At 52.8% G+C, this 57113-nt stretch carries 55 protein-coding genes, 3 tRNA genes, 2 pseudogenes and 1 riboswitch (2 of these 61 running past the window's edge); of the genes and pseudogenes, 42 read left to right on the plus strand and 18 right to left on the minus strand.

The window, feature by feature from the left end:
- Positions 1 to 319 carry the 3' end of an endonuclease VIII gene (gene nei, locus QRY16_RS07620; RefSeq protein WP_193405082.1) on the plus strand. It extends 470 nt beyond the left edge of the window, so the window shows 319 of its 789 coding nt (coding positions 471-789); the start codon falls outside the window, past its left edge; the stop codon is at positions 317 to 319.
- A 67-nt stretch (positions 320 to 386) separates the two neighbouring features.
- On the opposite strand, the gene QRY16_RS07625 is transcribed toward nei, so the two are convergent.
- Positions 387 to 1670, minus strand: coding sequence for a citrate synthase (locus QRY16_RS07625; RefSeq protein WP_289776175.1), 1284 nt, complete (start codon positions 1668 to 1670; stop codon positions 387 to 389).
- A 633-nt stretch (positions 1671 to 2303) separates the two neighbouring features.
- On the opposite strand from QRY16_RS07625, the gene sdhC reads away from it, so the two are divergent.
- The 22 genes from sdhC (at position 2304) to QRY16_RS07735 (ending at position 22016) form a co-directional block, all read left to right on the plus strand.
- A complete protein-coding gene (sdhC, locus tag QRY16_RS07630) occupies positions 2304 to 2693 on the plus strand; it encodes a succinate dehydrogenase cytochrome b556 subunit (protein WP_193405084.1) in 390 nt (129 codons plus the stop codon).
- Entirely contained in the window at positions 2687 to 3034 is a 348-nt protein-coding gene (sdhD, locus tag QRY16_RS07635) for a succinate dehydrogenase membrane anchor subunit (protein WP_193405085.1), read from the plus strand. Before sdhC ends, sdhD begins: the two co-directional genes overlap by 7 nt.
- Complete coding sequence (gene sdhA, locus QRY16_RS07640) at positions 3035 to 4801, plus strand: succinate dehydrogenase flavoprotein subunit (protein ID WP_193405086.1); 1767 nt, start codon at positions 3035 to 3037, stop codon at positions 4799 to 4801.
- 17 nt (positions 4802 to 4818) lie between these two features.
- Complete coding sequence (locus tag QRY16_RS07645) at positions 4819 to 5535, plus strand: succinate dehydrogenase iron-sulfur subunit (RefSeq protein ID WP_289776176.1); 717 nt, start codon at positions 4819 to 4821, stop codon at positions 5533 to 5535.
- Between the two features lie 205 nt (positions 5536 to 5740).
- Positions 5741 to 8548: a 2-oxoglutarate dehydrogenase E1 component gene (gene sucA, locus QRY16_RS07650; RefSeq protein ID WP_289776177.1), complete on the plus strand. Its 2808-nt coding sequence runs from the start codon at positions 5741 to 5743 to the stop codon at positions 8546 to 8548.
- Between the two features lie 15 nt (positions 8549 to 8563).
- Entirely contained in the window at positions 8564 to 9784 is a 1221-nt protein-coding gene (gene odhB, locus QRY16_RS07655; protein WP_289776178.1) for a 2-oxoglutarate dehydrogenase complex dihydrolipoyllysine-residue succinyltransferase, read from the plus strand.
- A 66-nt stretch (positions 9785 to 9850) separates the two neighbouring features.
- Complete coding sequence (gene sucC, locus QRY16_RS07660; RefSeq protein WP_289776179.1) at positions 9851 to 11017, plus strand: ADP-forming succinate--CoA ligase subunit beta; 1167 nt, start codon at positions 9851 to 9853, stop codon at positions 11015 to 11017.
- On the plus strand, positions 11017 to 11892 hold the full coding sequence (sucD, locus tag QRY16_RS07665) for a succinate--CoA ligase subunit alpha (RefSeq protein ID WP_193405091.1): 876 nt from the start codon (positions 11017 to 11019) through the stop codon (positions 11890 to 11892). Before sucC ends, sucD begins: the two co-directional genes overlap by 1 nt.
- A 736-nt stretch (positions 11893 to 12628) precedes the next feature.
- The gene (cydA, locus tag QRY16_RS07670; RefSeq protein WP_289776180.1) at positions 12629 to 14200 is read left to right on the plus strand and encodes a cytochrome ubiquinol oxidase subunit I; all 1572 of its coding nucleotides are present in this window, start codon (positions 12629 to 12631) and stop codon (positions 14198 to 14200) included.
- Positions 14201 to 14211: 11 nt separating this feature from the next.
- A complete protein-coding gene (gene cydB, locus QRY16_RS07675; protein ID WP_289776181.1) occupies positions 14212 to 15351 on the plus strand; it encodes a cytochrome d ubiquinol oxidase subunit II in 1140 nt (379 codons plus the stop codon).
- A 15-nt stretch (positions 15352 to 15366) separates the two neighbouring features.
- Complete coding sequence (gene cydX, locus QRY16_RS07680; RefSeq protein ID WP_193405094.1) at positions 15367 to 15480, plus strand: cytochrome bd-I oxidase subunit CydX; 114 nt, start codon at positions 15367 to 15369, stop codon at positions 15478 to 15480.
- On the plus strand, positions 15480 to 15773 hold the full coding sequence (gene ybgE, locus QRY16_RS07685; protein ID WP_289776182.1) for a cyd operon protein YbgE: 294 nt from the start codon (positions 15480 to 15482) through the stop codon (positions 15771 to 15773). Before cydX ends, ybgE begins: the two co-directional genes overlap by 1 nt.
- Before the next feature lie 181 nt (positions 15774 to 15954).
- The gene (ybgC, locus tag QRY16_RS07690; RefSeq protein WP_006118464.1) at positions 15955 to 16359 is read left to right on the plus strand and encodes a tol-pal system-associated acyl-CoA thioesterase; all 405 of its coding nucleotides are present in this window, start codon (positions 15955 to 15957) and stop codon (positions 16357 to 16359) included.
- Positions 16356 to 17042, plus strand: a complete 687-nt coding sequence (gene tolQ / locus QRY16_RS07695) for a Tol-Pal system protein TolQ (protein ID WP_193405096.1) — start codon at positions 16356 to 16358, stop codon at positions 17040 to 17042. Before ybgC ends, tolQ begins: the two co-directional genes overlap by 4 nt.
- A 13-nt stretch (positions 17043 to 17055) precedes the next feature.
- Positions 17056 to 17484, plus strand: coding sequence for a colicin uptake protein TolR (tolR, locus tag QRY16_RS07700; RefSeq protein ID WP_289776183.1), 429 nt, complete (start codon positions 17056 to 17058; stop codon positions 17482 to 17484).
- Positions 17485 to 17511: 27 nt separating this feature from the next.
- Positions 17512 to 18738, plus strand: a complete 1227-nt coding sequence (gene tolA / locus QRY16_RS07705) for a cell envelope integrity protein TolA (protein ID WP_193405098.1) — start codon at positions 17512 to 17514, stop codon at positions 18736 to 18738.
- Between the two features lie 115 nt (positions 18739 to 18853).
- Complete coding sequence (tolB, locus tag QRY16_RS07710; RefSeq protein WP_193405099.1) at positions 18854 to 20149, plus strand: Tol-Pal system beta propeller repeat protein TolB; 1296 nt, start codon at positions 18854 to 18856, stop codon at positions 20147 to 20149.
- A 51-nt stretch (positions 20150 to 20200) separates the two neighbouring features.
- On the plus strand, positions 20201 to 20722 hold the full coding sequence (pal, locus tag QRY16_RS07715; RefSeq protein WP_289776184.1) for a peptidoglycan-associated lipoprotein Pal: 522 nt from the start codon (positions 20201 to 20203) through the stop codon (positions 20720 to 20722).
- A 9-nt stretch (positions 20723 to 20731) separates the two neighbouring features.
- On the plus strand, positions 20732 to 21517 hold the full coding sequence (gene cpoB / locus QRY16_RS07720; RefSeq protein WP_193405101.1) for a cell division protein CpoB: 786 nt from the start codon (positions 20732 to 20734) through the stop codon (positions 21515 to 21517).
- A 166-nt stretch (positions 21518 to 21683) separates the two neighbouring features.
- Positions 21684 to 21759: transfer RNA gene (locus tag QRY16_RS07725), tRNA-Lys, on the plus strand.
- Positions 21760 to 21817: 58 nt separating this feature from the next.
- Positions 21818 to 21893: transfer RNA gene (locus tag QRY16_RS07730), tRNA-Lys, on the plus strand.
- Between the two features lie 47 nt (positions 21894 to 21940).
- Positions 21941 to 22016, plus strand: a tRNA-Lys gene (locus tag QRY16_RS07735).
- 373 nt (positions 22017 to 22389) lie between these two features.
- Here QRY16_RS07735 and QRY16_RS07740 read toward each other — a convergent pair.
- On the minus strand, positions 22390 to 23838 hold the full coding sequence (locus tag QRY16_RS07740; protein WP_289776185.1) for an AlkA N-terminal domain-containing protein: 1449 nt from the start codon (positions 23836 to 23838) through the stop codon (positions 22390 to 22392).
- Between the two features lie 160 nt (positions 23839 to 23998).
- On the opposite strand from QRY16_RS07740, the gene QRY16_RS07745 reads away from it, so the two are divergent.
- The 3 genes from QRY16_RS07745 (at position 23999) to pnuC (ending at position 26449) form a co-directional block, all read left to right on the plus strand.
- Positions 23999 to 24484: a methylated-DNA--[protein]-cysteine S-methyltransferase gene (locus QRY16_RS07745; protein WP_289776186.1), complete on the plus strand. Its 486-nt coding sequence runs from the start codon at positions 23999 to 24001 to the stop codon at positions 24482 to 24484.
- A 155-nt stretch (positions 24485 to 24639) separates the two neighbouring features.
- Positions 24640 to 25701 (plus strand): quinolinate synthase NadA, encoded by a 1062-nt coding sequence (gene nadA / locus QRY16_RS07750; RefSeq protein ID WP_193403481.1) that lies wholly within the window; start codon positions 24640 to 24642, stop codon positions 25699 to 25701.
- Between the two features lie 25 nt (positions 25702 to 25726).
- On the plus strand, positions 25727 to 26449 hold the full coding sequence (pnuC, locus tag QRY16_RS07755) for a nicotinamide riboside transporter PnuC (RefSeq protein WP_193403479.1): 723 nt from the start codon (positions 25727 to 25729) through the stop codon (positions 26447 to 26449).
- Here pnuC and zitB read toward each other — a convergent pair.
- From zitB to QRY16_RS07775, 4 genes and pseudogenes are all read right to left on the minus strand, one after another.
- On the minus strand, positions 26443 to 27399 hold the full coding sequence (gene zitB / locus QRY16_RS07760) for a CDF family zinc transporter ZitB (RefSeq protein ID WP_289776187.1): 957 nt from the start codon (positions 27397 to 27399) through the stop codon (positions 26443 to 26445). The two genes, pnuC and zitB, sit on opposite strands and share 7 nt — an antisense overlap.
- A pseudogene (locus tag QRY16_RS07765) lies at positions 27377 to 30083 on the minus strand (ATP-binding protein); the annotation flags it as partial. The gene zitB and the pseudogene QRY16_RS07765, both read right to left, overlap by 23 nt.
- A pseudogene (locus QRY16_RS07770) lies at positions 30076 to 30368 on the minus strand (response regulator); the annotation flags it as partial. The pseudogenes QRY16_RS07770 and QRY16_RS07765, both read right to left, overlap by 8 nt.
- A 92-nt stretch (positions 30369 to 30460) precedes the next feature.
- The gene (locus QRY16_RS07775; protein ID WP_193403476.1) at positions 30461 to 30826 is read right to left on the minus strand and encodes a YbgS-like family protein; all 366 of its coding nucleotides are present in this window, start codon (positions 30824 to 30826) and stop codon (positions 30461 to 30463) included.
- Positions 30827 to 31119: 293 nt separating this feature from the next.
- Between QRY16_RS07775 and aroG the strand changes: the two genes are divergently transcribed.
- Positions 31120 to 32172 (plus strand): 3-deoxy-7-phosphoheptulonate synthase AroG, encoded by a 1053-nt coding sequence (gene aroG, locus QRY16_RS07780; RefSeq protein ID WP_193403472.1) that lies wholly within the window; start codon positions 31120 to 31122, stop codon positions 32170 to 32172.
- Between the two features lie 66 nt (positions 32173 to 32238).
- Here the strand turns inward: aroG and gpmA are convergent, their stop codons facing one another.
- From gpmA to modE, 6 genes are all read right to left on the minus strand, one after another.
- Positions 32239 to 32991 (minus strand): 2,3-diphosphoglycerate-dependent phosphoglycerate mutase, encoded by a 753-nt coding sequence (gene gpmA / locus QRY16_RS07785; RefSeq protein ID WP_193403471.1) that lies wholly within the window; start codon positions 32989 to 32991, stop codon positions 32239 to 32241.
- A 153-nt stretch (positions 32992 to 33144) separates the two neighbouring features.
- Entirely contained in the window at positions 33145 to 34179 is a 1035-nt protein-coding gene (gene galM, locus QRY16_RS07790) for a galactose-1-epimerase (RefSeq protein ID WP_193403470.1), read from the minus strand.
- Positions 34173 to 35321 carry a galactokinase gene (gene galK, locus QRY16_RS07795; RefSeq protein ID WP_289776188.1) on the minus strand — a complete coding sequence of 383 codons (1149 nt, stop codon included), beginning with the start codon at positions 35319 to 35321 and terminating at the stop codon, positions 34173 to 34175. The genes galM and galK overlap by 7 nt, the downstream gene beginning before the upstream one ends.
- Positions 35321 to 36364 carry a galactose-1-phosphate uridylyltransferase gene (gene galT, locus QRY16_RS07800; RefSeq protein WP_289776189.1) on the minus strand — a complete coding sequence of 348 codons (1044 nt, stop codon included), beginning with the start codon at positions 36362 to 36364 and terminating at the stop codon, positions 35321 to 35323. The genes galK and galT overlap by 1 nt, the downstream gene beginning before the upstream one ends.
- Before the next feature lie 227 nt (positions 36365 to 36591).
- On the minus strand, positions 36592 to 38064 hold the full coding sequence (modF, locus tag QRY16_RS07805) for a molybdate ABC transporter ATP-binding protein ModF (protein WP_289776190.1): 1473 nt from the start codon (positions 38062 to 38064) through the stop codon (positions 36592 to 36594).
- Between the two features lie 77 nt (positions 38065 to 38141).
- Entirely contained in the window at positions 38142 to 38924 is a 783-nt protein-coding gene (gene modE / locus QRY16_RS07810) for a molybdenum-dependent transcriptional regulator (RefSeq protein ID WP_289776191.1), read from the minus strand.
- Positions 38925 to 39066: 142 nt separating this feature from the next.
- Between modE and QRY16_RS07815 the strand changes: the two genes are divergently transcribed.
- The 4 genes from QRY16_RS07815 to modC all read left to right on the plus strand — a co-directional run bounded on the left by QRY16_RS07815 (position 39067) and on the right by modC (position 41884).
- A complete protein-coding gene (locus QRY16_RS07815; RefSeq protein ID WP_289776192.1) occupies positions 39067 to 39222 on the plus strand; it encodes an AcrZ family multidrug efflux pump-associated protein in 156 nt (51 codons plus the stop codon).
- A 145-nt stretch (positions 39223 to 39367) separates the two neighbouring features.
- The gene (modA, locus tag QRY16_RS07820; RefSeq protein ID WP_289776193.1) at positions 39368 to 40141 is read left to right on the plus strand and encodes a molybdate ABC transporter substrate-binding protein; all 774 of its coding nucleotides are present in this window, start codon (positions 39368 to 39370) and stop codon (positions 40139 to 40141) included.
- Complete coding sequence (gene modB / locus QRY16_RS07825; RefSeq protein ID WP_289776194.1) at positions 40138 to 40839, plus strand: molybdate ABC transporter permease subunit; 702 nt, start codon at positions 40138 to 40140, stop codon at positions 40837 to 40839. The genes modA and modB overlap by 4 nt, the downstream gene beginning before the upstream one ends.
- On the plus strand, positions 40826 to 41884 hold the full coding sequence (gene modC / locus QRY16_RS07830) for a molybdenum ABC transporter ATP-binding protein ModC (protein ID WP_193403459.1): 1059 nt from the start codon (positions 40826 to 40828) through the stop codon (positions 41882 to 41884). Before modB ends, modC begins: the two co-directional genes overlap by 14 nt.
- On the opposite strand, the gene QRY16_RS07835 is transcribed toward modC, so the two are convergent.
- Positions 41885 to 42703, minus strand: coding sequence for a pyridoxal phosphatase (locus QRY16_RS07835; protein WP_289776195.1), 819 nt, complete (start codon positions 42701 to 42703; stop codon positions 41885 to 41887).
- Between the two features lie 154 nt (positions 42704 to 42857).
- On the opposite strand from QRY16_RS07835, the gene pgl reads away from it, so the two are divergent.
- The gene (gene pgl, locus QRY16_RS07840) at positions 42858 to 43859 is read left to right on the plus strand and encodes a 6-phosphogluconolactonase (RefSeq protein WP_289776196.1); all 1002 of its coding nucleotides are present in this window, start codon (positions 42858 to 42860) and stop codon (positions 43857 to 43859) included.
- A gap of 87 nt (positions 43860 to 43946) precedes the next feature.
- On the opposite strand, the gene QRY16_RS07845 is transcribed toward pgl, so the two are convergent.
- Complete coding sequence (locus QRY16_RS07845; protein ID WP_289776197.1) at positions 43947 to 44423, minus strand: kinase inhibitor; 477 nt, start codon at positions 44421 to 44423, stop codon at positions 43947 to 43949.
- Between the two features lie 76 nt (positions 44424 to 44499).
- Positions 44500 to 45792: an adenosylmethionine--8-amino-7-oxononanoate transaminase gene (gene bioA / locus QRY16_RS07850; protein ID WP_289776198.1), complete on the minus strand. Its 1293-nt coding sequence runs from the start codon at positions 45790 to 45792 to the stop codon at positions 44500 to 44502.
- Positions 45793 to 45878: 86 nt separating this feature from the next.
- Here bioA and bioB point away from each other — a divergent pair, with 86 nt between their 5' ends.
- The 4 genes from bioB to bioD are packed head-to-tail and all read left to right on the plus strand — an operon-like array spanning position 45879 to position 49468.
- Positions 45879 to 46910: a biotin synthase BioB gene (gene bioB / locus QRY16_RS07855; RefSeq protein ID WP_193403449.1), complete on the plus strand. Its 1032-nt coding sequence runs from the start codon at positions 45879 to 45881 to the stop codon at positions 46908 to 46910.
- Positions 46910 to 48064: an 8-amino-7-oxononanoate synthase gene (gene bioF, locus QRY16_RS07860; protein WP_289776199.1), complete on the plus strand. Its 1155-nt coding sequence runs from the start codon at positions 46910 to 46912 to the stop codon at positions 48062 to 48064. The genes bioB and bioF overlap by 1 nt, the downstream gene beginning before the upstream one ends.
- The gene (gene bioC, locus QRY16_RS07865; RefSeq protein ID WP_289776200.1) at positions 48045 to 48797 is read left to right on the plus strand and encodes a malonyl-ACP O-methyltransferase BioC; all 753 of its coding nucleotides are present in this window, start codon (positions 48045 to 48047) and stop codon (positions 48795 to 48797) included. Before bioF ends, bioC begins: the two co-directional genes overlap by 20 nt.
- Entirely contained in the window at positions 48797 to 49468 is a 672-nt protein-coding gene (gene bioD / locus QRY16_RS07870; RefSeq protein WP_193403927.1) for a dethiobiotin synthase, read from the plus strand. Before bioC ends, bioD begins: the two co-directional genes overlap by 1 nt.
- On the opposite strand, the gene QRY16_RS07875 is transcribed toward bioD, so the two are convergent.
- Positions 49469 to 50191, minus strand: a complete 723-nt coding sequence (locus tag QRY16_RS07875) for an ABC transporter ATP-binding protein (protein WP_289776201.1) — start codon at positions 50189 to 50191, stop codon at positions 49469 to 49471. It lies immediately after the preceding gene.
- A gap of 899 nt (positions 50192 to 51090) precedes the next feature.
- Here QRY16_RS07875 and uvrB point away from each other — a divergent pair.
- Complete coding sequence (gene uvrB / locus QRY16_RS07880) at positions 51091 to 53112, plus strand: excinuclease ABC subunit UvrB (RefSeq protein WP_193403440.1); 2022 nt, start codon at positions 51091 to 51093, stop codon at positions 53110 to 53112.
- Between the two features lies 1 nt (position 53113).
- Here uvrB and QRY16_RS07885 read toward each other — a convergent pair whose 3' ends face one another.
- Entirely contained in the window at positions 53114 to 54019 is a 906-nt protein-coding gene (locus QRY16_RS07885; protein WP_289776202.1) for a gluconeogenesis factor YvcK family protein, read from the minus strand.
- 205 nt (positions 54020 to 54224) lie between these two features.
- A riboswitch (molybdenum cofactor riboswitch) is annotated at positions 54225 to 54359 on the plus strand.
- Here QRY16_RS07885 and moaA point away from each other — a divergent pair.
- The 5 genes from moaA to moaE all read left to right on the plus strand — a co-directional run bounded on the left by moaA (position 54349) and on the right by moaE (position 57045).
- A complete protein-coding gene (gene moaA / locus QRY16_RS07890) occupies positions 54349 to 55335 on the plus strand; it encodes a GTP 3',8-cyclase MoaA (protein WP_289776203.1) in 987 nt (328 codons plus the stop codon). It overlaps the preceding riboswitch by 11 nt.
- A gap of 13 nt (positions 55336 to 55348) precedes the next feature.
- Positions 55349 to 55864: a molybdenum cofactor biosynthesis protein B gene (gene moaB / locus QRY16_RS07895; RefSeq protein WP_289776204.1), complete on the plus strand. Its 516-nt coding sequence runs from the start codon at positions 55349 to 55351 to the stop codon at positions 55862 to 55864.
- Positions 55865 to 55866: 2 nt separating this feature from the next.
- On the plus strand, positions 55867 to 56349 hold the full coding sequence (gene moaC / locus QRY16_RS07900; RefSeq protein ID WP_289776205.1) for a cyclic pyranopterin monophosphate synthase MoaC: 483 nt from the start codon (positions 55867 to 55869) through the stop codon (positions 56347 to 56349).
- A complete protein-coding gene (moaD, locus tag QRY16_RS07905; RefSeq protein ID WP_289776206.1) occupies positions 56346 to 56591 on the plus strand; it encodes a molybdopterin synthase sulfur carrier subunit in 246 nt (81 codons plus the stop codon). The genes moaC and moaD overlap by 4 nt, the downstream gene beginning before the upstream one ends.
- Before the next feature lies 1 nt (position 56592).
- On the plus strand, positions 56593 to 57045 hold the full coding sequence (gene moaE, locus QRY16_RS07910) for a molybdopterin synthase catalytic subunit MoaE (protein ID WP_289776207.1): 453 nt from the start codon (positions 56593 to 56595) through the stop codon (positions 57043 to 57045).
- Here moaE and QRY16_RS07915 read toward each other — a convergent pair.
- Positions 57042 to 57113, minus strand: partial view of an OBAP family protein gene (locus QRY16_RS07915; RefSeq protein ID WP_289776229.1) — the 3' end only. The gene runs 711 nt beyond the window's last position; 72 of the gene's 783 nt are visible here — the last part of the coding sequence; its start codon lies off the right edge, out of view — the gene reads right to left on this strand; the stop codon is at positions 57042 to 57044. The two genes, moaE and QRY16_RS07915, sit on opposite strands and share 4 nt — an antisense overlap.

A 57113-nucleotide genomic window follows, 5' to 3' on the forward strand; every position in this document is an offset into this window, starting at 1 on the left:
GTTACTGGATCAGGCTTTTCTGGCAGGGTTAGGAAATTACCTACGCGTTGAAATTCTCTGGCTGGCTCAACTACTGCCTTATCATCGTGTGCAATCGTTAAGCGACGCGCAGCTGACAGCATTCAGCGAGGCATTATTATCGGTGCCGCGCCACGCTTATCGTATGCGTGGAACAATGAGAAATTATCATCATGAAGCGGCGTTTCGCTTTGAAGCGTTTCACCGGCAGGGCAAAAAATGCCGCCGTTGCGGAACGTTAATAGAGAAGGGCACGTTATCGTCTCGTCCATTCTATTGGTGTCCGGGCTGTCAGGTATAATATTTTTATAATATTTTAAGGCCAATAAAAAAGCGGGAAAATTCCCGCTTTTTGGCTTCCTGGATGCTTATTTTTCCAGCTGCGACTTGAATTCACGTTCCGTGTAACCGGTATAAAGCTGACGCGGACGGGCAATTTTCATGCCTTCATCATGCATCTCTTTCCAGTGTGCAATCCAGCCAACGGTACGCGCCATGGCAAAGATTACAGTGAACATTGAGGATGGAATGCCCATCGCTTTCAGAATAATGCCCGAGTAGAAATCCACGTTCGGATAGAGTTTGCGCTCGATAAAGTACGGATCATTCAGCGCAATATGCTCCAGCTGCATCGCCACTTCCAGCAGGTCGTCCTTCATGCCCAGTTCATTCAGCACTTCATGGCAGGTTTCACGCATTACGGTAGCGCGTGGGTCATAGTTTTTATATACACGATGACCAAAGCCCATCAGGCGGAAAGAGTCATTTTTGTCTTTCGCGCGACGCACAAATTCTGGAATGTGCTCTACGTTACTGATCTCTTCCAGCATACGCAGGCAGGCTTCGTTCGCACCACCGTGTGCTGGTCCCCACAAAGAAGCGATACCGGCCGCGATACAGGCAAAAGGATTCGCGCCAGACGAACCTGCAGTACGGACAGTTGAGGTCGAGGCGTTCTGCTCATGATCGGCATGTAAAATCAGAATGCGATCCATGGCGCGTTCCAGCACCGGATTCACCTTGTACTCTTCGCAAGGGGTCGCAAACATCATATGCAGGAAATTACCGGCGTACGACAGATCATTACGTGGATAAACAAAAGGTTGACCGATGGAATATTTGTAGCACATCGCTGCCATGGTTGGCATTTTTGACAGCAGGCGGAAGGCGGCGATGTCACGATGGCGTTCAATATTGACGTCCAGTGAATCATGATAAAACGCGGCCAGTGCCCCGGTGACGCCGCACATTACCGCCATTGGATGTGAATCGCGGCGGAAGCCATGGAACAGACGGGTAATCTGCTCATGAATCATGGTGTGGCGGGTAACGGTTTCGCAAAATTCATCGAACTGCTTTTTAGTCGGCACTTCGCCATTCAGCAGGATGTAGCATACTTCCAGATAGTTCGAGTGGGTAGCCAGCTGATCGATCGGAAAACCACGGTGCAGCAGAATGCCTTCGTCACCATCAATAAAGGTAATTTTGGATTCGCAGGACGCTGTAGAAGTAAAACCGGGATCGAAGGTGAATAACCCTTTTGAGCCAAGGGTGCGCACATCAACCACATCCTGTCCCAACGTGCCTTTCAGCACATCCAGTTCAACAGGCGTATCGTTTTGTAAGGTTAGCGTCACTTTTTTATCTGTCATTTTCGTCTCCATAGCGCCTTATGTAGGTAAGGATCTTTAGACAACTGAAAAGCGTTCATGTTGCGAGCGGCAAAACTTCACAATATCACTCTGCGGTCATCAATCAGGTGCAGGGTACAGAGTGAGAGGCGCGTTCCCAGTCGGAAACCGTAAGGCCATGTCATGCTGCATATCGCGGTTGTTAAAGATCCGGTCTGGACATAACTTCTTGGTAACCAATAACCTGATGCTTGTTGTGGCTCACGCTCGCAATGTTACATAACTTGAGCTTAGGGGAAAGTGTATCCCCATAACTTTTGTGCATCATAGGGGTTTATGGTGATAGTTTGTAACTGAATTGTTTAACTATTGTCAAATCAGATAATTAAATTTGTATCAAATGTGAAAATCGTGAGTGAGATCACTGTTCAACCTAAATGTTCCCAAAGTGTTTGTAGGGGAATTGTAATCAGAATGTGATCCTCTTATACTTTGCCGAGGTCTCCGGAATTCCCTGACACCAGGAGCCACCCAGCGTTTCTACCGTTTCAATTAACACTGGATGTTGCTTTTTTGGTGACGGTTAAAGTCTGAACATGTCATGTGATCTGACTCTGCCTCAGGACCGGAGGAAGCAAAATAAAAAAGAGCTGTGTGGGCAAAACCGTGAAAAAACAAAGGCCTGTCAACTTGGATCTCTCGACGATCCGGTTTCCCGTTACTGCAATATCGTCCATTCTTCACCGTGTTACTGGCGTGATCACCCTGGTGGCGCTTGCCATTCTGTTGTGGTTACTGGGCCTGTCTCTCTCCTCTCCGGAAGGTTTCCAACATGCTGCGACCATTATGGATGGCTTCTTCGCGAAGTTTATCATGTGGGGCATTTTAACAGCGTTGGCTTACCACGCGGTGGGCGGGATTCGTCATATGTTGATGGATTTTGGTTATCTGGCTGAGACTCTGCAAGCAGGTACTCGTTCCGCTCAGGTAGCATTTGGTATTACTGTCGTGCTTTCAATTTTGGCTGGAGTCCTCGTATGGTAAGCAATGCAACCGCATTGGGTCGCAACGGCGTTCAGGACTGGCTGCTGCTGCGGGCTTCTGCAATTCTTATTACGCTCTACATCCTCTATATACTTGGCTTTGTCGTGATGACCGACACGCTAACCTATGACATCTGGCGTGGTTTCTTCGCCTCTGCTTTTACCAAAGTATTCACCTTACTCACGCTGTTTTCCATCTTGATCCACGGTTGGATTGGCATGTGGCAAGTCTTGACTGATTACGTCAAAACGCTGGCGATGCGTCTGGTATTGCAATTGGTAATCGTGGTGGTGTTGTTGTCCTATGCGATTTATGGATTTGTTGTGGTGTGGGGTGTGTAAATGAGTTTGCCAATCAGAGAATTTGACGCCGTGGTGATCGGCGCAGGCGGCGCAGGTATGCGAGCCGCACTGCAAATCTCCCAGTCGGGCCAAACCTGCGCCCTGTTATCTAAAGTATTCCCGACCCGTTCCCACACTGTATCTGCGCAAGGCGGTATTACCGTTGCGCTGGGTAACACCCATGAAGATAACTGGGAATGGCATATGTACGACACCGTCAAAGGTTCCGACTACATTGGCGATCAGGACGCGATTGAATATATGTGTAAAACCGGGCCGGAAGCGATTCTGGAACTGGAGCATATGGGCTTGCCTTTCTCGCGTCTTGAAGATGGTCGTGTTTATCAACGTCCGTTTGGTGGTCAGTCGAAAAATTTCGGCGGCGAGCAGGCGGCACGTACTGCAGCGGCAGCTGACCGTACCGGTCATGCTTTGTTGCACACGCTGTACCAGCAGAACCTAAAAAATAAAACCACTATCTTTTCTGAATGGTATGCGCTCGATCTGGTGAAAAATGAAGACGGCGCGATTGTCGGTTGTACCGCGATCTGCATCGAAACCGGTGAAACTGTTTACTTCAAAGCGAAAGCGACCGTGCTGGCAACCGGTGGCGCAGGCCGTATTTATCAGTCCACCACGAATGCGCACATCAATACCGGCGACGGTGTGGGTATGGCGCTTCGTGCCGGCGTGCCGGTGCAGGATATGGAAATGTGGCAGTTCCACCCAACCGGTATCGCCGGGGCGGGCGTATTGGTTACAGAGGGCTGCCGTGGTGAAGGCGGTTACCTGCTGAATAAACACGGCGAACGTTTTATGGAACGTTATGCGCCAAACGCCAAAGATCTGGCGGGCCGTGATGTAGTTGCCCGTTCGATGATGATCGAAATCCGCGAAGGCCGCGGCTGTGAAGGTCCCTGGGGACCGCATATCAAGCTGAAGCTGGACCACCTGGGTAAAGATGTTCTGGAGTCACGTCTGCCAGGTATTCTTGAATTGTCCCGAACCTTTGCCCACGCTGATCCAGTGAAGGAACCGATCCCGGTTATCCCAACCTGTCACTATATGATGGGCGGCATTCCGACTAAAGTGACTGGCCAGGCGCTGCGGGTAAATGAGCAGGGCGAAGATGTGGTCATTCCCGGTCTGTTTGCTGTCGGCGAAATCGCCTGCGTCTCAGTACATGGCGCTAACCGCCTCGGCGGTAACTCGTTGCTTGACTTAGTGGTGTTTGGCCGCGCGGCGGGTTTGCATCTGCTGGAAAGCATGACTGAGCAGGGCGAGCTGCGTGATGCAACTGAAGAAGAAATTGACGCAGCCATGGCACGCTTCAATCGCTGGGAAAACAACACTACCGGAGAAGATCCGGTTGAGATTCGTAAAGCGCTGCAACGTTGCATGCAGAACAACTTCTCGGTATTCCGTGAAGGTGATGCGATGGCGCAGGGGCTGGAAGAGTTGAAAGGCATTCGTGAGCGCCTGAAATCAGCGCGTCTGGACGATCGCTCGCCAGACTTCAACACGCAGCGCATCGAGTGTCTGGAGCTGGATAACCTGATGGAAACTGCGTACGCCACCGCTGTGGCGGCAAACTACCGCACCGAAAGCCGTGGTGCCCATAGTCGCTTCGACTACCCGGATCGTGATGATGAAAACTGGCTGTGCCACAGTCTTTATGTCCCGCAAACCGAGAGCATGACGCGCCGTGAGGTGAACATGCAGCCGAAACTGCGCGCGGCCTTCCCGCCGAAAGTGCGTACTTATTAATTTGCGGAGAGACGATCATGAGACTCGAATTTTCAATTTATCGCTACAATCCAGACGTCGACGACAAGCCGCGTATGCAGGAGTACAGCCTCGAAGCGGAAGAGGGGCGCGACATGATGTTGCTGGACGCGCTAATCCGTCTGAAAGAAAAAGATCCGACCCTGGCTTTTCGCCGCTCGTGCCGTGAAGGGGTTTGTGGCTCAGATGGCCTGAACATGAACGGCAAAAACGGTCTGGCGTGCATCACTCCGATTTCAGCGTTAGGTAACGGCAAACAAAAAATTGTTATCCGCCCGCTGCCTGGCTTGCCGGTGGTCCGCGATCTGGTTGTGGACATGAGTCAGTTCTATGCGCAGTATGAGAAAATTAAACCTTTCTTATTGAATAATGGGGAAAATCCGCCAGCGCGTGAGTATCTGCAATCACCGGCAGAACGTGAGCATCTGGACGGATTATACGAATGTATTCTCTGCGCCTGCTGCTCAACATCCTGCCCGTCATTCTGGTGGAATCCGGACAAGTTTATTGGACCCGCCGGCTTGCTGGCGGCATATCGCTTCCTGATTGACAGTCGTGACACGGAAACGGACGCACGCCTCGACAATCTTGATGATGCTTTCAGCGTATTCCGCTGTCATAGCATCATGAACTGTGTGAGCGTATGTCCAAAAGGATTGAACCCGACGCGCGCTATTGGTCATATCAAGTCAATGCTGCTGCAACGCGGAGCATAAGTAACATTCCCACCGGGAACGCCAGATTCCCGGTGGTTTACGGAAGCCTCTGTAAACGCGGTTATGTACCACGTTTACAAAGGTTCCCTTACGGGCCGGGCGCGCGCTGCGCACAGTGCTCGTATCGCTGAACTCACTACGGCAAACCGCGAAAGCGGCAACAAATGAAACCTCAAAAAAGCATAACAATGCTTAAGGGATCACAATGCAGAACAGCGCGATGAAGCCCTGGCTGGACTCTTCCTGGCTGGCAGGCGCGAATCAGTCTTACATAGAGCAACTCTATGAGGATTTCCTGACCGATCCTGACTCTGTCGATGCAGTGTGGCGCTCGATGTTCCAACAGCTCCCAGGCACCGGCGTGAAACCAGAACAGTTTCACTCCACCACACGTGAATATTTCCGTCGCCTGGCGAAAGACGCATCTCGTTACACCTCTTCAGTTTCCGATCCAGCAACAAATTCCAGGCAAGTGAAAGTGCTGCAGCTGATAAACGCGTTTCGTTTCCGCGGTCATCAGCACGCCAGTTTGGATCCGCTCGGCCTGTGGAAACAGGATCGTGTTGCCGATCTGGATCCGGCATTTCACGATCTGACCGAAGCCGACTTTCAGGAAAGCTTTAATGTAGGTTCTTTTGCCGGCGGCAAAGAAACCATGAAGCTGTCCGAACTGTTCGATGCGCTGAAGCAGACTTACTGCGGCTCGATTGGTGCAGAGTATATGCACATCAATAACACCGAAGAGAAACGCTGGATTCAGCAGCGTCTTGAATCGGTGATGGGCCAGGCCTCATTCAGTGGCGAAGAGAAAAAAGGTTTTCTGAAAGAGCTGACTGCGGCAGAAGGCCTGGAGAAATATCTGGGCGCGAAATTCCCCGGCGCTAAACGCTTCTCGCTGGAAGGCGGCGACGCTTTAGTTCCCATGCTGCGCGAGATGATTCGTCATGCTGGCAAAAGCGGTACGCGTGAAGTGGTGCTGGGTATGGCACACCGCGGTCGTCTCAACGTTCTGATTAACGTGCTGGGTAAAAAACCACAGGATTTGTTTGATGAATTCTCTGGTAAGCATAAAGAGCATCTCGGCACTGGCGACGTGAAGTATCACATGGGCTTCTCGTCAGACGTGGAAACCGAAGGCGGCTTAGTGCATCTGGCACTGGCGTTTAACCCATCGCATCTTGAAATTGTTAGTCCAGTGGTGATGGGTTCAGTGCGTGCCCGTTTGGATCGGCTGGCCGAGCCAGGCAGCAATAAAGTGCTTCCTATTACCATCCATGGTGATGCGGCGGTGATCGGCCAGGGTGTGGTGCAGGAAACGCTGAATATGTCCCAGGCGCGGGGTTACGAAGTGGGCGGCACCGTTCGCATCGTGATCAACAACCAGGTGGGGTTCACCACCTCTAATCCGAAAGACGCCCGCTCAACGCCTTATTGCACTGACATCGGTAAAATGGTGCTGGCACCGATTTTCCACGTCAATGCGGATGACCCGGAAGCGGTTGCCTTTATTACCCGTCTGGCGCTGGATTATCGCAACACCTTCAAGCGTGATGTGTTTATTGATCTGGTGTGTTATCGCCGTCATGGCCATAACGAAGCGGATGAGCCAAGCGCAACCCAACCGTTGATGTACCAAAAGATCAAAAAGCATCCAACGCCACGTAAGATTTACGCTGACCGTCTGGAAAGTGAAAGCATTGTTAGCCAGGGAGATGCCACCGAAATGGTCAATCTCTATCGCGATGCGCTGGATGAAGGCGAATGTGTGGTGCCTGAATGGCGCCCAATGAGCCTGCACTCTTTTACCTGGTCGCCGTATCTTAACCATGAGTGGGATGAAGCTTATCCGGCGCAGGTGGACAAGAAGCGTTTGCAGGAGCTGGCTCGTCGTATCAGTCAGATCCCGGAAGAAGTTGAAGTTCAGGCTCGCGTAGCGAAAATTTACAACGATCGTAAAGAGATGGCTGAAGGAAACAAAGCCTTTGACTGGGGCGGCGCGGAAAACCTGGCCTACGCCACGCTGGTGGACGAAGGGATTCCGGTTCGTCTGTCAGGTGAAGATACCGGTCGCGGTACTTTCTTCCATCGCCATGCGGTCATCCATAACCAGGCTAATGGTTCAACCTATACGCCGCTGCACCATGTACACAGCGGCCAGGGGCAATTCAAAGTCTGGGACTCCGTCTTGTCAGAAGAAGCGGTACTGGCTTTTGAATACGGCTATGCCACTGCTGAACCGCGCATTCTGACTATCTGGGAAGCCCAGTTTGGTGACTTCGCAAACGGTGCGCAGGTGGTTATCGATCAGTTCATCAGCTCTGGAGAGCAGAAGTGGGGCCGGATGTGTGGTCTGGTGATGCTGCTGCCGCACGGCTACGAAGGCCAGGGACCGGAGCACTCCTCCGCCCGTCTGGAACGTTATTTGCAGCTCTGTGCTGAACAGAATATGCAGGTTTGCGTGCCGTCTACCCCTGCGCAGGTTTACCATATGCTGCGTCGTCAGGCGTTACGTGGTATGCGCCGCCCGCTGATCGTTATGTCACCGAAGTCGCTGCTGCGTCATCCTCTGGCAATTTCTTCGCTGGATGAATTAGCGGAAGGCAGCTTCCAGCCAGCAATCGGTGAAATCGACGAACTCGATCCACAAGGCGTTAAACGCGTCGTGATGTGTGCCGGTAAAGTTTATTACGATCTGCTGGAACAGCGTCGTAAAAACGAGCAGACCAATGTCGCTATTGTGCGTATTGAGCAGCTTTACCCGTTCCCGCATCAGGCTGTACAAGAAATTTTGAAAGCGTATTCCCATGTGCAGGACTTTGTCTGGTGTCAGGAAGAGCCACTAAACCAAGGTGCCTGGTACTGTAGCCAGCATCATTTCCGCGAAGTTGTGCCGTTTGGCGCCACTCTGCGTTATGCAGGCCGTCCGGCATCCGCTTCACCGGCCGTAGGTTATATGTCCGTACACCAAAAACAGCAGCAAGACCTGGTTAATGACGCGCTGAACGTTGATTAATTAAAAGGAAAGATAATGAGTAGCGTAGATATTCTCGTTCCCGACCTGCCTGAATCCGTTGCCGATGCCTCCGTGGCAACCTGGCACAAAAAACCAGGCGATGCCGTCACACGTGATGAAGTACTGGTAGAGATCGAAACTGACAAAGTGGTACTGGAAGTGCCTGCTTCCGCCGACGGCGTTTTGGAAGCCGTGCTGGAAGATGAAGGGGCAACCGTAACGTCTCGCCAGATTCTTGGTCGTTTAAAAGAAGGCAATAGCGGCGGGAAAGAGACCAGCGCTAAAGCTGACAGCAAAGAGTCTACGCCGGCTCAGCGTCAGACAGCTTCGCTGGAAGAAGAGAGCAACGATGCACTCAGCCCGGCTATTCGCCGCCTGATCGCTGAACACAACCTTGATGCCTCGCAAATCAAAGGCAGTGGAGTGGGTGGTCGTATTACTCGCGAAGATGTAGAAAAACATCTGGCGAAGAAACCAGAAGCCGCGAAAACCGCCGCGCCAGCCGCCGAAGCTGCACTGCAGCAGGCCGTGGCTAATCGCAGCGAAAAACGTGTACCGATGACACGTTTGCGTAAGCGTGTGGCTGAACGCCTTCTGGAAGCGAAGAACAGCACTGCGATGCTGACCACCTTCAATGAAGTGAACATGAAGCCGATTATGGATTTGCGCAAGCAATACGGCGAGGCGTTTGAAAAACGTCACGGCGTGCGCCTGGGCTTTATGTCTTTCTATATTAAAGCGGTGGTGGAAGCCCTGAAGCGTTATCCAGAAGTGAATGCTTCTATTGATGGCGAAGATGTGGTGTATCACAACTACTTCGATGTCAGCATTGCGGTATCTACGCCGCGTGGCCTGGTTACCCCGGTGCTGCGTGATGTTGATGCGTTAAGCATGGCCGACATCGAGAAGAAAATTAAAGAGCTGGCGGTGAAAGGCCGCGACGGTAAGCTGACCGTAGAGGATCTGACTGGCGGTAACTTCACCATTACTAATGGCGGCGTATTCGGCTCGCTGATGTCTACGCCGATCATCAACCCACCACAGAGCGCGATCCTTGGCATGCATGCTATTAAAGATCGTCCTATGGCGGTGAATGGTCAGGTTGTCGTGCTGCCAATGATGTATCTGGCGCTCTCCTATGATCATCGCCTGATCGATGGCCGCGAATCTGTTGGCTATCTGGTTGCGGTGAAAGAGATGCTGGAAGATCCTACGCGTCTGCTGCTGGACGTCTGATTTTTACCGGGCGCGTACGGCGCGCCCACCTTATTACTCTTTTCAGACCTGAATGGATAGAACATCATGAACTTACACGAATACCAGGCGAAACAGCTGTTTGCACGGTATGGCATGCCGGCACCAACGGGTTACGCCTGTACTACACCACGTGAAGCGGAAGAAGCCGCGTCTAAAATTGGCGCAGGTCCGTGGGTAGTTAAATGTCAGGTTCATGCCGGTGGCCGCGGTAAAGCGGGCGGTGTGAAAGTCGTTAACAGTAAAGAAGAGATTCGCGCGTTTGCGGAAAACTGGCTCGGCAAGCGTCTGGTAACCTACCAGACTGACGCTGATGGCCAACCGGTCAACCAGATCCTGGTTGAAGCCGCGACCGACATCGATCAAGAGCTGTATTTGGGTGCTGTTGTTGACCGTGCGACGCGTCGCGTTGTTTTCATGGCATCGACCGAAGGCGGCGTAGAAATTGAAAAAGTTGCGGAAGAAACCCCGCATCTGATCCACAAAATGGCGCTTGATCCGCTGACCGGACCGCAGCCGTATCAAGGCCGCGAGTTGGCTTTTAAGCTCGGCTTGACCGGCAAGCAAGTTAGCCAGTTCACCAAAATTTTCATGGGCCTGGCAACGATGTTCCTGGAGCGCGATCTGGCGCTGGTAGAGATCAATCCGCTGGTGATCACTAAGCAGGGCGATCTGGTGTGTCTGGATGGCAAACTGGGCGCTGATGGCAATGCGCTGTTCCGTCAACCGGAACTGCGCGAGATGCGTGACCCAAGCCAGGAAGATCCACGTGAAGCACACGCTACGCAGTGGGAACTGAACTACGTTGCGCTGGAAGGCAATATCGGCTGTATGGTTAACGGCGCAGGTTTGGCAATGGGCACCATGGATATTGTGAAACACCATGGCGGCCAGCCGGCTAACTTCCTTGACGTTGGCGGCGGCGCAACCAAAGAACGCGTTACCGAAGCCTTCAAAATCATCCTGTCTGATGATGCGGTTAAAGCCGTATTCGTTAACATCTTCGGCGGCATCGTGCGCTGTGACCTGATTGCCGACGGCATCATTGGCGCAGTCGCTGAAGTGGGTGTGAACGTGCCGGTAGTGGTACGTCTGGAAGGTAACAACGCCGAGCTGGGCGCGCAGAAACTGGCGGACAGCGGTCTGAATATCATTGCAGCAACCAGCCTGACAGACGCGGCACAGCGTGTTGTTGCTGCTGCGGAGGGTAAATAATGTCCATTTTGATCGACAAAAACACCAAAGTCATTTGCCAGGGATTCACCGGCGGACAGGGTACATTCCACTCTGAGCAGGCGCTGGCTTATGGTACGCAGCTGGTTGGCGGCGTCACGCCAGGTAAAGGCGGCACCACTCACCTTGGTCTGCCGGTGTTCAACACCGTACGTGAAGCCGTGGAAGCCACCGGCGCAACGGCTACGGTGATCTACGTTCCGGCACCGTTCTGCAAAGACGGTATCCTGGAAGCGATCGAAGCGGGCATCAAGCTGATTATTACGATCACTGAAGGTATCCCAACGCTGGATATGCTGACAGTGAAAGTGAAGCTGGATGAAGCGGGCGTACGTATGATTGGACCAAACTGTCCAGGTGTGATCACGCCAGGCGAATGTAAGATCGGTATTATGCCGGGCCACATTCATCAGCCAGGACGTGTGGGCATTGTTTCGCGTTCCGGTACGCTGACTTATGAAGCCGTTAAGCAGACAACGGATATTGGTTACGGCCAGTCAACGTGTGTCGGTATCGGTGGTGACCCGATTCCGGGTTCTAACTTTATTGACATCCTGAAACTGTTCCAGGACGATCCGCAAACTGAAGCGATCGTGATGATTGGTGAAATTGGTGGTAGCGCAGAAGAAGAAGCGGCTGCGTTCATCAAAGAACATGTCACCAAACCGGTTGTAGGATATATCGCTGGCGTGACTGCGCCAAAAGGTAAGCGTATGGGCCACGCTGGCGCCATCATTGCAGGCGGTAAAGGCACTGCGGATGAAAAATTTGCAGCCCTGGAAGCGGCTGGTGTGAAAACCGTTCGCAGCCTTGCCGATATTGGCGAAGCAGTGAAAGCCGTTCTGCCAGCAAAATAAGCTTTACGCTTTTTAATTTCAGGCCACCTTGTGTGGCCTTTTTTATGCGTGCCGGGTACCCAGCAGTTTAAGAGATACATTCTCGTGTCCAGCCAGGGAGAAGTGAGCGAAGTGTAAAGATGCCAGCGTAAGGGGAAAAGGGGGATGGTAAAATCCGACCCTGTGCCACTTCCCCTATACATGCGGGCAAACATTATATCTACCCGAAAAGCCCTCAGTAGGTATTTCCCTCTCACCTTCCTTTTATTTACGGCAGATGCCAACCTTTAGCACAAAAGTATCTGAGGTTAATAAAAAACGATAAAAGTAATAATCTTCCTTACAATCCTGGAAAATATTGACGCCTTATTAACAACCCAGCGAGCTGAACAGGTATAGAAAGTTATTACTTTAATTCAGATCAATTATTGACGATATATAACAAAGTTTATCGCTGGAAAAGCGCAACGTTAAAGGCTTAAATTGCGTTGCATCAATCCAGCCTTTTACAAAAACTTTCAAACGCTTGCGGAATATGGGATTTCATCAAATTTCTTTGATTATTTTGCATGTGTTTAAGCATCTGGCTTGTTTTGACGCTTTTTCAGGGTTTCAAAATCTCGTTATTCGCTCATATCGGGCAGCACTTTTACCTGTTCTGTCGGTAACAAACTGGAATCAATAATCAGTCGTTCCTGACTCTTATTTAGCGCGTCATATCGCTAAAGAGAGTGGATGTGAAGAGCAAGGAGTTAATATGCTAGATATCGTCGAGCTGTCTCGTTTACAGTTTGCTTTGACGGCAATGTACCACTTCCTGTTTGTCCCGTTAACGCTGGGTATGGCGTTTTTGCTGGCAATCATGGAAACGGTCTACGTCCTCAGCGGCAAACAAATCTATAAAGATATGACCAAATTCTGGGGCAAGTTGTTTGGCATCAACTTTGCGCTGGGGGTGGCTACCGGCCTGACCATGGAATTTCAGTTCGGTACGAACTGGTCCTATTATTCTCACTATGTCGGCGATATTTTTGGGGCGCCGCTGGCCATTGAAGGATTGATGGCGTTCTTCCTCGAATCCACTTTCGTTGGGCTTTTCTTCTTTGGCTGGGATCGTCTGGGCAAAGTGCAGCACCTGGCGGTGACCTGGCTGGTTGCGCTGGGGTCTAACATGTCTGCTTTATGGATTCTGGTCGCGAACGGCTGGATGCAGAACCCGATCGCCTCCGAATTTAACTTTGAGACCATGCGTATGGAGATGCTGAGCTTTTCCGAGCTGGTGTTGAATCCGGTTGCGCAGGTAAAATTTGTGCACACGGTAGCGGCGGGTTATACCACCGGGGCGATGTTCATTCTGGGTATTAGCGCCTGGTATCTGCTGAAAGGCCGTGACATGGCTTTCGCTAAACGGTCGTTTGCCATCGCGGCCAGTTTCGGTATGGCGGCGGTGCTCTCCGTCATCGTACTGGGTGACGAGTCTGGCTATGAAATGGGCGATGTGCAAAAAACTAAACTGGCGGCAATTGAAGCCGAGTGGGAAACCCAACCCGCACCTGCGGCTTTCACGCTGTTTGGCCTGCCAGAACAGGATTCGCAGAAAAATAAATATGCCATTCAGATTCCGTACCTGCTTGGCCTGATCGCGACACGCTCAGTCGATACGCCAGTAACCGGCCTGAAAGAGTTGATGGCGCAGCACGAAGTTCGTATACGCAACGGCATGAAAGCTTACGCTTTGTTGAATGAGTTGCGCAGCGGCAGTCAGGATCCAGCGGTGCGCGAAGCCTTTAATAACAGCAAACAGGATCTCGGCTACGGTTTGCTGCTGAAGCGTTATACCGCGAATGTGGCGAATGCGACCGAAGCACAAATCCAAAAAGCGATACAAGATTCCATTCCACGCGTTGCGCCACTTTACTTCTCTTTCCGCATCATGGTGCTGTGTGGCGTACTGCTGCTGGCTGTGATTGTGCTGTCGTTCTGGAGCGTGATTCGTAATCGCATCGGTAAGAGTCGCTGGCTGCTGAAAGCCGCGTTATATGGCATTCCGCTGCCCTGGATCGCGGTTGAGGCCGGTTGGTTTGTCGCAGAATATGGCCGTCAGCCGTGGGCGATTGGTGAAGTACTGCCAACAGCGGTCGCCAATTCATCATTGACCGTGGGCGACATCTTATTCTCCATGATTTTGATCTGTGGACTTTACACACTGTTCCTGGTGGCCGAGATGTATCTGATGTTCAAGTTTGCGCGCCTTGGCCCAAGCAGCCTGAAAACCGGGCGTTACCATCATGAACAGATCGCGGCAAGTACTCAGCCGGTGCGTGAATAAGGAGAACCCCTATGTTTGATTATGAAGTGCTGCGCTTTGTCTGGTGGCTGCTGATTGGCATTTTGCTGATTGGTTTTGCGATTGCCGACGGTTTTGACATGGGCGTTGGCATGCTAACGCGCCTGTTGGGCCACACCGATACCGAACGCCGCATTATGATTAATAGCATTGCGCCACATTGGGATGGGAACCAGGTTTGGCTGATCACCGCCGGCGGGGCGCTGTTTGCCGCCTGGCCAATGGTCTATGCCGCTGCGTTTTCAGGCTTTTATGTGGCGATGATTCTGGTGCTGGCTTCACTGTTCTTTCGCCCCATCGGTTTTGATTATCGTTCGAAGATTGAGGACATGCGCTGGCGCGGCATGTGGGACTGGGGCATTTTCATTGGTAGCTTCATTCCGCCATTAGTTATTGGTGTGGCGTTCGGTAACCTGCTGCAAGGCGTTCCGTTCCATGCAGATGAATATTTGCGTCTGTTTTACACGGGCAATTTCTTCCAGCTGCTTAATCCGTTTGGTCTGCTGGCTGGCGTAATTAGCGTGGCTATGATTCTGACCCAGGGCGCAACTTATCTACAGATGCGTACCACTGGCGAACTGCATTTACGCTCACGTACCGCTGCACAGATTGCCGCGCTGGTCATGCTGGTGTGCTTTGTGCTGGCAGGTTTGTGGGTGAAATACGGCATCGACGGGTATGTAGTAACCAGCGTCATCGATCATCACGCAGCCTCTAACCCGTTGGGTAAAACCGTCGTGCGTGAAGCCGGTGCGTGGATGACCAACTTCCAGAATATGCCCGTGCTGTGGCTGTTTCCGCTGCTGGGCGTGTTATTACCGCTGATGACCGTTGTTTGCTCGCGATGTGAGAAAAGTGCCTGGGCATTTATCTTCTCTTCGCTGACCCTGGCGTGTGTCATCATGACAGCAGGCATTGCGCTATTCCCGTTCATTATGCCTTCCAGCACAGTGCCGAATATTAGCCTGACCATGTGGGATGCAACGTCCAGCTCGCTGACGCTAACCGTTATGACCTTCGCTGCTATCATTTTTGTACCGATCATCCTCGCGTATACCGCCTGGTGTTACTACAAAATGTTTGGCCGTATCACCAAAGAACACATCGAGAGCAATACGCACTCGCTGTATTAATTAAGGAGACGATGCATGTGGTATTTTGCCTGGATTCTCGGCACGCTGCTGGCTTGTGCCTTTGGTATTGTCACCGCGCTGGCGATTGAACACGTTGAAGACAGCGCGGCTAAGGACGATCACGCCTGATGCGCCAGCTGATTCGGACGCAATATCGTCTGACAGATAAGGGCCCGCTACGGGCCCTTTCGCTGATTCTTTCTTTACTGCTGGCGGGATGCTTATTTTGGGATCCATCACGCTATGCGGCGCAATCTAGTAACATGGCGGTTTGGCAGGGCTTTTTGGGTATCTGGGCGGTATGTACGGGTGTTATTCACGGTGTGGGTTTCCGTCCCAGACAAATCCGCTGGCAGGCGCTGTTTTTACCATTACCGGCTTTGCTAATTTTGCTTGTTGGTATTTACTGGTTTTATTCCTGACTTTTCCTTTCAAAATCGGTGCTGACGGTGATTTTTTGTCAGTATTGGGTCAAGAAACCTTTCTGTCATCGTTCTGATTGTTACGGACTAATAATTATTTTCTCCTGGCTCTGGCCACCCATTCCAAACCCTAATTGTCTTGCGTATAGTAGCAACGTTTAAAATGAGGCCGGGATGTAGAGTGAGTACAACGCTGTTTCGCTGGCCGGTTCGGGTCTACTACGAAGACACTGATGCCGGTGGTGTGGTTTATCACGCCAGCTATATCGCTTTTTATGAACGAGCACGTACCGAGATGTTGCGACAGCACCATTTCAATCAACAAGCGCTGCTGGAACAGCAGGTTGCTTTTGTGGTACGGCGGATGACGGTGGACTATCTTTCGGCGGCACGTCTTGACGATCTTCTGGAAATTCAGAGTGAAGTGACGTCTATGACGCGTGCCACGATGACATTCTCCCAACGTATCGTGAATGCAGAAGGCAAGGTGCTCAATGAAGCAGAGGTCCTGATTGCCTGCATCAACCCACATCTAATGAAGCCGATTGCGCTTCCCAAGTCTATTGTCGCGGAGTTTAAGCAGTGACTGACATGAACATTCTTGATTTGTTCCTGAAGGCGAGCCTTCTGGTCAAACTTATCATGTTGATTTTGATCGGCTTTTCGATTGCCTCCTGGGCAATCATCATTCAGCGGACACGTATTTTGAACGCGGCGGGGCGCGAAGCAGAAGCGTTTGAAGACAAGTTTTGGTCCGGTATTGAACTGTCTCGCCTGTATCAGGAAAGCCAGGAACACCGTGAAGAACTGTCTGGTTCTGAGCAAATTTTCTATGCCGGTTTCAAAGAGTTTGCCCGCCTGCATCGTGTAAACAGCCACGCGCCCGAAGCTGTGGTGGAAGGCGCTGGTCGCGCCATGCGCATCTCCATGAACCGTGAGCTGGAAGCGCTGGAAAACCATATTCCTTTCCTGGGCACGGTAGGGTCAATCAGCCCCTATATCGGACTCTTCGGGACTGTCTGGGGCATTATGCATGCCTTTATCGCGTTAGGTGCGGTGAAACAGGCGACGTTGCAAATGGTTGCGCCCGGTATCGCAGAAGCATTGATCGCCACGGCAATCGGTCTGTTCGCCGCGATCCCAGCGGTTATGGCGTACAACCGCCTGAACCAGCGCGTAAATAAACTGGAGCAGGGCTATGACAACTTCATGGAAGAGTTCACGGCCATCCTGCATCGCCAGGCCTTCTCCAGCGAAAGCGCTAAGTAAATAGAGGTTAACGATGGCCAGAGTGCGTGGTCGCGGTCGCCGCGAACTGAAGTCGGAAATCAACATTGTTCCGCTGCTGGACGTCCTGCTGGTGCTGCTGCTGATTTTTATGGCGACGGCACCCATTATTACCCAGAGCGTGGAAGTGGACTTACCGGATGCAACGGATTCGAAAACCGCCTCCAGTGATGATAATCCGCCCGTGATTGTTGAAGTATCGGGCGTAGGTCAATACAGCCTGGTGGTGGATCACGATCGCATGGAGCAGTTGCCACCTGAGCAGGTAATTAGCGAAGCGCAGCGCCAGCTGCAAGCGAATCCAAAGACTGTCTTTTTGATTGGAGGGGCGAAAGAAGTGCCCTACGACGAAATCATCAAGGCGCTTAACCTGTTGCACCAGGCGGGTGTTAAATCTGTCGGTTTGATGACGCAGCCGATTTAAAGTCGAACCGTTTTTTGGGAACCGAGAGTGTCGAAGGCAACCGAGCAAAACGAGAAGTTAAAGCGCGCGATAATTGTATCGGTGATTCTGCATATTGTGCTGATTGCTTTGCTGATATGGAGCTCGTTTAACGAGCACATTGAAGCCAGCGGCGGCGGTGGCGGCAGCGATATTGATGCGGTGATGGTCGATCCCGGTGCGGTGGTGGAGCAGTATAACCGTCAGCAAAATCAGCAAAGCGACAGCAAACGTGCTGAACAACAGCGTAAAAAACAGGCACAGCAGCAAGCTGAAGAGCTTCAACAGAAGCAGGCCGCTGAGCAGCAGCGCCTGAAAGCGTTAGAAAAAGAGCGTTTGCAGGCGCAGGAAGCGGCGAAAGAACAAGCCAAACAGCAGGCCGAGCAACAGAAAGCCGCTGAAGCTGCGGCAAAGCAAGCGCAGGATCAGCAAAAAGCTGCCGAAGCCGCTGCGGCGAAAGCCAAAGCTGAGGCAAAAGCGCAGGCGGACGCCCAGGCTAAAGCTGCCGCCGAGGCAAAGCAGCAAGCAGAAGAGCAGGCGAAGCAGGCAGCGGCTGACGCTAAGAAACAGGCCGATCAGCAGGCCAAAGCTGCCGCCGCAGCGGCGGCAAAAGAAAAAGCCGCACAGGAAGCCAAAGCGGCTGCAGCTGCGAAAGCGAAGTCAGATGCCGAGGCCAAAGCGAAAGCGGCACAGGAAGCCAAAGAAAAAGCGGCTGAAGCCGCTAAAGAAAAAGCCGCCGCAGAAGCTAAAGCTAAGGCCGATGCAGCTGCCAAAGCCAAAGCTGATGCAGCCGCCAAAGCTAAAGCGGCTGCCGACGCGAAGAAAAAAGCGGCAGCGGCAGCGGCAAAAAATGACAGCGACGTTGATGATTTGTTAGGCGGCTTAGCTTCCGGTAAGAATGCACCGAAAAGTGGCACCTCAAATGGGGCGGCGGGGCAGGGAAATCAGAAGAAAGCCGGGGCGTCAGGCGCAGATGTCAACGCCTATTTAGGCCAAATCACCAGCGCAATTCAGAGCCGTTTCTATGATGCGGATCTGTATCGCGGAAAAAGCTGTGATTTACGTATTAAACTTGCGCCGGATGGCTTGTTGGTTGACGTTAAGGCAGAGGGCGGCGATCCCGCGTTGTGTCAGGCTGCAATAGCAGCCGCTAAGCAAGCCCATATTCCGAAACCGCCTTCACAGGCGGTGTATGAAGTGTTTAAAAATGCGCCAATGCGTTTTAGACCGGAATAATGCAGTAAGTTACGGCAGGTTGATCTAAGGTTAGCTTGCCGTATTTTAGTCGTACTCATGGTTTCCAGGAACAGTGCCAATTATCGTGGACTGAGGTTCAGATAAGGGAGAAAAAATGAAGCAAGTACTTCGCGTATCGTTAAGTTTTTTTTTATTACTGTGGGCAGCGATGCTGCATGCAGAAGTTCGCATTGAGATCACTCAAGGCGTCAATACTGCGCGTCCAATTGGCGTGGTTCCGTTTAAATGGACAGGTTCAGGCGCGGCCCCAGAGGACATTGGTGGCATCGTAGCCGCTGATTTGCGTAACAGCGGCAAATTCAACCCCCTCGATCGTTCACGACTGCCGCAGCAGCCAACCAGCGCGCAGGAAGTGCAGCCCGCTGCCTGGAGCGCCTTAGGTATTGATGCTGTGGTGGTAGGACAGGTTCAGTCTAACCCGGATGGCAGCTATCAAGTTTCTTATCAGCTGGTCGATACGGGTGCTGCGCCAGGGACCGTGCTATCGCAGAACTCCTATAAAGTGACTAAACAGTGGCTGCGTTATGCGGCACACACTGCCAGCGATGAAGCCTTTCAGAAACTGACCGGTATTAAAGGCGCTTTCCGTACCCGTATCGCTTACGTTGTACAGACTAACGGCGGCCAGTTCCCGTATGAGCTGCGGGTTGCTGATTACGATGGCTACAACCAGTTTGTGGTGCATCGTTCACCACAACCCTTGATGTCTCCGGCCTGGTCTCCTGACGGGAGCAAAGTCGCTTATGTGACCTTTGAAAGCGGCAAATCGGCGCTGGTGGTGCAGACATTATCTAACGGCGCAATCCGTCAGATTGCCTCTTATCCGCGTCACAACGGTGCGCCATCGTTCTCGCCAGATGGATCGAAACTGGCGTTCGCTTTGTCGAAAACCGGCAGTCTTAACCTCTACGTCATGGATTTAGGTTCTGGTCAGGTTCGTCAGGTAACGAATGGCCGTTACAACAGCACCGAGCCTACCTGGTTTCCGGACAGCCAGACGCTGGCGTATACCTCAGACCAGGCTGGTGCACCTCAAATCTATAAGATTGGCATCAATGGCGGCACACCGCAGCGTATTACCTGGGAAGGCGGTCAGAACCAGGATGCGGACGTCGCTACAGATGGCAAAACAATGGTGATGATCAGCACCAATGGTGGTGCTCAGCACGTCGCCAGACAGGATCTGGAAACGGGAGCCGTTCAAACGTTAACGGACTCGTTCCTGGATGAAACGCCGAGCCTTGCACCGAACGGCACAATGGTAATCTATAGCTCTACTCAGGGGATGGGTTCCGTGCTGCAGTTGGTTTCAACCGACGGACGTTTCAAAGCGCGTCTTCCGGCTACTGATGGACAGGTTAAATTCCCTGCCTGGTCGCCGTATCTGTAATGCCTGACAACACAGGCATTGCAAACAATAAACAATAACGGGATTTTAGAAATGCAACTGAACAAAGTGCTGAAAGGTTTAATGCTGGCTCTGCCGGTTTTGGCGGTAGCGGCTTGTAGCTCACACAAAAACAACAACAACGATCAAACTGGCATTGGCGACGCTGGCGATGGTGCTTACGGTGCTGGCGCGAACAGCGGTAACATGTCTTCTGACGAGCAAGCGCGTCTGCAAATGCAACAGCTGCAGCAGAACAACATTGTGTATTTCGGTCTGGATAAATATGACGTTCAGTCTGATTACGCTCAAATGTTGGATCAGCACGCTGCTTTCCTGCGTAGCAACCCATCTTACAAAGTGACCATTGAAGGTCATGCGGATGAGCGCGGCACGCCGGAATACAACATCGCTCTGGGCGAACGTCGCGCTAGCGCGGTGAAAATGTACCTGCAAGGTAAAGGCGTGTCTGCGGACCAGATGTCTATCGTTTCTTACGGTAAAGAGAAGCCAGCCGTTCTGGGTCATGACGAAGCTGCTTACGCTAAAAACCGTCGTGCAGTTCTGGTCTACTAAGAGAATCATATGATTAGTAACTTCAGACGTTATCTGTTGAGTCTGTCGTTACTGATTGGCGTAGCGGCCCCCTGGGCCGCTAATGCCCAGGCGTCAATCAGTAGCGTTGGGTCCGGCTCGGTCGAAGACCGTGTCACCACTCTTGAACGAATCTCGAATGCCCAGGCTCAGCTTCTGCAACAACTGCAGCAGCAAATGAGCGATAACCAAAGCGATATTGATTCGCTGCGTGGGCAAATCCAGCAAAATACCTACCAGCTAAACCAGGTTGTTGAGCGCCAGAAACAGATCTATCAACAGATCGACAGTCTGAGCAGCGGCAACAAGGGTGAACAGCAGGCAGCAGGCGATGCAAGTGCGGCAGCCAGCGCTGGTGGCGAAGCGGGCGCTGCGGCTTCCTCAGGGACGCCAGTACAAAGCGGTGACGCGAATAGCGACTACAATGCTGCGGTTGCGTTAATCCTTGAGAAGAAGCAGTACGATCAGGCGATTACCGCGCTACAGGCATGGGTAAAACGTTATCCTGATTCGACCTATCAGCCGAATGCCAATTACTGGCTGGGTCAGCTGTTTTATAACAAAGGGAAAAAGGACGACGCGGCGTATTATTACGCGACGGTGGTGAAAAATTATCCAAAATCACCTAAGGCGTCAGAAGCGTTGCTGAAAGTTGGCGTCATCATGCAGGAGAAAAACGACACGGCGAAAGCCAAAGCGGTGTTCCAGCAGGTGATCAAACTTTATCCGAACACTGACTCGGCTAAACAAGCCCAAAAACGTCTGTCCGGATTGTAATGTGTGCAGGCCAGGCCGGTTTTCGTTTGATTTCTGGTCTTGCCGCATGAAAGGTGAGCAATCAGATCCTTTAACAGAAAATAAGGGTTGTGCTGCCTCGGTAAATCAGTAATATATGCCGCCGTTGCCGGGACACAATGCAAGCGTGTCTGGCAAGCCTGAAGATGGGTCGTTAGCTCAGTTGGTAGAGCAGTTGACTTTTAATCAATTGGTCGCAGGTTCGAATCCTGCACGACCCACCATCTCCCGCCGGACTTGTTCCTCAAGAGACGCCTTCAGCATTGCTTCACAACCTTAGATGGGTCGTTAGCTCAGTTGGTAGAGCAGTTGACTTTTAATCAATTGGTCGCAGGTTCGAATCCTGCACGACCCACCATCTTATTCTCAAGCCCGCCAGGTTTGAAAGGTTGTCAGCACCCCAGCGGGTCGTTAGCTCAGTTGGTAGAGCAGTTGACTTTTAATCAATTGGTCGCAGGTTCGAATCCTGCACGACCCACCATTTCAGAGAAAAGCGCCTTCAGGCGCTTTTTTCGTTTCAGACGCACAGTACTTAACGTGCAGGATGAGACCTGTTGCAGGTTCGACTGAATCGCCGGGAGCGATTCAGACTAATGCGCAGCATCACCCGCAGGGCGAGGCCCCGGACGGGCCGAGGTATATCCTGCACGACCCACCAATTCAGAAAAAAGCGCCTTCAGGCGCTTTTTTCATTTCAGACGCACAGCGCGCATCCTGCACGATTTGCGCCTTCAGAAAACAGCGTTTTAAGTCACATAATATAAAAAGAAAAAGCGGGCAGGCCTGAAAAACAAAACGATAAATTGAGCTAACCATCCATGCCAGAAGGTGCATTTATCCAGCGAAGTTTTGGGTTAAGATAGACTTTTCCATATATGCATCACCGCATAACTGCGCCAGGGGCGCCATTGTTGCGAGCGTTCTTCTGCGGCACGCGGCGTTAGCCCACCAAGATTATTGCGAATCGCAATATCCTCCTTTGGAAAAGCATCAGGCCAGCGTAGCGCCCGCATCGCAATGTAATGCGCTGTCCATGGACCAATGCCCGGCAAGCTCACCAGCAGCCTCATCATTTCATCAGGCGATAGCGTCGCGTTAAAGCGCAGCGCACCTTCAGCGCAGGCGGTAGCAAAGGCCAGAATAGCGTTAGAACGCGCGCTGACAATGCCGAGCCTGGCAATATCATCGATCGTGGCTTCAGCGATATGTTGTGGATGGGCTGAATAGCGCGATAAGTCGGCGAAAGGCGTCAGACATGGCTCGCCAAAAGCCTGAGCGAAACGACTACTTAGTGTCGTTGCCGCCTTAACCGTAATTTGTTGACCCAGAATAGCGCGAACGCCCATCTCAAACCCGTCAAATGCGCCCGGTACGCGCAGGCCGGGAAAGGTATTAATACTGGAAGCTAATAAAGGATCCTGGCGAAGATGAGCTGCAATCAGCAATGGCTGGGCGTTCAGATCAAACAGGTCGCGCAGCCGACGTAAAAGAGCAGGCAATACCGGTATTAATGAGGTAGTAAACGTCACCTGTAACGCGTTTTTAGCGGGCAGATGTGAAACACTGATCCAGCCGCGATACTTACCCAGAGCGACAGTACGGCGATAAGTTTCTCCTTCAATCGCTTCCACTTCTTTCATTAACCGCATCTGTAAAAAATTCAGCATAGCCTGCCAGTCATAAGGTGGCCGATAGCTGAGACGCAGTTGCGCGGTATCGCCGGGATACGATTGGGTTGGTTGTGCAATTTCTTTGCGTAAGGCGCTCGGCGTCATGCGATAGCGTGCCTGAAAGACATCATTGAAGCGGCGTAGGCTGCTAAATCCACTGGCGTAAGCAACATCGATAACGGGCAGGCGAGTTTCAGTAAGCAACTGCTTGGCTAACAGCATGCGGCGCGTCTGTTTCAATTCCAGCGGTGATACTCCCAGCTCTTGCTGAACGATGCGTCTTAACTGACGTAAACTCAGGCCAAACTCGGCGGCAATTTCGTCCAGCCCTTCGTGCTCTTCCAGCAAACCTTCTTCTATACGCTGAACCAGGCGATCGGCTATCCGGTGAGGTTGATCGACTGGCGCGTTACCCGGCGCGAGTTCAGGACGGCAGCGTAAGCAGGGACGGAAATGCGCCTTTTCTGCGGCCTCGGCACTGGCAAAGAACAGACAATTTTTCTGCATGGGCGCTTTTACCGGGCAAACGGGCCGACAATAAATTCCGGTCGATGTCACGCCAACGTAAAAAACGCCGTCGAATCGCGTATCACGCGAGGTTAACGCCTGATAAGCGCTATCGGGATCGAGCATGAAAAATCTCCGCTAAATAAAGCGCCAGCCTATACCCGCAACACGTCACGAACTGGCTGTTTTCGGACAGCACACTAGTTTATCGCGATGACCGGAAACAGCCAGTTTGTCATGATAAAAGTGCGATAATGCGTGTCATCACATTGGCGGGAGATACACCATGTACTACTACAAATCTGTTGTCACGCCAGTTGGCGAACTGAAATTAGTTGCCAGCGATCTTGGCCTTGCGGCGATCTTATGGCAGAACGACAATCCGAAACGGGTGCGTCTGGCCCCCCTGGAACGCAACGACAGGCATCCGGTTTTATGTGAAGCAGAAAAACAGCTGCTGGAATATTTTGCCGGCGCTCGTCAGCAATTTACCCTGACGCTGGATTTCGCCGGCACCGAATTTCAGAAAAAAGTGTGGCAAGCGCTGGTGGCGATTCCATTCGGTGAAACAAGAAGCTATCGCCAGATTGCCGAGCAGATCGGCCACCCGACGGCGATGCGCGCGGTGGGTGCAGCAAACGGGAAAAACCCTCTTTCTATTGTTGCGCCTTGCCATCGGGTAATTGGTGCTAACGGCAAGCTGACCGGATTTGCAGGCGGGCTCGACGTAAAAGCATTTCTGTTGCAGCTTGAGACAACGCCAGATGTATAACGCCTCGCATCGTTAAAAAACATGCGCAAAAAAAGCACGACACTTGTACGCTTTTCCGCTATCGTGTTTAGCATATAAAACATGATGGCGAAGCGAACGCCATAAGTCGTTATAAATGACGACTTTTGTTAATTAGATAAAACGAGAGCGGTGTTATGAGTGTAATGTTCGATCCTGAAAGCGCCATTTATCCTTTTCCGCCAAAACCTGCCCGCTTAAGCGATAATGAAAAAGAATTTTATCGTGCAAAGATCAAAGAGTTACTCAAAGCGCGTAATGCGGTGATGGTGGCGCATTATTACACCGATCCCGACATTCAGGCGCTGGCAGAAGAAACTGGCGGGTGCGTTGCAGACTCACTGGAGATGGCGCGTTTTGGTAGCAGCCATCCGGCGACCACGTTGCTGGTCGCGGGTGTGCGTTTTATGGGCGAAACGGCAAAAATTCTCAGCCCGGAAAAAACCGTTTTGATGCCAACCTTACAGGCTGAATGTTCGCTCGATCTTGGCTGTCCGATTGAAGCGTTCAGCGCCTTTTGCGATGCGCATCCTGATCGTACCGTAGTGGTTTATGCCAATACCTCAGCGGCAGTTAAAGCGCGGGCCGACTGGGTTGTCACCTCAAGTATTGCGGTTGAGCTGATCGAACATCTCGACAGCCTTGGCAAAAAAATTATCTGGGCGCCGGATCGTCACCTGGGCCGCTACGTCACGCAAAAGTCCGGCGCAGATGTGCTGTGCTGGCAAGGCGCCTGTATCGTGCATGATGAATTTAAAACCCAGGCGCTTCAGCGGATGAAATGGCTTTATCCTGATGCGGCGGTATTGGTTCATCCAGAATCACCGCAGGCCATTGTTGATCTTGCTGATGCGGTGGGTTCTACCAGCCAGCTAATTCAGGCGGCTAAAACGTTGCCGCATCCCCAAATGATTGTGGCGACCGACCGCGGTATCTTCTACAAAATGCAGCAAGCCGTGCCAGAGAAAGAATTACTGGAAGCGCCAACCGCGGGTGAGGGTGCTACCTGCCGCAGCTGTGCGCATTGTCCGTGGATGGCGATGAACGGCTTAAAAGCGATAGCGGATGGGCTGGCATCCGGCGGGCAGGCGCATGAAATCCATGTTGATGCGGGATTACGGGAAGCGGCATTACTGCCCCTGAATCGCATGCTATCCTTTGCAGCGGAACTTAAACTTAATGTAAAAGGCAACGCCTGACGTACGCCTTTTACTGGTGCCTGTTATGGACTTCTTAAGCACACAAAATATTCTGGTGCACATACCTCTGGGTGCAGGCGGTTACGACTTGTCATGGATTGAAGCCATTGGCACCCTGGCTGGCCTGGTGTGTATCTGGCTTGCCAGCCTGGAAAAAGTCATTAACTATCCTTTCGGATTAATCAACGTCACGCTGTTTGCGGTGATCTTTTTTCAAATCCAGCTCTACGCCAGCCTGCTGCTACAGCTGTTCTTCTTCGTTGCCAACGTTTATGGCTGGTATGCCTGGAGTCGGCAGACGTCAGATAACCAGGCGGCATTGAAAATACGCTGGCTGCCGCTGCCTAAGGCGCTGATATGGGGTGCGGTCTGTGTCATCGCTATCGGTATGATGACGAAGTACATCGATCCGGTATTTGCCGTGCTGACGCGCGCAGCGGTAAGTCTGATGAACGGTTTAGGGCTGGAAGTGGCAATGCCGCAACTGCAGCCCGATGCCTTCCCGTTCTGGGATTCTTGCATGATGATTCTGTCGATTGTGGCAATGGTCCTGATGACGCGAAAATACGTTGAGAACTGGCTACTGTGGGTGATTATCAACGTGATTAGCGTGCTGATATTTGCCCGACAGGGGGTTTATGCGATGTCGCTGGAGTACATTATTCTGACGCTGATTGCTTTGAACGGTTCGCGAATGTGGATTAAAAGCGCGCGCGAGCATGGCTCACACGCGCTGTCAAATCAGTGAGAATGGCTATGTCCAGCGTGACGATGGTGATGCCCGGCGGCTGAATCATTATTCAGGCCCAGCTCGCAATCATGACCGGCGCACGGTTGATATTCCATCTGCACCGTAGCGTGGACAATCTGGTAGTGCTGGTGCAGGTAGTGATGAATACGCTGCAACAGCGCATCGTGGTCGTAGGGAGGGATGACCTGCACATGCAGCGTTAAGACGGGTTTCTCACCGACCTGCCACAAATGAACGTGGTGAACGTTGCGCACTTCAGGAAGGTTTAGCGTCAGGTCGCGCGCGAGTTTATTGGCATCCAGCGAACGTGGCGCGCCTTCCAGCAGTTCATGCAGGCTTTCACGCAGCAATGCCCACGCGCTGCGCAAGACCAGCAACGACACCACCAGAGATAATATCGGGTCGATCGGCATCCAGCCGGTCAGCATAATAACCACTGCGGCAACAATAGCACCAACCGAACCTAGTAAATCTCCCATTACGTGCAGCGCCGCGGCGCGAACGTTTAAATTTTTTTCTTCACTGCCGTGATGAAGCAACCAGAACGACAACATATTGGCAAATAACCCTGCGATAGCAGTGCCGAGCATTAAACCGCCGGCCACGGGCTGCGGTTGATAAAAACGCCGTATCGCTTCCCAAACGATTAACGCCGTAATCACTAACAGCGTAATGGCATTAACGAAGGCGGCCAGTGTGGTGAGGCGCAGAAGGCCAAAGGTGTGCCGCTCATTGGGTTTACGTTGTGAGAATTGCACCGCCAGCAGCGCCATTAACAGCGCGGCGGCATCCGTTAACATGTGTCCGGCATCAGCCAGCAGTGCCAGCGAGCCAGAAAGCCAGCCGCCGATAACTTCGGCGAGCATAAACACGGCGGTAACAGCAAAGGCCGCAGCAAGGCGCTTGCGATTGCTGTTCTGCCCGCTATGTGAGTGGGTATGAGCCATAAGAATCCAGTTTTTTCAGCAACCTGTTAGTTAATGATACCAGCAAATTCCATTCATCAGTCACGTCCTGATGCTGTTTTGCCCTTTCAGACAGTTGCTGGCTTAGCGTTACGCCTTCGCTTAACCCAATCAGCAGCCAGCTTCCTTTCATCCGGTGTGCAGCTTCTGCCAGCCGTGTCCAGTTGGCGGTTTCCTTCGCCGTTTTCATCTGTGCCAGGTCAGATTCTAACGTTTCACGTAGCGTGCGACTTAAGCGCAGCAGAAATTGCTCGTTCTGCTGTGCCAGCTACCACAGGTTATCATCCAGAGCCTGTAACAGATCATGCTATAACCGTTGCAGTAGCGCGGCTATGTCCCGCAGTAAAACCGGTTTAGTCAGCATCTGTTCATTCTCCTGCAACGTCACGCTAAGCCATTGCGAATTGGCTGAGCACAGTATGCGCAGCGGCTGACGGTTGCGTTGGCGATCACGACGACGCAGCAGGCGGAGCAACTGCATACCATTCGGACGTGGCATCATCTGGTCAATAAACAGCAAATCATACGGCTGTTGTGCGTCGGCCCGCAACAAAGCGCGCCCCTGTTCATAGCCATCCGCCTGAATAGCAAAACGTGCCAGCTGCTGCATCACCAGCAGATTAGCAGGATGATCATCAACGACAGCTACACGCAAATGTGGATAAAGCGGGAGTACATTTTCATCGCTTATTTCGGGCGTATCGCAAAGCATCAACGGCAGCGTAACGATGACCCGTGTCCCCGCGTCGGGCCGGGAGTTAATCCTGATTTCGCCCCCCATACGTGACACGATTTCACGACAGATGAAAAGCCCCAGCCCGCTCCCCTGAACCGATACGGATTGCCCGGATGGCGCCTGATACCACGGATCGAACAACTTTTGTTGCTCATCCAGTGGAATACCGCTGCCGCTGTCGCTTACCGTAAGAATGAGATGACTTTCAGCGGCCAGCGTCAGGAAAATCTCGCCGTGTCGAGAGAATTTCAGCGCATCCATCATCAGGTTATTCACCACTTGCTGTAAACGATCGGCATCAATCAATACCGTCTGCGGCAATGGCGTTAGCGCCTGAAAAGTTACTGTTGGCCCGTCCTGGCGCATCAGGGATGATAATAGTGCTGCAGCTGCGCCAGTCATTGTGCGAACGCCAGTTGATGTGGCGCAAGGGCAAAACTGTTACTCTCAATACGCGCATGATTCTGTAGATCATTTAATAATTTCATGAGTGAATGCGCGCTGCTGTGTAATAAAGCCAGACTGGCGCTCGGATGTTGCTGCTTTTCTAACTCCAGCAGGCCAATAATCGCCTGCATCGGCGTGCGTAGCTCATGACTGACGGTAGCTAAAAACTGGCTTTTCATTGTGTTAGCGCGCTCGGCCTGCTCACGCTGCTGACGTTCGCGGCGCTGCTGCCAGTAACGTCGGGCAAGCAACAGCAGCAAAACGATAATTGCCACGCCTGCACCTATCTGCACCATCAGGGGCAGCGAACGCATCGCCATCACGCTACCCGGCTGCGGTGGCATCGACCAGCGGTCACGCATCTGGCTTTGCGTATCGGCAGGGATTTTCTGCAGCGCGCGATCAAGCAACGAATGCAAAAGGGGCTGATTCGGCGCTACACCTAACGCTATCGGCCAGGCAATATCGCTGGCAGCAAAGGCAAGATGTATTCTGCTGTCGTTGCGGCTGGCAATACGCCAGCGCGCCGACAGCACGTTATCGACTAAAGCATCAATCTGTCCATGGGTCAGCGCGTCATACAAACGGGTGCGATCGGCAAAGGTTTGCGCCTGTAAATCGGCGGTCAGAAACTGCGAAGCCAAATCGACTTGTAATATGCCAATGCGTTTGTCGCGCAGATCGCTCCAGTGAACGAGCGGGGCGTGACTGGTGGTGTAAATTGCCCATAAGGCGCGCCAAACCGGCAGGCTGACGTTTGGCATCGCTGTGCCGGTCAATGGCTGCATCAGTTGCAGCATTACCTGATGTTGCGCCAGCATATTTGCCGCCTGCTGCGGATTATTCACCCAGCGTGGTGCAAAATGCAGGCCCGCGCTTTGTGCCACCGCTTTTAACAGGTCGATGCCGTAACCGCGCGCGGTACCGCTGCTGTCGCGATAACTCCACGGATAATTATCGCGTTCGGCAGCGTAATAAATGACGGGATGCGCGCTTATCCAGTGACAGCTCCGCTGTGCTAAGCATCAAGGTTTGTGTGTCCTGATAACGCGGTAATGGGGTGCGCCAGCGGCTTTGTAGTGAGCTCAACAATTCGGCTGGCAACTGACGTAAGCTCTGACTAAGCCAGCGTATAAGAGCCGGATCGCGGGCAAATGCGCGTAGGTTAAGCTGACCGGTTTCGATGACCGAAGCAATTTGATAAATCTGACCCTGCTGAAGCTGGCTGAGCAGAAAACCGGCACTGGTTTCATCCGCCACCACGTAATTGTTTTGCTGATTAAGCAGGGTATACAAGGCCTGGAGATCGCTGCTGTAGTTACGCCAGTGATGCGCAAGAGCCAGCGTACCCGAGCGTTGACTGGCTGATGGCGAGCTGGGCATTTTGACTGTTGAACATTACTGCACGCCGGTTTGGTTGATTACGATAAATACGTAGCGGACTGTTAAACCAGCTATCGCTATTCAAAGTATCAGGCGGCACCCAGTGCTTGCGCACTGCGCACATAGTGGCTGGTTTGCTGACCAGAATAGATGAGTACCGGGCAATCCGGCAGACGTACCTTTAAACGGTGCAGAATTTCCAGCCCGTCCTCATCCGGCAGACCTATATCCAGCACAATAATGTCGAGGGGATGCAGTAATAGCGGACGTGCGGCTTTTTCACTGCTGGCGGCTAATAAACGGATAGGATGGGAGCATTATTCAACGCAGCTTCCGGCGCCACTCCTACCAGAGGATGATCGTCAATCAGAAGTAAAGAAGCCATGAGAAAGTCCCTGTTAATTTCACAGGTTCAGCATAGCGGAAGAAATGAGGAGATAATATAAAGGAGAGCCTTTGCTCTCCTTTAATAAACGCTTACTGTGTGGTGCCGTCGGTTTTGGTATTAACCTCGCCGCCACCTTTTTTAGTCTCAACTTTTTTGTTGATATTGGGACATTTGCCGTCTTTGCACTGGCTATTCTGGTCTATTTCATCAGCGGACATATTCTTGCCGCTGCTACCGCCTGTGGCCGCAGAATGACTATTCACACCAGAATTGTTGATTTTACTGTTATCAACCTTGTTTGGTGGCAGATTTTCTTTTGCACCACCTGCCGCTGCGCCAGCGTCAGCAGCCTGATTTGCGGTACCGTTGTTGCTGCTGCTGTCTGCCGCCATTGCCGCACCGCTGCCCAGGGTCATCGCTGCCGTCAAAAAGATAATTGCAAACTTATTCATCATTATGCTCCTGTTAATTAATGACAGTTGCTTGTCTCATATCCAGTAGTGCAGATTGAGAAGAAAAGTCGCTCGGGCGAAATATAATTCCGCCGTTTGGCTTAACAGCAAATATTAATTGTGCAAGCAGCCAGTTCCTCAGTGCTTACAGGTAAAAAGCTTAGTTGATAAGCTGATAAATACAAATTTCATGCGCACATTTTAAACCGATTGGGAATTTACACCCCCAGCACAACGGGCTACATTGTTCGGGTTGTGCCCGGCGCGCGCTGGGCCAGAAATAATATGGAATCAGTATGAATTACCAGAACGATGATTTACGCATCAAAGAAATTAAAGAGCTGTTACCCCCTGTTGCGCTGCTTGAAAAATTCCCCGCGAGCGATAACGCCGCTCAGACCGTGTCTCAGGCACGTCAGGCGATTCACCGGATCCTGCAAGGCCAGGATGATCGCCTGCTGGTGGTGATTGGCCCATGCTCAATTCACGACACCGAAGCCGCAAAAGAGTACGCCACCCGCCTGCTGACGTTGCGCAATGAGCTGCAAGGCGAGCTGGAAGTGGTAATGCGAGTTTATTTTGAAAAACCGCGTACCACGGTAGGCTGGAAAGGGCTAATTAATGACCCGTATATGGACGGCAGCTTTCAACTCAATGATGGCCTGCGTATGGCGCGGAAGCTGCTGCTGGACATCAATGACAGCGGTTTGCCGGCGGCGGGTGAATTCCTTGATATGATCACGCCCCAATATGTCGCTGATCTGATGAGTTGGGGCGCGATTGGCGCGCGTACCACTGAGTCACAGGTTCACCGCGAACTGGCTTCAGGGCTGTCTTGCCCGGTTGGTTTCAAGAACGGGACCGATGGCACTATCAAAGTAGCAATCGACGCCATTAACGCCGCAGGTTCTCCTCACTGTTTCCTGTCGGTGACCAAATATGGCCATTCCGCCATTGTTGAAACCAGCGGCAATGGCGACTGCCATATTATTTTGCGTGGCGGTAAAGAGCCAAATTACAGCACAGACCATGTTCGCGCAGTTAAAGCGGGGCTGGAAAAAGCCGGTTTGCCGCAGCAGGTCATGATCGATTTTAGCCACGCTAACAGCAGCAAGCAGTATCAAAAGCAGATGCTGGTGGCGGAGGATGTGTCGCAGCAGATTATCGCGGGCGAGAAGGGCATTATTGGCGTGATGATTGAAAGTCATCTGGTGGAAGGTAACCAGAGCCTGGAAAACGGTGAGCCGCTGATCTACGGCAAAAGCGTGACCGACGCCTGCATTGGTTGGGATGACACCGATAAAGTGCTGCGCCAGTTAGCAGCCGCGGTAAAACAGCGCCGCGGTTAACGCTTCGCAGCGCTAAGACTAAAAAAGGCCAGACTCGCGTCTGGCCTTTTGCATTGCAGCGTTAGCTTATTTTGCTTTACCCTGGTTTGCCACGGCGGCTGCTTTCGCAGCGATTTCGTCAGCATCGCCCAGATAGTAATGCTTCAGCGGTTTGAAGTTTTCATCGAACTCATACACCAATGGCACGCCAGTTGGGATGTTCAGTTCCAGGATCGCTTCTTCGCTCATGTTATCAAGATATTTTACCAGGGCACGCAGTGAGTTACCGTGTGCAGCGATAATCACTTTCTCACCGCTTTTCAGGCGCGGCAGAATGCTTTCGTTCCAGTAAGGAATAACGCGATCGATAGTCAGCGCTAGGCTTTCGGTGGTTGGCAGCTGTTCAGCGGTCAAAGAGGCGTAACGCGGATCGTGTCCTGGGAAGCGCTCATCGCTGCGATCCAGCTCTGGCGGGGTCACTGCGAAGCCGCGACGCCATTGTTTAACCTGCTCGTCACCATATTTCGCAGCGGTCTCGGCTTTATCCAGACCCTGCAGCGCACCGTAGTGACGCTCATTCAGGCGCCAGGATTTTTCAACCGGCAGCCAGGCCTGATCCAGCTCATCAAGAACATTCCACAGCGTATGGATAGCGCGTTTCAGCACAGAGGTGTAAGCGAAATCAAAGACGAAACCTTCTTTCTTCAGCAGCTGACCGGCTGCTTTGGCTTCAGTGCGACCTTTGTCAGAAAGATCGACATCGTACCATCCGGTAAAGCGGTTTTCGTTGTTCCACTGGCTTTCGCCGTGTCGCACCAGAACCAGCTTAGTTACGGCCATAGCTTAACTCCTTAATACTTAATGTTTCTATGATAATGGAAACCTGCTGCTGCCAGCCCGACGAGCGGCGCATTGATAACGCCATACCATAACGGAAAACAGCGCACCGCGTAAGCCTGTGTGTTACGCACTGCGCGTTTTCCAGGCGGTAACTCAGCGTGGCGTAAAGCGGTAACGTGTTACCGACTCCCAGCATTCACCCGGTTGCAGCCAGCAATCAGCTTGCGGCCATTCAGGATGATTAGGTGAATCCGGCAAAAATTCACTTTCCAACGCAATGCCCTGGAAAGCAGTATAGCTTTCCTGCTCGCGGGCGCGGGTGCCGTCGAGGTAGTTGCCAGAGTAAAGCTGCAAGGCTGGCGCAGATGTCGTCACGCTGAGTTGCAGCTTGCCATCTGCTGACCATAATTCAGCAGCAGGCTGACTGGCGTCACCAGCGCTATTGAGCAAAAAGGCGTGGTCATAGCCTTTCACCGCTTTTTGGTCGTCATCCGCGAGGAAATCCTGGGCCACGGTTTTAGCCTGACGGAAATCGAAGCTGGTGCCCGCTACCGCTTTCAGTGGCGCATCAGGGATACCCGCGCTGTCAACCGGCAAGTAACGATCGGCGTGCAACTGTAAGACATGCTGGCGTGCGTCACCATGTTGTGCATCAAGATTAAAGTAAGCGTGATTGGTCAGATTGACCGGACAGGCTTTATCGCAGCGTGCTTCATAGCGGATCGACAAACAGTTATCGTCATCAAGCTGAAAGCGTACATCGGCAATCAGATTGCCGGGAAAGCCCTGATCGCCCTCTGGTGAATCCAGGCGGTAATGCACTTCGCTGTCAGACTGGCTGACAATTTGCCAGCGGCGTTTATCAAAGCCTTCCGGGCCGCCGTGAAGCTGGTTTTCCCCCTGATTCGCGGCCAGCTGGCAATCCAGCTTCTTCAGTCTGGCCTGCGCGATGCGGTTAGCATATCGGCCCACCGTCGCGCCGAGATAGGCGTCCTGATGCAGATAGTCGGATGGTGTGGCGCAGCCAAGCAGGGTTTCACGCACGCTGCCGTCATGCATCGGCACGCGAGCCGACAGCCAGGTTGCTCCCCAGTCCATAAAGGTGGCGATCATGCCATTGGCGTTGCGTAAAACGGTAATGCGCCACGGCTGACCATCTGGCGCATGCGAATTTATATCATTCAGCATTGGCCGGCTCCTTCTGTGGCTTTACAGACATAAAAGGTCTCTTTGATGCCGGTTTTCGCTTCGTACTGTTTTTCTACGGCGGCTTTAACCTGATCGACCAGGTCGAGAGGCATTAACGCCACGACGCAACCACCGAAGCCGCCGCCAGTCATACGCACGCCACCGCGATCGCCAATCTCGGCTTTCACAATTTCCACCAGCGTATCAATGGGCGGCACGGTGATCTCAAAATCATCACGCATTGATGCGTGTGATTCGGCCATCAGCTCACCCATGCGTTTCAAATCCCCATTGCTCAGCGCGTCAGCGGCTTCTAATGTGCGGGCGTTTTCAGTCAGGATGTGACGAACGCGCCTGGCGACTTGCGGATCCAGTTTGGCTTCGGCTGCTTCAAATTGCGTCAGATCAACATCACGCAGTGCTGGCTTCTCAAAGAAGCGCGCACCTGTTTCACACTGTTGACGACGCGTATTATATTCGCTCCCGACCAGGTTGCGGCGGAAGTTAGAATTGATGATCACCACGGCGACATCCTTTGGCATAGAAACCGGACGCGTACCCAGCGTGCGGCAGTCAAGCAGCATGGCATGATCTTTCTGGCCCAGGGCGGAAATCAGTTGATCCATGATGCCACAATTACAGCCGACGAACTGGTTCTCTGCCTCCTGGCCATTTACCGCAATTGCCGCGCCATCCAGCGGCAGGGAATACAGTTGCTGCAATACGGTGCCAACCGCCACTTCCAGCGATGCCGAGGAGCTCAATCCCGCGCCCTGCGGCACATTGCCGCTGATCACCATATCGACTCCGCCAAAATCCGCATGGCGTTTTTGCAGGTGTTTCACCACGCCGCGCACATAGTTCGCCCACGTGGGCTCTTCCGTGCGGACAATGGGCTCATCCAGCGAAAAACTGTCTTGCGCGTTGTCGTAGTCCACTGCAATTACGCGTACTTGACGATCGTCACGTCGGGCACAGGCGATGACTGTTTGATAATTAATGGCGCAGGGCAGCACAAAACCGTCGTTGTAGTCGGTGTGTTCACCAATCAGATTCACGCGACCCGGTGCCTGAATAGTATGTGTCGGCGCATAGCCGTAAACATCCGAAAAAACCTGATGGGTGATAGTTTTTAAGCTCATTATTGTGCCTCACGGAAATGAACGTCGCTAACAGAACGCAGCCGCTCAGCAGCCTGCTCAGCCGTTAGATCGCGTTGGGTTTCGGCCAGCATTTCATATCCGACCATAAATTTACGCACCGTTGCAGAACGCAGCAGCGGCGGATAGAAGTGGGCATGCAGCTGCCAGTGCTCATTGGTATCACCATTGAACGGCGCGCCGTGCCAGCCCATGGAATAGGGGAAAGAACACTGAAACAGGTTGTCATAACGGCTGGTGAGCTGCTTCAGCGCCAGCGCCAGATCTTTACGCTGCGCCTCATTCAAATCGGTCAGACGCTTCACATGCGCTTTCGGTAGCAGCAGCGTTTCAAATGGCCAGGCCGCCCACCAGGGAACGACAGCCAGCCAGTGATCGGTTTCAACGACCTTGCGGCTGCCATCTTTCAGTTCACGAGCGGTATAATCCACCAGCATTGGCGAGCCGTTTTTGGCGAAATAGGCACGCTGATGATCATCTTCACGTTGCGCTTCATTAGGCAGAAAGCTGTTGGCCCATACCTGCCCATGAGGATGAGGATTGGAGCAGCCCATTGCTGCACCTTTGTTTTCAAAAACCTGCACCCAGGGATAATGCTGGCCGAGATCGGCCGTTTGCGCCTGCCAGGTACGCACCACCTGTTCCAGCGCGTTGAGCGTCATCTCCGGCAACGTTTTACTGTGATCCGGCGAAAAGCAGATAACACGGCTAGTGCCGCGCGCGCTTTCGCAGCGCATCAGGATGTCATCGCTGGGCGGCGCATCCGGCGTGTCGGTCATCAATGCGGCAAAGTCGTTCGTGAAAACATACGTGCCGGTGTAGTCCGGATTCTTATCACCTGTGACGCGTGTATTACCCGCACACAAAAAGCAATCGGGATCGTGTGCGGGAAGCGTATGGGCCGCAGGGGTTTCTTGTGCACCTTGCCACGGACGTTTAGCACGATGAGGAGAAACCAAAATCCACTGATCGATCAGGGGATTATATCGGCGATGCGGATGATCGACCGGGTTAAATTTTTCCATGTTTAATCCTGGTAAGCGTTAAAAGCCGGTTAGGCATCCATAAAAAGTAGCACATCAGCTAGCACGAAAGCGTGATCGAGCCTGGATAAATGGTATCGTTTACACAAGCTGACTATTCTTATTTTTAGGCTTTATGTGATGGGCGTGGGCTAAAAAAATTCTGACTAAATGGTAGCGGTTACACCATAAAATGAAAAGAACGCCGACAGGGCGGCGTTTAGAGGAAGTTAACGCAGTGATTCCTGACGGTAATCGTAGCCGCCATCGCGAGCGACAAAGCTCAAACGGTGAGTGATACAGTGCGGCGCATCCTCGGCGTGATGCGAGACAAAGAGCAGCTGAGTGCGACCTTCACCAATTAATATGTCAACAAAACGGCGCACCAGCTGACGGTTGATGGGATCAAGCCCTTGCAGCGGTTCGTCAAGGATCAGCAGAGTGGGGTGTTTTACCAGCGCACGCGCAATCAGAACCAGACGCTGCTGGCCCCACGACAAGCTATGGAAAGGCGCATCGCCTTTGTCATGATCCATGCCTAGCAGCGCCAGCCATTGACGTGCCAGCGAAATCTGGCGATCTGAAGCCGCCTGATACAGGCCAATCGAATCAAAAAAGCCGGAGAGGATCACTGTGCGCACGTTCACGCTGACACGGTAATCCAGATGCAGGCTGCTACTGACGTAGCCGATATGCTGTTTAATGTCCCAGATGGTTTCCCCGCTGCCGCGACGAATACCAAACAGGGTTAAATCATTGCTGTAACCTTGCGGATGATCGCCAGTAACTAGGCTCAGCAGCGTTGATTTTCCGGCTCCGTTTGGTCCGGTAATTTGCCAGTGCTCACCTGCGCTGACCTGCCAGCTCAACCCATCAATCACGGGCTGATCGTTATAGGACACTACGCCGTTACGCAGGATCACGCGCGGTGCATCATCTGCCAGCGCTGGCAGCTGATCGGGAACATCTGCTTCTGGTAATACCATGCCTTGTAGCTGTTCACTGTGGGCTAACTGTGCCACCAGCGCTTCAGCCAAAATAGATTTACGTGCGCCACTGTGGGTTAGCGTACATTCCGCTAATACGCCGACCTGCTGGATATAATCAGGGATGTCATCGAAGCGATTTAATACCAGCACTAATGTGAAGTCGGGCTGTTCCAGGCTTTGTAGCGTTTCGGTCAGACTGGCGCGGGAGGCGACATCCAGGCCGTCAAACGGCTCATCCAGAATCAGCAGGTCTGGCTGCTTCATCAGCGCCTGACACAGCAAAGTTTTGCGCGTTTCACCCGTGGAAAGATATTTGAAACGACGCGAGAGTAAATAGCTGATGCCAAACTGTTCTGCCAGTTGTGCGCAGCGCGACGCATCTTTCACTTCATCCTGAATAATTTCTGCAGCGGTACGGCCTGTATCATCTTCGCCTTCACTTAGCAGATCGGTGTTGTTACGCAGCCATTCATCGGAAACCAGCTTTTGCAGTTGTTCAAGAGAAAGGCGGGTCGGACGTTGGTAATGACTGCTAAAAGTGCCTGTTAACGGCGCCAGTTCACCGGACAGCGCCCGTGCCAGCGATGACTTGCCGCTACCGTTGGCGCCAACAAAGGCCCAGCTTTCGCCGCTGTGCAGCTGTATATCGTTCAGGGACAGGGTTCGCGTGTCGCTAAGGCGAAACGTACCTTGCAAAATTTGCAATGAAGCCATGATATATTCCATTTTATGCATCAGTGTTACTGAGTTGTAACCACTGGCTGCGATGAAGTCAAATCACGACCTGTAAATCAAAGTAACGTAGCGACAATCGCATGCCTGGCATTGAAACTGGCGATCACCGTGTCATGTAGCTGTAGCTTTAGCTGCTTTACCTCGTCATTCGGCAACGTGGCGCACAGCGTTTCGCCGCTGGCTAAGGTCATCAAAATTTCGCTGACCTGCTCGCCGGGCTCAATGGCATTAATCTGCGCTGCCAGCTGGTTATCCTCCTTGCCCGGCTGGTAGTTCACCCGGATCCACGGCGCTTTGACCAGCACCAGTACTTCCTTGCCCGCCGTCAGTTGCAGGCGTTCTGCACTGCGCTGGGTTAAGGCTACGTTCAGCCGGGTCTGGCCATCGGCCAGTAAAATAGTCAGATGTTGCACTATCGGTTGATCATCATTCGCGATAACCGTGCCAAATAATTGATTGCGCGCACTGGTTTGTAAGGAAAAACGGGCAATTGCCGCCAGCAGGCTGTCGAGCGGTAGAGAGTCTTGCTGCAAGGCATCAAAGGCTTTTTGCTGAATCTGCTCCAGCAACTGAAACAGCTGAATCAGTCGTTCGCCGTAACGCGTCAGATTCGCACCGCCACCGCCTTTACCGCCGGTGGCGCGCTCAACCAGCGTTTCGTCCGCCAGCAGGTTCATGTCATTAATGGCATCCCACGCGCTCTTATAGCTGATGCCTGCAAGCTTAGCACCCTGGCTGATTGAACCGGTTTGCTGGATGCGTTTCAACAGCTCAATGCGGCGTGGATCGGCAAAAAGTTTCTGCTGTAAGCGGATATGAAGAGAAAGTTCGGCTTGCATGACAGCTCCGGCAAAAGATCAATTCAGGAAAACCCTGTGATGATAGCGGCGTTTTGTTGAAAAAGTAAAAGCACGAAAAGGGCTGCGCAAATTTTACCTGAACCGTTACAATCCCTTTTTTGTTCGCAAAGTGAGACGCTCCATGTTGGAATTGCTAAAAAGCCTCGCCGTGGCGGTAATTATGGTGCCCATCGTAATGGCCCTGATGCTTGGCCTGATTTATGGCCTGGGCGAAGTGTTTAACGTCATCTCAAAATTTGGTCATCGCGAAAACGCTTCATCCCGCTCGCACAATTAATTTCCCACAACGCCCGTCATTGTTACGGGCGTTGATGCGCTCCTCTCTTCTTTTTCAGCCTTGTTGATTTTCACCCGATAATTTCATGACACTGCGGGAATTTGCGTTGTATTATCGCCTACACAACGAACTGCTGGAGAAGAACATGTCTGTATCATCAACCCGTTGGGGTTTGGCTGCTGTATTAAGCGTGTCGCTGGCTGGTCAGGCCGTGGCGGCAGAAAAAATTACCGTATTTGCAGCGGCGTCGCTGACGAATGCCTTACAGGATATTGCCACCCAGTATCAGAAAAAAAGCGGCGTCGAAGTGGTGTCTTCTTTTGCTTCTTCTTCCACGCTGGCACGCCAGATTGAGCAGGGCGCACCGGCCGACCTGTTTATTTCTGCCGATCAGCAATGGATGGATGATGCAGTCGCGAAAAAGAGCATGATCGACAACACGCGCTTCACGTTGTTAGGTAATGACCTGGTGCTGGTGGCGCCCCGCAGCGCATCGGCTAAAGCGGTAACCATCAACGAAAAAACCGACTGGAAAAGCCTGCTGAAAGGCGAGCGGCTGGCCGTGGGCGACCCGGCTCACGTGCCAGCCGGTATTTACGCGAAAGAAGCGTTACAGAAATTAGGCGCATGGGAGACCGTATCGCCGGTCATGGCACGTGGCAATAACGTGCGCGCCGCGCTGGCGCTGGTTGAGCGTAACGAAACGCCGTATGGCATTGTTTATGGTTCGGACGCGGTAGCCAGCAATAAAGTGCAGGTCGTCGGAACTTTCCCTGAATCGAGCCATAAAGCAGTGGAATATCCAATGGCAATCGTTAAAGATCACGACGGTAGTGCCGTTACTGCTTTTTATAATTACTTAAAAGGGCCGGAAGCGGCTACCGTGTTTAAACATTACGGATTCACACCCAAGACATGATATTTAGCGATCTCGAATGGCAGGCGGTGATGCTCAGCCTGAAAGTGTCTGGCATTGCCGTGTTCTGCAGCCTGCCATTTGGCATCCTGATGGCCTGGATTCTGGTCCGTTGCCGGTTTCCGGGCAAAACCCTGCTTGATAGTTTCATTCACCTGCCCTTGGTGCTGCCGCCAGTGGTTGTCGGTTATCTGCTGCTGATTGGTCTGGGACGGCGGGGGATAATCGGTGAAAAGCTGTATGACTGGTTTGGCTTTAGCTTCGCTTTTAGCTGGCGCGGCGCGGCGCTGGCGTCGGCGGTGATTGCGTTTCCGCTGATGGTGCGCGCGATTCGTCTGGCGCTGGAGGCCGTTGATACGCGACTGGAGCAAGCCGCCCGAACGTTAGGCGCGGGTCGCTGGCGGGTATTCTTCACCATCACGTTACCGCTGACTCTGCCGGGCATTATTGTTGGCACTGTACTGGCGTTTGCGCGTTCGCTCGGCGAATTTGGCGCAACCATCACCTTCGTTTCAAATATTCCCGGCGAGACGCGCACCATTCCGCTGGCGATGTATACCCTGATTGAAACTCCCGGTGCGGAAGGCGCAGCAGCGCAATTATGCGTGATTGCGATTGTGCTGGCGCTGGCGTCGTTACTGGTTTCGGAGTGGCTGGCGCGCTGGGGCCGTAAGCGCATGGGGCCTGATGCTGTCACTTAATTTTTCCCAGCAGTTGGGCGATCATCTTCTTGACGTCAGCGCGCAGATTCCGGCTAAAGGCATTACGGCGGTGTTCGGCGTATCGGGCGCAGGGAAAACCTCGCTCATTAATGCTATTGGTGGATTAACCCAGCCACAGCATGGATATATCCATCTTAACGATCGCGTGCTGGTTGATGTGGAAAAACGGATCGTGCTGCCGCCGGAAAAACGCCGCATTGGCTATGTCTTTCAGGATGCGCGCCTGTTTCCGCATTATCGCGTGCGCGGCAATCTGCAATATGGCATGGCTCCGAAGATGAAAGGGCAGTTTAACCACCTGGTTTCGCTGCTTGGTCTGGAAGCGCTACTGAATCGCTTTCCGGTATCGCTGTCTGGTGGCGAAAAACAACGCGTGGCGATTGGACGCGCTTTACTCACCGCGCCAGATATTTTGCTGATGGATGAGCCGCTGGCGTCGCTGGACCTGCCGCGTAAACGTGAGCTGATGCCTTACCTGCAAAAGCTGGCGAAGCAGGTCGAAATTCCACTGCTGTATGTGTCGCACAGCCTCGAAGAGATCCTGCAGTTAGCCGACAATGTGCTGGTGCTGGATAGCGGTAAAGTTAAAGCGTTTGGTCCGCTGGAGTGTGTCTGGAGCAGCAGCGCGATGCGTCCGTGGCTGCCGATAAGTGAACTGACCAGCGTGCTGCGCGTGCAGGTGCTGAAACAGCATCCGGATTATCCGATGACCGCGCTGTCGTTAGGCGATCAGCACATCTGGGTCAGCCGGATAAACCATCCCGTAAAAACACCGCTACGTATTCGCATTGCCTCAGCGGATGTCTCGCTGGCGCTGCAACCACCACATAACACCTCGATCCGTAATATCTTGCCCGCACAGGTGGTGGAACTGATGGAAGTTGGCGAACAGGTAGAAGTGAAATTGCGTATCGGTATCAGCGAACTATGGGCGCGCATTTCGCCATGGGCGCGGGATGAACTGGGCATTCGGCCAGAACAATGGCTTTATGCCCAGATCAAAAGCGTCTCGATAACATCCTGATTACAGCACTTCTTTATAGATAGTATCGGCAATGCCGGTTTCGAGATTGGTGTCGATGACCTTTTTCGCCCGGAGCTGGATGGCTTCATCGGCATTGCCCATGGCTATTCCCAGACCAACGGATTTCAGCATGCTGAGATCATTGTAGTTATCACCAAACGCGATCACCTCGCTCATCTTCAGACCCTGCGATGCTACCCATTGTGCCAGCCGTTTGCCTTTGCTGTTACCGCCTCGCGCAATATCGACCTGATCGTGCCAGGACCATTCACATGCCAGCCCTAATTCTGCCTCCACTTTCTCTGCGAACAGCTCCAGCTCGGCGATATTTTCATGAGACAGCGCAAATTTCCAGATAGATTCAGCTTCACGCGCCGCTTGTGCCAGATCCGGCACCTGCTTAAATACCGGACGCTGGTGGGGCGGCAGCGATTCGGCCCAGTTTAAGGTGCGGGTAACATGGCCGGTTGGCGTTTGGTACAGCATCGCCTCATCGATATACAGCAGGCCGTGGATTCGCTGTTCATCCAGCATTTCAATGACGCGTAACGCCAGCTGTTTGTCCAGCGGATCGGCAGCTAATACTTTTTTATTTTGATAATCATACAGATAGGTTCCATTACAGCAGATTGCGGGTGTATCCAGCTCCAGTGCCTGGTAAAAAGGATGAATCGCACAGTGGTGGCGACCCGTAACAATGACGACCTTAATACCGGCTTCGCGCGCCCGCTTCAGCGCTTCGATGGACTGCGGCAGAATGGTTTTTGCTGGCGTTAATAGCGTGCCGTCGAGATCGAGGGCAATGACACGATAGCTCATTAATCCTTCCGTCTGTATCAGTTAGCGAGGCGTCAAGTCTACATTGCGGGCGGGGCAGAGACAAAAAACAAGGCACAAATGATTCCAGCGGCGGCACGGAAAACGCGCTAAAGTGATTTCCTGAAGTTAAGCAGGCAGCGTAAAAGGAGAATGCATGAAACAAGTTGTCTACACCGCCAGTCCAGAGAGTCAGCAGATTCACGTCTGGCAGTTGAATGAAGATGGCGCATTGACTCTGCTTCAGGTGACGGATGTCGCCGGTCAGGTTCAGCCGATGGTGGTGAGTCCGAAAAAAGATTTTCTCTATGTTGGCGTGCGGCCCAGTTTCCGCATTTTAGCCTTTCGTATTGCAGCCGACGGTACCCTGACCGAGGCGGGGCAGGCACCTTTGCCGGGCAGTCCGACACACCTCTCCACCGATCATGCCGGTAAGTTCCTGTTCTGCGGATCATATAATGACGAATGCGTTAGCGTCAGCCCGATCAGTGTCGATGGTTTACCACAGGCGCCTTCACAGGTCATTCACGGTCTGGCTGGATGTCATTCCGCTAATATTGATAACGCTAACCAGACGCTGTTTGTTCCTGCTCTGAAGCAGGATCGTATTTGCCTGTTCGAACTGAGCGCAGAAGGCCAGTTAACGCCGCGTAAGCAGGCGCAGGTCACGACGGTTGAAGGTGCCGGGCCGCGACATATGGCGTTCCATCCGAACGGCAATTACGCCTATTGCGTGAACGAGCTGGACAGCACCGTGGATGTTTGGGCGCTCAGTAATGCCCAGGGTGAAGTGGCACGGGTACAAACGTTAGATTTGATGCCGCCAGGTTTTACCGGTACGCGCTGGGCTGCGGATATTCATCTTACGCCAAACGGGAAATTCCTGTACGCCTGCGATCGCACCAGTAGCACGCTGGCGGTATTCAGTGTCAGTGAAGATGGCGCATTGCTGGCGATAGAAGGTTTCCAGCCAACCGAAACGCAACCGCGCGGTTTTAACATTGATACCAGTGGCAAGTATCTGGTGGCGGCGGGGCAGAAATCCCATCATATTGAGATTTACAGCATTACTGAGCCACAGGGTTTATTAAAACCATTAGGCCGTTACGCGGTAGGCCAGGGTCCGATGTGGGTAGTCATTCATCAGCTTGCAGCCTGATTCATTTCCCTCACGCCCGCAATAGATGCGGGCGATATTTATCCTGTCGTCACGTCTTTTTTACAGCGTTAACAGACATGAAAAGGATTACGAATACATCGCAGTTAACGACGCGCTGGCCAGCACATGAAAATGCACATTAAAACCCACCATTGCGCCACTTGCGCCTTCGTCTACGTCGATATTATCCACGTCTAACGCATGTACGCTGAAGATATAACGATGACTTTCGCCTTTCGGTGGCGCTGCGCCGCCATAGCTGGCCTGGCCGAAATCAGTACGCGTCTGAACGGCACCCGCAGGTAATGAAACTACGCCCGATCCCGCCCCTTGCGCTAGGGCGGTGGTACTGGCAGGGATATTCGCTACCACCCAATGCCACCAGCCGGAACCGGTCGGCGCGTCGGGATCGTAGCAGGTCACGACAAAACTTTTGGTGCCTTGCGGTGCGTTTTCCCAGGCAAGATGCGGCGACACATTCTCGCCTTGATAACCCATGCCATTAAACACATGCTTCTCAGGCAGTTTGTCGCCCTCGTTAAAGTCCTGACTATAAATTCGCATCACCTCTCCTTCTGTTGTCGTTAAACTCCCCCTCATCTTAGCGAAAAAGGGTGCCACTTCCAGTTGTTAGCTTAACTCACGAAGTAAAATGGGAAGGATGCTCAAGCGCCACGCCTATAGCCTGTATAAGCTTTTCCAGGGCTGCCGGGGCGATGATGTAAGGCGGCATCAGGTAAATCAATCGACCAAATGGCCGTATCCAGACGCCCTGTGAAACAAAAAATTGCTGTAACGCCGCCATGTTGACCGGCTGATGGGTTTCTACCACGCCGATTGCGCCCAATACACGAACACTTTTCACCTGCGACGCCGCTTGTAATGGCAGTAATTGTTCACGCAGCTGATGCTCGATGCTGGCAACCTGCGCTGTCCATGCGCCCTCCTGCAACATGCGCAAGCTCTCCACGGCAACCGCACAGGCCAGCGGATTTCCCATAAAGGTTGGGCCATGCATAAAACAGCCTGCCGGACTACGGCTGATGGTATCGGCTACCTCGCGCGTGGTCAGGGTTGCGGCCAGCGTCATGGTGCCGCCGGTTAATGCTTTCCCGACACACAAAATATCAGGCTCAATGCCCGCATGCTGGCAGGCAAACAGCTTGCCGGTGCGACCAAAGCCGGTGGCAATTTCATCAGCTATCAGTAAAACGCCGTAGCGATCGCAATATTCACGTACGCGTTGTAAATAACGCGGGTGATAAAAACGCATTCCCCCCGCGCCTTGCACAACTGGCTCAAGAATAACGGCCGCTAGCTGTTGATGATGCTGCTTTATCAGGCGAGCAAAATCGTCGAAATCATGCGCATTCCATTCATCATCAAAACCACATTCTGGTGCCGCCGCAAAAACATGCTCGGGTAGATAGCCACGCCATAAGCTGTGCATCGAATTATCGGGGTCGCACACCGACATCGCAGCAAAAGTGTCACCGTGATAGCCACGCTTGAGGGTTAAAAATTTCTGGCGGGTTTCGCCGCGTCCTAACCAGTATTGCAGCGCCATTTTCATTGACACTTCTACTGAAACCGAACCGGAGTCGGCAAGGAAAACACATTCCAGCGCGGCGGGTGTCATTTCCACCAGCTTGCGACACAGCGCTACTGCTGAGGGATGGGTAATGCCGCCAAACATCACGTGTGACATCTGCGTCATTTGCTGCTGTAACGCCTGGTTCAGACGGGGATGGTTGTAGCCATGAATGGCTGCCCACCAGGACGACATGCCGTCCACTAACTCGCGCCCATCAGCCAGCTGTAGCAGATACCCTTGCGCTGCCACCACCGGGTAACACGGCAGCGGATCCTGCATGGATGTGTAGGGATGCCAGATATGCTGGCGATCAAATTCGGCGTCGCTTTGAGTGAACATGGGTATTGTAAACCAAAAATAAAAAATATAGTTTACAAGTATAACCACGTTAATCGTCGGGATGACACCCTTTTTTGGAGCAGGCAATGGCACAACGTTGGACACTCGCGCAGGCACAGGCGCTATTTGATAAACCGTTTCTCGAACTCATGTTTGAAGCGCAGCAGGTACATCGTGAGCACTTCGATCCGCGCCAGGTGCAGGTCAGCACCTTGTTATCCATCAAAACTGGCGCCTGTCCGGAAGACTGCAAATACTGTCCGCAAAGTGCGCGCTATAAAACCGGACTTGAGTCCGAGCGGCTAATGGAAGTGGATGAAGTCTTAACCTCCGCCCGCAAGGCTAAAGCCGCGGGTTCCAGCCGTTTCTGTATGGGCGCAGCATGGAAGAACCCCAGTGACCGCGACATGCCTTATCTCGAAAAAATGGTCGAGGGCGTAAAGGCGATGGGGATGGAAACCTGTATGACGCTGGGCACGCTTAGCGACACGCAGGCACAGCGACTTGCCGGTGCCGGACTGGATTTTTATAACCACAATCTTGACACCTCGCCGGAATTTTACGGCAGCATTATCACTACCCGCAGCTATCAGGAGCGCCTGGATACGCTGGGTAAAGTACGTGATGCCGGTATAAAAGTGTGTTCAGGCGGCATAGTGGGCCTGGGCGAAACCGTTAACGATCGCGCCGGGCTTCTGGTGCAGCTGGCAAACCTGCCGACGCCACCAGAAAGCGTGCCAATTAATATGCTGGTAAAGGTGAAAGGCACGCCGCTGGCAGATAACGATGACGTTGAGCCTTTCGATTTTATCCGCACCATCGCGGTTGCGCGCATCATGATGCCAACTTCGCACGTACGCCTTTCCGCAGGCCGTGAACAGATGAGTGAGCAAACCCAGGCAATGTGTTTTATGGCCGGGGCTAACTCCATCTTTTACGGTTGCAAGCTGCTGACCACGCCAAACCCGGAAGAAGACAAAGATCACCTACTGTTCCGCAAACTGGGACTGAACCCGGAACATACGCATACGCAAAACGGCGATAACGAACAGCAGCAGCATTTAAGCGAACAGCTGTTTAAAGCCGATACCGAACAGTTCTATAACGCGGCGGTGTAATGAGCTGGCAGCATCGCATTACCGAGGCACTGACGCAGCGGCGCGCAGCCGATGGCTGGCGCCAGCGCCATATCACCGAAGGCAACCACACCCGCTCGCTGCTGCTGGCGGGTAAGCGTTATCGCCACTTTTCCAGCAACGATTACCTCGGATTGAGTCAGCATCCTGCGGTGATTGCGGGCTGGCGGCAGGGCGCTGAGCAAGCCGGTGCAGGGGCGGGCGCATCGGGCCACGTAACCGGCTTCCATCGTCTGCATGCCGATCTGGAAGCGCAGCTTGCCGACTGGCTGGGTTATTCGCGTGCACTGCTGTTTATTTCTGGTTTTGCTGCCAACCAGGCGGTGATCCATCTGCTGGCGGAAAAAAACGATCGCATTCTGGCGGACAAACTGGCGCACGCGTCGCTATTAGATGCGGCCAGCCATAGCCCGGCGCAACTGCGTCGTTTCAGTCATAACGATGTCCAGAGCCTCGCGACGCGCTTAGATGCGCCCTGTGACGGCGAAACGCTGGTGGTGACAGAAGGCATTTTCAGTATGGATGGCGACAGCGCGCCGCTAAGCGCAATTGCTGAACAAACGCGTCGCGCTAACGGCTGGCTGTTGGTGGATGATGCGCATGGCATTGGTGTGACAGGCGAGCAGGGACGCGGTAGCTGCTGGCAGCAAAAGGTAAAACCGGAACTGTTAGTCGTGACGTTTGGCAAAGCGTTTGGTGTCAGCGGTGCGGCATTGCTGTGTGATGACGCAACCGCAGACTACTTCATGCAGTTCTCTCGCCACCTGATTTATTCAACGGCGATGCCACCGGCGCAAGCCTGTGCGTTGCAAACGGCGCTGCAACAGATTCAGCAAGGTGACGCGTTGCGCCAGCAGCTCAACGCCAATATTCAGCGCTTCCGTGCGGGCGCGGCTTCGCTACCGTGGCAATTGATGAATTCCGACAGCGCTATCCAGCCGTTAATTGTCGGCGGCAATGCTCAGGCAATGGCGTTATCGCAAAAACTGGCCGATGCGGGTTGCTGGGTCAGCGCGATACGCCCCCCCACCGTGCCGCCGGGCACAGCCCGGTTGCGTATAACCTTAACCGCCGCGCATTTGCCTGAAGATATAGACGTATTACTGGAGGCGCTGCATGACGCTGTTGGTGGATAAACGCGCCGTGGCACGCGCTTTTGGCCGTGCGGCCACGCATTATGATCGCCACGCGGCATTGCAACGCTTAAGCGGCGACGCACTGCTGGCGCTGGCACCGCTGCACACCGGTAAAAAGGTGCTGGATGCCGGATGTGGGACGGGCTGGTATAGCCATGTCTGGCGACAGCGCGGCAAGCAAGTCACCGCACTCGATTTGTCAGCACAGATGCTTCAACAGGCCCGACAAAATAACGCGGCCGACCATTACCTGATGGGGGATATTGATGCCCTACCGTTTGCCAGCGCCAGTATGGACATGGTGTGGAGCAACCTGGTGGTGCAGTGGAGCGACACGTTACGTGCAGCGCTGAGCCAGTTTACGCGTGTGCTGAAGCCAGAAGGTTGCTTGCTGTTTTCTACGTTAAGTGCCGGTTCGCTGCATGAAGTGCATCAGGCCTGGTCGCATATTGATAATGGCACCCATGCCAATCATTTCCTGAATGAACAGGAGATCGCGACTACCTGTGCTGAATATCACCTGAAATGTCAGTCGCAGGTGATTACGTTGCATTTTCCGGATGCGCTTAGCGCAATGCGCTCCCTAAAAGGTATTGGCGCAACGCATTTGCATCAGGGGCGTGAAAGCCACTTATTAACACGTCAGCGTCTGGCGCAGCTGGAAAAACACTGGCCACGCGACGCACAAGGATTTCGCCTTAGTTACCATTTGATGTATGGAGTCAGTTCATGATGAAACGCTGGTTTATCACCGGCACCGACACCGAAGTCGGTAAAACCGTTGCCAGCAGCGCGTTACTGCAAGCGGCAAGCGCAGCGGGTTTTCGTACCGCGGGTTACAAGCCGGTAGCGTCAGGCTGCGACGTTACGCCTGAAGGCATTCGTAATAGCGATGCGCTGGCCTTACTGCGCTACAGCAGCGTGGCGCTGGATTACCCACAGGTCAATCCGCTGGCGTTTATTGAACCAACCTCACCGCATATCATCAGCGCCGAAGAGGAAAGGCCAATTACATTTGATACGTTATCGACAGGGTTACGTCAGCTGGAGCCGCTAGCCGAGTGGATTTTGGTTGAGGGCGCAGGCGGTTGGTATACGCCGCTATCGGCAAGTGAAACTTACGCCGACTGGGTGGAAGCGGAACAGCTACCGGTGATTTTAGTGGTGGGCGTGAAACTGGGCTGCATTAATCACGCTATGCTTACGTCTGATGCGATAAAAGCACGTGGGCTGCGCCTGGCGGGCTGGATCGCCAATACCGTTTTGCCGCCGGGCAAACGCCACCAGGAGTATCTTACTACGCTGAAACAGCGTTTACCGGCACCCTGTCTCGGCGAGATTCCGTATCTCACCGATGCCGCCCAGTATGCCGACTGTGGCCGCTATTTGACCTTGCCTGCCTGATCACATCACCGTCAGCCATTTGTTGACGGTGAAATCATCTAACTGCGCCACTTTGCCCTGCGCCACATTGCGCCCGCGGTGCAGCAGTAGAAAATAATCGGCAACCCGACGAATCAGTGACACACGCTGCTCCAGCAGCAATATCGTCATGCCGTAATCCAGATTGAGGCGGCGGATCAAATTTCCCATTTCTTCTTCCAGCCATGGCGACATGCCATCGGTGGGCTCGTCCAGAATTAACAGTTTGGGCTGTAATACCAGCGCCCGCGCTAGCGCCAGCTGCTGTTGTTGATCAACCGGCAGATCGCCACTGCGCTGCTGGCGTAAAGAATAGAGGGCAGGAAACAGATCAAATACCATTTCAGGGATAGCGCGATGGCGATCTGCCTGATCCGCACCTGCCAGTAGCGCGATCAATAAATTATCTTCAACACTCATCTGCGTGAAAATATGGCTTCCTTGAGGTACATAGCCAATGCCTCTGCGCGCGCGTTGTTCAGCCGGTTGCAGCAGCAAATCCTCCGGCGGTGCGCCATTTTCCTGCCAGAATATTGAGCCACTGTTGATCGGCAGTTTGCCCATAATGCAATTCACTAACGTGGTTTTGCCCATACCGGGGCGACCCAGAACGCCGGTACAGGTGCCGGGGGGGAGATCCAGATCCACATCCCACAGTATGTGATTTTGACCGTAAAATTGATTTACCGAACGTAAACTCAGCATCTTATACACTCCTTCCAGATAATTGGCCTGAATGCTTCCGCTCTTTGTCGTCTGGCAAACAAGACATCAACAATGGCGCTTCCGCCATTGCCGCACAGTACGCCAACGAGCGCGGGGACGCTTACCGATACCAGAACTTGCAATTCTCAGGCCAGATTCAAAATATGGCCTGTTCTAGCCTGAGAAAGCGATAAAATGGCGGCCAAACATGAGAAATGTTTAACCATTTCTGAAGTGATAAAAACATTGCACTCAGACAGTGCCGGATGCTTAACGGTTCTGGTACAGCTGTGCTGTGACGAAGCACCGCACCTGATGATGACCGGCCTTTAAAAGACTCTTTCAGCGAGTAAATTTTTCATCAAGGCTCCAAAAGGATAGTTAAAGCTTTACAGAAAGGGGCAAATTTAGCCGAAAAAAATTTATTTCTAAGCGGGATTTTGCTGGGGGAAAAATTATACACAGCCGATGGCGACAGGGCTGACTTTAGTTATCCACTATTCCTGTGGATAACCTTGTGCATTAGGTAATGAAAACAGGTTGAAAGCGAGGAAATACGCGGCTTGTTCACATTATGCTGAGAAACTGGGCTTTTCGGCCTTAATGAATAAATTCAAAAAGTTAATAAAAAACAAGCCTAAGGATTATCCGGCAGTTCATCAAACCGTAATTTTATGACGCTCTATTGACAAATGTTAAAATGACGCTCCATCTGGGGATAACCTTGCGCAACAAAGATGCCGTGTCTGGCTTATACATTCTGTTTACAGATTACGGCGACTTTCCTCATAACAGTGCAGAATTACTGTTGTTATATCCAGTATTTTTTTCTGGTAAAATTGCCATAGCGGAGTAAACTTATCGCCTGCCCGCCGACTTCTTCAGCAGGAACCACATTCATGAGTAAAGCCTTTAAATTAAATTCTGCTTTCAAGCCCTCTGGCGACCAGCCTGAAGCGATCCGTCGCCTGGAAGAAGGGCTTGAGGATGGACTGGCTCATCAGACGCTGCTAGGCGTAACCGGCTCGGGGAAAACGTTTACCGTAGCCAACGTCATTGCCGATCTTAATCGGCCTACGATGGTACTGGCACCGAATAAAACGCTGGCGGCGCAGCTCTATGGTGAAATGAAAGAATTTTTCCCGGACAACGCTGTGGAATTCTTTGTCTCTTATTACGACTATTATCAGCCCGAGGCCTATGTTCCCAGCTCCGATACCTTTATTGAAAAGGATGCCTCGGTAAACGAACATATCGAGCAGATGCGCCTTTCCGCGACCAAAGCGCTGCTTGAGCGCCGCGATGTGATTGTGGTGGCGTCGGTTTCAGCGATCTACGGTCTGGGCGATCCCGATCTCTATCTGAAAATGATGCTCCATCTGACGCGCGGCATGATTATCGATCAGCGCAGTATTCTGCGCCGTCTGTCGGAGCTGCAATACACCCGTAACGATCAGGCTTTCCAGCGCGGCACGTTCCGCGTGCGCGGTGAGGTGATCGACATCTTTCCGGCAGAATCCGATGACATCGCGTTGCGTGTGGAACTGTTTGATGAAGAGGTCGAACGGCTGTCGTTATTTGATCCGCTGACCGGTCAGGTGGAGTCGGTGATCCCGCGTTTTACCATTTATCCCAAGACGCACTATGTCACGCCGCGCGAGCGTATATTGCAGGCGATGGAAGACGTTAAAGTTGAGCTGGCTGACCGTCGCAAAGTATTACTGGAAAACAATAAGCTGTTAGAAGAGCAGCGTATTACTCAGCGTACCCAGTTTGATTTGGAGATGATGGGCGAATTAGGTTATTGCTCCGGTATCGAAAACTATTCGCGCTATCTTTCCGGGCGCGGACCGGGCGAAGCGCCACCCACGTTATTTGATTATTTGCCTGCGGATGGGTTGCTGGTGGTGGATGAATCCCACGTCACCATTCCACAAATCGGCGGCATGTACCGCGGCGATCGGGCGCGTAAAGAAACGCTGGTGGAATACGGTTTCCGCTTGCCGTCCGCGCTGGATAACCGCCCAATGAAATTTGAAGAGTTTGAAGCGCTGGCCCCACAAACGATTTATGTCTCCGCGACGCCAGGCAATTATGAACTGGAAAAATCGGGCTCCGAAGTTATCGATCAGGTGGTGCGCCCGACCGGTTTGCTGGATCCGATCCTTGAGGTGCGCCCGGTCGCGACCCAGGTTGACGATCTGCTGTCAGAGATCCGCCAGCGCGTGGCGATCAACGAGCGCGTCCTGGTGACTGTGCTGACTAAACGCATGGCAGAAGATCTTACCGAATACCTTGAAGAACACGGCGAAAAAGTGCGTTATCTGCACTCGGATATTGATACCGTTGAGCGTATGGAGATTATCCGCGATTTGCGTTTGGGCGAATTTGACGTACTGGTGGGGATTAACCTGCTGCGTGAAGGTCTGGATATGCCAGAAGTGTCACTGGTGGCGATTCTGGATGCGGATAAAGAAGGTTTTCTGCGTTCCGAACGCTCGTTGATTCAAACCATTGGCCGTGCCGCACGTAATATCAATGGGAAAGCGATTCTTTATGGCGACAAAATTACGCCATCAATGGCGCGCGCCATTGAAGAGACTGAGCGTCGTCGTGAAAAACAGCAGCAATATAACGAAGCCAACGGCATCGTACCGCAGGGCCTGAATAAAAAGATCACTGATATTCTGGAGTTGGGTAATAACGTGGTGAAAACGCGCGGCAAAGCCAGGTCAACACGACGTGGTGCAGCCGAAGCGGAAGCCGATTATCTGGCCTTGTCGCCGCAGGCACTGCAGAAAAAGATCCACGAGCTGGAAGGGCAGATGCAGCAGCATGCGCAGAACCTGGAATTTGAGCAGGCGGCTAACGTGCGCGATCAGCTGCATGAACTGCGCACGCTTTTTATTGCTGCATCGTAATTTAGTTTAACCCCTGGATGGCGTGTTCTAATGCGACGCGTAACAGCTGGCGGTCATGACGATATTGAATGTCAGCGGCTTCCAGCGGTTCGCGCACAATTAGCCGGTTCTCAATGTTGCGGGTATCGGCTGCCGGGCTAATCACAATGGCATCAATGACGCGTTTGCCAATATAACGTTCCATCATTTCCAGCTTATCGGCAACGGTCAGGCTGGCGGCGGCGGGGCTTAGCTCACGTCCCAGATTGCCAATGTAGACCATGGTCGCGGGCGTACGACGCAGCGCCTGAGCCATTTCTTCCATCAGTAAAATGGGCATCAGGCTGGTATAAAAACTGCCGGGACCAATCAGAATAAGATCGGCTTCAGCAATGGCTTCCAGTGCTTCACGGGTAGGCTGCACGTTAGGATGCAACATCATTTCCTGCGGCGGTTGCTTCATCTCATCGATGGCGGTTTCGCCGTAAACCATATTGCCTTCGTTATCCAGCGCCACCAGGTCAACCGGCTGCTCGGACATCGGGATGAGAAACGCATCTACTTTTAATAAATTGCGAATAATATTAATGGCTTCGAGTGGACGCACGCTAAGGTGATCGAGCGCTTTCAGCATCAAATTGCCCAGATTATGACCTGCCAGCTCACCGTTGCCGGCAAAGCGATATTCAAACATCGCTGACGCCACGCTGGGTTCAGCGATTAACTGGTTAATACAATTACGCATGTCACCCCATGCAATACCGCCTTCTGAGCGACGGATACGCCCGGTCGAGCCACCATTATCCGTGGTCGTAACAATGCCGGTCAGGCGCGAACCAAGCGGGGAAAGCGCCGACATCACGCGTCCTAAACCATGTCCGCCACCTAAAGCCACGACGCGATCGAGATCGGCCAGTGTTCGATTCATACTTCTCCTTAAAACGCGCCGGGTGCCTGACCTCTTAAAAACAGGGCCGGACGAGGATGACAATCATCAATTTCTGCTGTGCATTTTAACGTATCCTGTCGCGAAAATGCGGTGAAAGTTCGTTATGTTACTAAATATATAGCGAAAACAGCCGATGGAATAGTATGAAATTTCGCGCTACCATCACTCTAACCGCGTTGATCATAAGGTCAGCGTACACTCTAGCCTGAGTGCCTAAGTCGCAAGATAGGGGATTCAGGCCGTAGCCTTCGCGCTACCAGGGTGCAGAAAGAAATGCCTGCATCTCCCGAATCTGGAAAGGTGTTCCGGTGCCACAATTTACTGATGCATTTGAACGTAAGTTCTATTACTTGCGTTTGTCGGTCACGGACGTATGCAACTTCCGTTGTACCTACTGTTTGCCGGACGGCTACAAACCGCACGGCATCCGTAATAAAAGCTTTCTTTCGCTGGATGAAATTCGTCGTGTGACGCGCGCATTTGCTGCCGCAGGCACTGAAAAAGTGCGCCTGACCGGTGGCGAACCATCACTACGGCGCGATTTCACCGACATCATCGCTGCAGTACGTGAAAACGCTTCGATTCGCCATATTGCTGTTACCACCAACGGCTATCGCCTTGCGCGCGACGTCAGACAGTGGCGCGATGCCGGTTTAACCGCGCTCAACGTCAGCGTTGATAGCCTGGATGCGCGTCAGTTTCATGCTATTACCGGTCAGGATAAATTCCATCAGGTGATGGCAGGAATCGATGCGGCCTTTGACGCGGGTTTTCAGCAGGTCAAAGTCAACAGCGTGCTGATGCGCGATCTTAACAGTCACAACCTGATTACCTTCCTTGACTGGATTCGACCTCGCCCCATTCAGCTACGTTTTATCGAACTGATGGAAACCGGCGACGGCGGCTCGCTGTTTCGTCAGCAGCATGTCTCTGGCGCCGTGATCCGCGATCAATTGATCGCCCAGGGCTGGCAACGTCGCTTAAGCGGACGCAGCGATGGTCCGGCCCAGGTGTTTTCTCACCCGGATTATATTGGCGAAATTGGCTTAATCATGCCGTATGCCAAAGATTTTTGTGCCAGCTGCAACCGTCTGCGCGTGTCTGCCCAGGGTAATCTGCATCTTTGCCTGTTTGGCGAAGGTGGCATACCGCTGCGCGATTTGCTGGCCGCTGATGATCAGCAGCTGGAGCTGCAAGCGCGTATCGCCAGCAGCCTCGGTCAGAAAAAGCAGACGCATTTTCTGCATCAGGGTAATACCGGCATGACACAAAATCTTTCTTATATTGGCGGATAATTCAGGAGCCACCATGGGTAAACCAACCCCCGAATTTCAACCGTTGCAGCTTGCCGTGCTAACCGTTTCGGACAGCCGCGATGCCGACAATGACACATCTGGTGATTACCTACGTGAAGCGGCTCGCGAAGCCGGGCATAGCGTGGTTGATCACGCCATTGTGCCGGACAACCTTTACCGGGTACGCGCTATTGTTTCGCGCTGGATCGCCAGCGAAGATGTGCAGGTGGTGATGGTGAATGGGGGGACGGGGTTCAACCCCAAAAACAGTACGCCGGAAGCGCTACTGCCGCTTTTTGACCGCGAGATTGACGGTTTTGGCGAGCTGTTTCGCATGATTTCCTATGAAGACATCGGTGGTTCAACCCTGCAATCGCGTGCGGTAGCGGGTATGGCGAATCAAACGTTGATTTTCGCCGTACCCGGCTCCACGCCTGCCTGTCGCAGTGCCTGGGAGCGCATTATTGCCGATCAACTGGATGCGCGTACGCGCCCGTGTAATTTCGTTTCACATCTGAAGAAGCTGTAAATATGTCACAACTCACACACATTAATGCCGCCGGTGAAGCCCACATGGTGGATGTCTCAGCCAAAGCGGACACGGTGCGCGAAGCGCAGGCGGAAGCGTTGGTGCTGATGAAACCGGAAACGCTGCAAATGATTGTTGAAGGCAGCCACCATAAAGGGGATGTTTTTGCCACTGCGCGCATTGCCGGTATTCAGGCGGCTAAACGGACCTGGGAATTGATTCCGCTGTGCCATCCGCTGATGCTGAGCAAAGTTGAGGTAAACCTGGTTGCCGAGCCGGCGTTTAATCGGGTGCGCATCACCTCGCTGTGTCGCCTGAGCGGCAAAACCGGGGTTGAAATGGAAGCGTTAACTGCGGCTTCTGTGGCGGCTCTGACGATCTATGACATGTGCAAAGCGGCGCAGAAAGATATTGTTATCGAAAAGCTGCGTTTACTGAGCAAAAGCGGCGGTAAATCCGGTGATTTTCAGGCGGGTGGGGCATGATTAAAGTGCTGTTTTTTGCGCAGGTCCGCGAATTAATCGGCACGGGCGAAATAGACATTTCCCCAGCTTATCCCGACATTGCCGCGTTGCGTCGTGCGCTGGCTGAGCGGGGCGATCGCTGGGCGCTGGCGCTGGACTCCGACAAACTGCTGGCGGCGGTGAATCAAACTCTGGTGCCGATGACGCATCCGTTGCGGGCAGGCGATGAAGTGGCATTCTTTCCGCCGGTTACCGGAGGATAAGATGGAAACGCAAATTCGTGTTGGCCGCGCACCGTTTAATATGCCCGAAGAGTACAGCTGGCTGGCGGCCTGTGAAGAAGATGGCGCGGTGGTGACGTTTACCGGCAAGGTGCGCAACCATAATCTTGGCGATCACGTGGCGGCGCTGACGCTGGAGCATTATCCGGGCATGACCGAAAAGGCGTTGCAGGAAATCGTGGATGATGCACGCAAGCGCTGGCCGCTGCAGCGTATCACGGTAATACATCGTGTTGGCGAACTGTTTCCAGGCGATGAAATCGTCTTTGTCGGCGTGACCAGCGCGCATCGCAGCAGCGCATTTGCCGCTGCGGAATTTATTATGGATTACCTTAAAACCCGCGCTCCTTTCTGGAAACGTGAAACGACCGGGCAGGGCGAACGTTGGGTTGATGCGCGCGCCAGCGACCAGCAGGCAGCACAGCGCTGGGATTAAGGTTTTTTAAGCTGCTCGGCGGGAGCGAAATGTGTTTCGCCATGCGCGTGTTCACCGCCGCCCGCCAC

The organism is Mixta mediterraneensis, assembly GCF_030283135.1.
GTDB lineage: Bacteria > Pseudomonadota > Gammaproteobacteria > Enterobacterales > Enterobacteriaceae > Pantoea > Pantoea mediterraneensis.

Excerpts from the sequence above, each read along its gene's own strand:
- QRY16_RS07625 (WP_289776175.1), bottom strand. The coding sequence starts at position 1,670 with ATGACAGATAAAAAAGTGACGCTAACCTTACAAAACGATACGCCTGTT.
- sdhD (WP_193405085.1), top strand. The coding sequence starts at position 2,687 with ATGGTAAGCAATGCAACCGCATTGGGTCGCAACGGCGTTCAGGACTGG.
- sdhA (WP_193405086.1), top strand. The coding sequence starts at position 3,035 with ATGAGTTTGCCAATCAGAGAATTTGACGCCGTGGTGATCGGCGCAGGC.
- QRY16_RS07645 (WP_289776176.1), top strand. The coding sequence starts at position 4,819 with ATGAGACTCGAATTTTCAATTTATCGCTACAATCCAGACGTCGACGAC.
- sucA (WP_289776177.1), top strand. The coding sequence starts at position 5,741 with ATGCAGAACAGCGCGATGAAGCCCTGGCTGGACTCTTCCTGGCTGGCA.
- odhB (WP_289776178.1), top strand. The coding sequence starts at position 8,564 with ATGAGTAGCGTAGATATTCTCGTTCCCGACCTGCCTGAATCCGTTGCC.
- sucC (WP_289776179.1), top strand. The coding sequence starts at position 9,851 with ATGAACTTACACGAATACCAGGCGAAACAGCTGTTTGCACGGTATGGC.
- sucD (WP_193405091.1), top strand. The coding sequence starts at position 11,017 with ATGTCCATTTTGATCGACAAAAACACCAAAGTCATTTGCCAGGGATTC.
- cydA (WP_289776180.1), top strand. The coding sequence starts at position 12,629 with ATGCTAGATATCGTCGAGCTGTCTCGTTTACAGTTTGCTTTGACGGCA.
- cydB (WP_289776181.1), top strand. The coding sequence starts at position 14,212 with ATGTTTGATTATGAAGTGCTGCGCTTTGTCTGGTGGCTGCTGATTGGC.
- cydX (WP_193405094.1), top strand. The coding sequence starts at position 15,367 with ATGTGGTATTTTGCCTGGATTCTCGGCACGCTGCTGGCTTGTGCCTTT.
- ybgE (WP_289776182.1), top strand. The coding sequence starts at position 15,480 with ATGCGCCAGCTGATTCGGACGCAATATCGTCTGACAGATAAGGGCCCG.
- tolR (WP_289776183.1), top strand. The coding sequence starts at position 17,056 with ATGGCCAGAGTGCGTGGTCGCGGTCGCCGCGAACTGAAGTCGGAAATC.
- tolB (WP_193405099.1), top strand. The coding sequence starts at position 18,854 with ATGAAGCAAGTACTTCGCGTATCGTTAAGTTTTTTTTTATTACTGTGG.
- pal (WP_289776184.1), top strand. The coding sequence starts at position 20,201 with ATGCAACTGAACAAAGTGCTGAAAGGTTTAATGCTGGCTCTGCCGGTT.
- cpoB (WP_193405101.1), top strand. The coding sequence starts at position 20,732 with ATGATTAGTAACTTCAGACGTTATCTGTTGAGTCTGTCGTTACTGATT.
- QRY16_RS07740 (WP_289776185.1), bottom strand. The coding sequence starts at position 23,838 with ATGCTCGATCCCGATAGCGCTTATCAGGCGTTAACCTCGCGTGATACG.
- QRY16_RS07745 (WP_289776186.1), top strand. The coding sequence starts at position 23,999 with ATGTACTACTACAAATCTGTTGTCACGCCAGTTGGCGAACTGAAATTA.
- nadA (WP_193403481.1), top strand. The coding sequence starts at position 24,640 with ATGAGTGTAATGTTCGATCCTGAAAGCGCCATTTATCCTTTTCCGCCA.
- pnuC (WP_193403479.1), top strand. The coding sequence starts at position 25,727 with ATGGACTTCTTAAGCACACAAAATATTCTGGTGCACATACCTCTGGGT.
- zitB (WP_289776187.1), bottom strand. The coding sequence starts at position 27,399 with ATGGCTCATACCCACTCACATAGCGGGCAGAACAGCAATCGCAAGCGC.
- QRY16_RS07775 (WP_193403476.1), bottom strand. The coding sequence starts at position 30,826 with ATGATGAATAAGTTTGCAATTATCTTTTTGACGGCAGCGATGACCCTG.
- aroG (WP_193403472.1), top strand. The coding sequence starts at position 31,120 with ATGAATTACCAGAACGATGATTTACGCATCAAAGAAATTAAAGAGCTG.
- gpmA (WP_193403471.1), bottom strand. The coding sequence starts at position 32,991 with ATGGCCGTAACTAAGCTGGTTCTGGTGCGACACGGCGAAAGCCAGTGG.
- galM (WP_193403470.1), bottom strand. The coding sequence starts at position 34,179 with ATGCTGAATGATATAAATTCGCATGCGCCAGATGGTCAGCCGTGGCGC.
- galK (WP_289776188.1), bottom strand. The coding sequence starts at position 35,321 with ATGAGCTTAAAAACTATCACCCATCAGGTTTTTTCGGATGTTTACGGC.
- galT (WP_289776189.1), bottom strand. The coding sequence starts at position 36,364 with ATGGAAAAATTTAACCCGGTCGATCATCCGCATCGCCGATATAATCCC.
- modF (WP_289776190.1), bottom strand. The coding sequence starts at position 38,064 with ATGGCTTCATTGCAAATTTTGCAAGGTACGTTTCGCCTTAGCGACACG.
- modE (WP_289776191.1), bottom strand. The coding sequence starts at position 38,924 with ATGCAAGCCGAACTTTCTCTTCATATCCGCTTACAGCAGAAACTTTTT.
- QRY16_RS07815 (WP_289776192.1), top strand. The coding sequence starts at position 39,067 with ATGTTGGAATTGCTAAAAAGCCTCGCCGTGGCGGTAATTATGGTGCCC.
- modA (WP_289776193.1), top strand. The coding sequence starts at position 39,368 with ATGTCTGTATCATCAACCCGTTGGGGTTTGGCTGCTGTATTAAGCGTG.
- modB (WP_289776194.1), top strand. The coding sequence starts at position 40,138 with ATGATATTTAGCGATCTCGAATGGCAGGCGGTGATGCTCAGCCTGAAA.
- modC (WP_193403459.1), top strand. The coding sequence starts at position 40,826 with ATGCTGTCACTTAATTTTTCCCAGCAGTTGGGCGATCATCTTCTTGAC.
- QRY16_RS07835 (WP_289776195.1), bottom strand. The coding sequence starts at position 42,703 with ATGAGCTATCGTGTCATTGCCCTCGATCTCGACGGCACGCTATTAACG.
- pgl (WP_289776196.1), top strand. The coding sequence starts at position 42,858 with ATGAAACAAGTTGTCTACACCGCCAGTCCAGAGAGTCAGCAGATTCAC.
- QRY16_RS07845 (WP_289776197.1), bottom strand. The coding sequence starts at position 44,423 with ATGCGAATTTATAGTCAGGACTTTAACGAGGGCGACAAACTGCCTGAG.
- bioA (WP_289776198.1), bottom strand. The coding sequence starts at position 45,792 with ATGTTCACTCAAAGCGACGCCGAATTTGATCGCCAGCATATCTGGCAT.
- bioB (WP_193403449.1), top strand. The coding sequence starts at position 45,879 with ATGGCACAACGTTGGACACTCGCGCAGGCACAGGCGCTATTTGATAAA.
- bioF (WP_289776199.1), top strand. The coding sequence starts at position 46,910 with ATGAGCTGGCAGCATCGCATTACCGAGGCACTGACGCAGCGGCGCGCA.
- bioC (WP_289776200.1), top strand. The coding sequence starts at position 48,045 with ATGACGCTGTTGGTGGATAAACGCGCCGTGGCACGCGCTTTTGGCCGT.
- bioD (WP_193403927.1), top strand. The coding sequence starts at position 48,797 with ATGAAACGCTGGTTTATCACCGGCACCGACACCGAAGTCGGTAAAACC.
- QRY16_RS07875 (WP_289776201.1), bottom strand. The coding sequence starts at position 50,191 with ATGCTGAGTTTACGTTCGGTAAATCAATTTTACGGTCAAAATCACATA.
- uvrB (WP_193403440.1), top strand. The coding sequence starts at position 51,091 with ATGAGTAAAGCCTTTAAATTAAATTCTGCTTTCAAGCCCTCTGGCGAC.
- QRY16_RS07885 (WP_289776202.1), bottom strand. The coding sequence starts at position 54,019 with ATGAATCGAACACTGGCCGATCTCGATCGCGTCGTGGCTTTAGGTGGC.
- moaB (WP_289776204.1), top strand. The coding sequence starts at position 55,349 with ATGGGTAAACCAACCCCCGAATTTCAACCGTTGCAGCTTGCCGTGCTA.
- moaC (WP_289776205.1), top strand. The coding sequence starts at position 55,867 with ATGTCACAACTCACACACATTAATGCCGCCGGTGAAGCCCACATGGTG.
- moaD (WP_289776206.1), top strand. The coding sequence starts at position 56,346 with ATGATTAAAGTGCTGTTTTTTGCGCAGGTCCGCGAATTAATCGGCACG.
- moaE (WP_289776207.1), top strand. The coding sequence starts at position 56,593 with ATGGAAACGCAAATTCGTGTTGGCCGCGCACCGTTTAATATGCCCGAA.